Here is a 55,316-nt window from a genome sequence, read left to right on the forward strand (position 1 = left end):
AGCCGCGGCCGACTTCATGAAGCAGTACGAGTCGGTTTTCACGGAGGAGTTCGGCGCGGAGGGCGAACGAGCCCGTTGAACGTGAAGATCGACCTTTCCTGGCTGCTGATGGTCGCCGAACACAAAACGCCCGGTGATCCGCAGGTCGTCGACTGGGGCGCACTCGTCGCCGCGGTGAGCCGTCATGAGGCGGAGATCTTCGGCAGTCCCGTCTACAGCGACCCGCATTCCCGGGCCGCAGCCCTTCTCCAGCTTCTGCTCCATGTGCCCGCGCTCGAACACTCCAACGCGATGTTCGCCTCTGCAGTCGCCTACGGCTATCTCGTCGCTTCGGGGCTGAAGGTCATCACCTCGCCCGAGCAGGTGCGTGACCTGGCCAGGCTGGTCAAGGAGGGAAAGGCGGACGTCCGGTCCATCGCCGACGAGCTGCGCCAGTGGAGCGTGTGACTCCGCAGGGCCTGTCCGCGCGGGCCCGGCTGCGGAGGATGTGGCGTCATGTGCACAAGATCGCCGGAACGCCCCCTTCCGCACCCGCCCGAGGCTAATGTCCCGAGCATGACACGCATAGCGCGCCTGAGAAGCATCGGACGAACCAGACGGATGACGGTCACCCTCGTCGGCACGGCAGCCGCGGTGATCCTCGGGGTGAGCGGGGCCATTGCCGTCGGCGCCCCGGACGACGGAGGCACGGACACCTCGGGCGGTACGACGGTGGGTGTGACGAGCGGTTCGGACGGCGAGCCGACCCCCGTGCCCACCGAGACGCCGGTACCCAGCCCCGGCGGAACGGACGGCGGCGGGACCGTCGGCGGTTCGGGCAGTACCGGTGGCGGGGAACCGACCGAATACCCGGACCCGTCGGACTATCCCAGCCCGAGCGGCTCCGGCGCCCCCTCCCCGGCACCCCCGGCCGATCTCGCCGAACTGACCGAGCGCATCGGCGAACTCGAGGCGAAGGTCGACCAGTTGCCGACCAAGCAGGAACTGGCCGACGCGCTGCGAGCCTTCGCCGACCAGCTGGACAACGGCGGGCAGGGCGAGGGCTGACGCGTCAGTCGTCCGAGAACGGACGGCGTGCCACACCCAGGACGCAGGGGGAGGAGGGGAGTTGTATCCCCTTCTCCGGAATCCTGAGCCTGCGGTACGTCCCCAGCTCGAAGCCGGCCGCCTCGACAGCGGCAAGCGTGTCCCGTGCGGTGTGACATCCGCCGAAGAGCAGCGGCCAGACCGTACGGTCCACCATGCGCTGCGTCGTCGCCAGGCCGCGGCCCGGGGCCAGCCCGTGCTCGAAGAAGCGCAGCTCGCCACTGGGCCGAAGGACCCGCCTGATCTCGGCCAGCGCACGCGGCAGATTCCGTACGGTGCACAGGACGAGGGAGGCCACCGCCGCGTCGAAGGCCTCGCTCTTCACCGGCAGTGCCTCGGCCGTGCCGGGCACCACGTCCACCGGGACCTCCGCCCGCAGCGCTGCGCCGACCGCCAGTTGCCGCAGGCTCCGTTCCGGCTCGATCGCCACCACCTCGGACACGGCCGCCGGGTAGTGCGCGAAGTTCAGACCGTTGCCCGCGCCGATCTCGATCACCCGGCCCGACAGGCCCGTCAGGAGCTCCGCGCGATAGGCGGCGATACCGCCCCGATTGTCGGCGGCGACGCTCATCCGGGCGTAGAACCGGGCGAAGACGGGGTGGTGCACCGCGTCCCGCGGGATCTTCGTGCTGCGCAGCTGCATGACGGCCTCCTCGAGGAACACGTACGGCTCCTTCGATTCTCCCCCGTACCCGCCCGCTTCTCCCCCGTACGCGCCCGCTCAGCCGGGCATCACGGCACCCTGTGCCCGCCGAGCTCCGCCGTCAGCCAACTCGCAGCGCGCGCACGGAAGTCCCGTGGCGCCAGCGACCCCGCACCGGCAGGTACCGAGCCCAGCAGCGGTGCGGCCGCAGCGACGGGAAGGTCGTCGATATTGCACCGGGCGGCCAGATCCGGCTCGGCCGGCATGCTGCCCACCACCACACCCAGGCACTCGAGGCCCCGGGTCCGCAGTGCTTCCGAGGTCAGCGCGGTGGCATTGAGCGTTCCGAGCCCGGCGGGCGCCACCACCAGAACGGGCGCGCCCAGCAGCCGTGCCGCGTCCGCGAGCGTGGAGCCCTCGTCGTCGAACCGTACGAGCAGTCCGCCCGCCCCCTCGATCAGTACCAGATCGTGGTCGGCCGCCAGCTTCTCGGCCGCCTCGGCCACCTCGTACGGACGTACCGGTGCGAGACCGGCCCGGCGCGCGGCCGTCGCCGGGGCCAACGGGTCGGGGAAACGGGCCAGTTCGACAGGAGTGACATGACCGCCCGCAAGCCGCACCACCTCGGCCGCGTCCCCGGGCTCGCCCGGGCCGAGACCGGTCTGGGCGGGCTTGAGCACGGCGACCCTGCGGCCCTGCGCCGCCGCGGCTACGGCCGCGGTCACCACGGTCTTGCCGATCTCGGTGCCCGTACCCGTCACCACCAGAATCGTCATCTCAGCCCTCCCGCGCCGCCGCGCACACGGCGCGGCAGATCCGCGCCACATCGTCATCACCGGTCACATAGGGCGGCATGGTGTAGACGAGGTCGCGGAACGGCCGCAGCCAGACCCCTTCCCGTATCGCCGCCCGGGTCGCGGCCTCCATGTCCACCTCGTGATCCAGCTGTACGACGCCGATGGCACCCAGCACCCGGACGTCCCGGACCCCGGGCAGCCCGGCCGCCTCGGCGAGACCGGCCCGCAGCCCGGTGCCGATCCGCTTGACCTCCTGCTCCCAGTCCTGGCCCAGCAGCAGATCGATCGAGGCACAGGCCACCGCCGCGGCGAGCGGATTCCCCATGAACGTCGGCCCGTGCGCGAGGACCGGCACCTCGCCGCTGGAGATGCCATCGGCGATCCGGGAGGTGCACAGCGTCGCCGCCATCGTCAGATAGCCGCCGGTCAGAGCCTTGCCGACACACATGACGTCCGGCGAGACACCGGCATGCCCGGCTGCGAACAGCGTGCCCGTACGCCCGAAACCCGTGGCGATCTCGTCGAACACCAGCAGCACGTCATGCTCGTCGCACGCCTCGCGGAGTACCCGCAGATACGCCGGCGAGTGGAACCGCATGCCCCCCGCGCCTTGCACCACCGGCTCCACGATCACGGCGGCCAGCTCATGGGCGTGGTCCGCGATCAGCCCTCGCAGATGCGTGACGTAGGCGTCGTCCGGCTCCGAGTCGAAGCCGTCCGGCGGAGCGTCCGCGAAGACCTGCCGCGGCAGCGCGCCCGACCACAGCTCATGCATCCCGCCCTCGGGATCGCACACCGACATCGGCTGCCAGGTGTCCCCGTGGTAGCCGCCGCGCCAGGTCAGCAGCCGCTGTTTGGCCGGTTGTCCGGCCGAGCGCCAGAACTGCAGGCACATCTTCACTGCCACCTCGACCGACACCGAACCGGAGTCGGCGAGGAAAACATGCTGCAACGGCTCCGGGGTGATCTCCACCAGCCGGGTCGCCAGCCGCACGGCGGGCTCATGGGTGAGCCCGCCGAACATCACATGGCTCATCCGGTCCAGCTGGCCGCGCGCCGCCTCGTTGAGGACCGGGTGGTTGTACCCGTGCACAGCGGACCACCAGGACGACATGCCGTCCACCAACTCGCGCTGCCCGTACGCTTCTTCGGCGAGCCGGAGCCGTACCCCGGACGCGGACTCCACGACCAGCGGTTCCTGGCGGCCCGGCATCGGGCCGTAGGGGTGCCAGACATGGGCCCGGTCCAGGGCGCGCAATGCGGCGGGGGAGAGCGGCTCAGGCATTGGGCGCGAGGTCCGTACCGGCGCCGCGACGGCGGACCGCCACGAGGTCCGTGCGTGCGGTCGGCACCTCGGGGACATCCGCGGCCGGCACTTCGGAGGCATCCGCGACAGGCGCGTCTTCCGGCTTGTCGGCCGTGTCGCCGCAGGGCGCGCAGCCCCCTTCGTGCGAGCCGCAGCCACCGCCGGCCTGCGTACGGTGCTGGGGCAGCGTCGTCGTGCCCGCACCCTCCACCTCGAAACCGGCGTCCGCGATCATGTCCAGGTCGGTCTGGCCGGCCTGCCCCTCACTGGTGAGGTAGTCACCCAGGAAGATCGAGTTGACCAGGTTCAGGGCGAGGGGCTGCATCGACCGCAGATGGACCTCGCGCCCGCCCGCGAGCCGCACCTCGACATCAGGGCAGACGAACCGGACCATCGCGAGAATGCGCAGGCAGCGCTGCGGGGTGAGGTTCCACTCCTTCGCGAGCGGGGTGCCCTCGAACGGGATGAGGAAGTTCACCGGTACCGAGTCCGGGTCCAGCTCGCGCAGCGAGAAGACGACGTCGACCAGGTCCGCGTCGCTCTCACCCATGCCGGCGATCAGCCCGGAGCAGGCGGACAGCCCGGCGGCCTGCGCCTGCTGCACGGTCTCCACCCGGTCCGCGTAGGTGTGCGTGGTGGTGATCTCGCCGTACGTCCCCTCGGACGTATTGAGATTGTGGTTGTACGCGTCGGCGCCGGCCGAGCGCAGCCGCTCGGCCTGTCCGTCGGAGAGCAGACCGAGACAGGCGCACACCTCGACGCCCTCGTTCTGGTCCTTGATCGCCTCGATGGTCTGCGACACCCGGTCGACATCGCGGTCCGTCGGACCGCGGCCGCTCGCCACCAGGCAGACACGCTTCGCGCCGCCCGCCACCCCGGCGGCCGCCGCCTTGGACGCCTCGTCCGGCTTCAGCCACGTGTACTTGAGGATCTCCGCCTTCGACCCGAGCCGCTGCGAGCAGTACGAGCAGTCCTCGGGGCAGAGCCCGGACTTGAGGTTGACCAGATAGTTCAGTTTCACGCGCCGCCCGAACCACTGGCGGCGCACCCGGCCCGCGGCGGCCACCACGTCGAGCAGTTCGTCGTCGGAGGTCGCCAGCACGGCGAGCGCTTCTTCACGGGTCGGCAGTTCGCGCCGCAGCCCCTTGTCCACCAGCGTGTTCAGCAGGTCCATGGCGATGATCCTGACGTACGGCACGGCCATCGGCCAAGGAGGAACCAGACAGAAGAGGCGGCGAAGGGTGTGGGTATTGCCACACCCTGACCTGCTGCGCCCCCGGCTAGGGTCTGTGAGCTGCCTACAAAAGGGACCACCACATGTCCTTCGCCCCGTTCGACTGGATCGACGACGAGGCCCGCCGCCGTGCCGCTGCCGGACTCGTCCGCACCCTGCGGCCGCGCCCCGCCGAAACGGAACTGCTGGACCTCGCGAGCAACGACTATCTGGGTCTCACCCGGCACCCCGAGGTCACCGCGGCGGCCGCCGAGGCGGCACATCGATGGGGCGCGGGTGCCACCGGATCGCGACTCGTCACCGGTACCACCGCCCTGCACGCCGCACTCGAAACCGAACTGGCCGCGTTCTGTGGCTTCGAAGCGGCCCTGGTGTTCTCCTCCGGATACGCGGCCAACCTCGCCGCCCTCACCGCACTTTCCGGCCACGGCTCCCTGATCGTCTCCGACGCCGGCAACCACGCCTCGATCGTCGACGGATGCCGGCTCTCCCGGGCCGCGACGGCCGTGGTGCCGCACGCGGAGCCCGACGCCGTACGCAAGGCCCTGCACGCGCACGACGGACGGGCCCTGGCGGTGACCGACTCGGTCTTCTCGGTGGACGGCGACGCCGCTCCGCTGACGGAACTCGCCGACGCGTGCCGGGCCGAGGGCGCCGCACTGCTGGTCGACGACGCGCATGGGCTGGGCGTCCTCGGGGAAGGCGGGCGCGGCGCGCTCGCCGCCGTCGGGCTCGCGGGCGGCGAGGGGATCGTCGCCACGCTCACCCTGTCCAAGTCGCTGGGCAGCCAGGGCGGTGCGGTCCTCGGACCGGCCCGGGTCATCGACCACCTGGTCAACACGGCCCGCACATTCATCTTCGACACCGGACTCGCCCCGGCGGCGGCCGGCGGGGCCCTGGGCGCACTGGACCTGCTGAGGCGCGAACCGGAGAGGGCGGACCGCGCCCGTGCGGTGGCCACGGCCCTGTACGAACGGCTGACCGCGGCCGGGCTCACGGCAGCCCGCCCCGACGCCGCGGTGGTCGCCGTCCGGGCGCCGTCCGCGGACTCGGCGGTGCGCTGGGCGGCCGACTGCCGCGCGGCTGGAATCGCGGTGGGCTGCTTCCGGCCGCCGTCGGTACCGGACGGGATCTCGCGGCTGCGGCTGACCGCGCGGGCCGATCTGACGCCGGAGCAGGTCTCGGCCGCGGTGGACACGATCGTACGGACCGCTCCCGAAGGGGCGTCGGCCCAGGTCGGCTGAGGGGTCGATCGCCGTCCTCCGGTACGGGTTCCGGGGCGTCGCCCCCATGCAGTCTTCCGTGGCAGAGTTCACCGCTTTGGGCGACAGGTATATGCATATCTTGGTGCATCGTCGTTACAGAGGGCAGCATCAGTGTCAATCTGGCGCGAAGCACAACCCCGGCCGATCTCGATCGGCCGGGCCGGGAAGGGACGGCGCCGCATGGCAGACCAGCAAGAAGCATCCGTCACTCTGCCGAGCGATCCGGTCTCGGTGTCCTCGGCGCGCAGATATGTGGCCCGGGTCCTCACCGAGTGGGGCCTCCCGGACGACGCCGAGATCGCCGACAGCATCCGTCTGATCGTTTCCGAACTGGCCACCAACGCCGTCCAGCACACCCTCGGCCAGTCGCCCACCTTCACCGTGGACCTCCGGCTGGACCGGGACGAGGAGCTGTACGTCGGGGTGACGGACAGTCACCCCCGCTGGCCCCGGCGGCTGCCCGCGGCCGTCCAGCAGGACAACGGGCGCGGCATGGTCATCATCCGCTGTCTGGCCAAGGAGTGCGGCGGGCGGCTCACCGTCAGCCCCACGGCCGACGGGGGCAAGACCGTCTCGATCGCGTTGCCGTGGACCGTCCCTGTCCAGAGCTGACCCCGCCGAAACGGTCCATCACTGCCCAGCGGCCGCGCGGCCGAAGCCGCTGCGCAACAGCGCCGTCAGGGTCGCTGCCGCCGCGGTCGCCCGGTCACCGCGGTGCACCACCGAAATGGTCCGCCGGAAGGCGGCGGGGTCGAGCCGCCGCACCGCCAGCGGCGTCGGTGACATCGCGGCGACCATCTCCGGCACCACGGCCGCCCCGAGCCCCGCACTGACCAGTGCGCACACCAGCGCGTAGCCGGGGGACTCGCAGACCACGGCCGGCGTCGCCCCCGCCTCGGCCAGGGCCCTCTCCACACCGCGCCGGGGCGGATGCGTCGGCGCACTGCTGATCAGGGGACGGCCGGCGAGCTCCGTGACCGGCAGCCGCCCCGTGCCCTCCGAGAGGACCTGCCCGACGGCGGTGATCAGGACCAGCTCCTCGACCAGCAGCGGCTCGACGGTGACCCCCGCAGGCGGCGGATCGGCGACAGCCGGCTCATACGCGTGCGTCAGCGCGAGATCCACCTCGCCCGAGGCCACGGCGGCGACCCCGCCTGGCGGCTCCAGATCCGTGACGGTCAGCTCGACGTCCGGATGGGCCCGCCGGAACGCGCTCAGGACCGGAGGCAGCAGATGAATGCCGGCCGTGGTGAAGGTGGCGACCCTCAGCCGCCCGCCCGACAGCCCGGCAAGCCGCGCCAGCTCGTGGCGGGCCTGGTTCATCTCGTCCAGCACCCTCCGAGCCCGTCCGGCCAGCAGCTCACCCGCCGCCGTGAGCCGTGCGCCGCGGTGGTGGCGTACCAACAGCTCCGCACCGGCCTCCCGCTCCAGTTTGGCCAGCTGCTGGGAGAGTGCGGGGGCCGTGTAGCCCAGACGGGCTGCGGCACGCGTGATCGAACCCGCCTCGGCGACCGCCACCAGCGCCGCCAGGCGCGTCGGGTCGTACATTAAGCATTCCTTTTGGCAGACCCAGAAGATTGCAAGTACACGCTAAGGGCTCGGTGCGTCCATGGTGTACCCATGGACGCACAACTGCTGGCCTTCACCGGAGTCGCCGCGGGAATGGTGGCGCTGCCGGGCGCCGACTTCACCGTGGTCGTACGCAATGCCCTGGCCTCGCGCAGGGCCGGGGTGGCCACCGCGCTGGGAGTCGCCGGGGGTCTGCTGGTGCACACCGCGCTCGCCGTGGCGGGCCTCGCCGCGGTGCTGGTGACGATGCCCGTGCTCTTCCGCACCGTCCAGCTGCTCGGCGGCGCGTACGTGCTCTACCTAGGACTCAGCGCGCTGTACGCGATACGGCGGCGCCCGGCGACGGCCGGAGCGGATCAGGACACGGCACCGCGGGAGACACCCGAAGCGCTCGGGCGCTCGCTGCGTCAGGGGTTCCTCACCAATGCCCTGAACCCCAAGGCGCCCGTCCTCTTCCTCAGCCTGCTGCCCCAGTTCGTTCCGGACGGCCGGCCGCCCTTGCCGAGGACACTGCTTCTCGCCGCGGTCGTCGTGCTGCTGGCGCTCATCTGGTTCCCGGCCGTGGCCCTGCTCGTGGACCGGCTCGGCCGGTGGCTGCGTCGGCCGCGTACCGCCAGGGCGATCGAGGGCGGCAGTGGCGCGGCGCTCACCGCGCTCGGGCTCGTGCTGGTGGGCGGGCCCCTGCTGCACTGAGACAGCAGGGGCGCCGGTCAGCGCACCCGCCCGTACCAGACGCTCTTGGACCAGATTCGCTCCAGGCGCACGACGGAGCCGGACTTCGGGGAGTGCCAGATCCGGCCGCGGCCGGCGTAAATGCCCACGTGGTAGACGCTGCGGCCGTAGTGGAAGAAGACCAGATCGCCGCGTTTACGCTGCGACGAGGAGATGTGGCGGGTCTTGTTGTACTGCTGCTGGGCCGTGCGGGGAAGTTTCTTGCCCACCCTCTTGAACGAGTACAGCGTCAGCCCCGAACAGTCGAACCGGCGGGGGCCTGCGGCACCGTATTGGTAGGGCGAACCCTTCTTCGAGGCGGCGATGCTGAGCGCCTTCGTCGAATGGGTGGCGGCCTCGGCATCGTTCACGATGCCCGGGGCCAGCATGGTGGTGCCGATGGCGAGAGTGAGTGCCGAGGCCGTACCGGCTCGGGCGAGAAGTGACGGGACACGAACCTGCGCAGACATGCGCAACCCTTCGTCAGCCGCCTGTGAAGGATGACCTGTCGGGTTCGGGCTGGCGAAGTTGCCCGGCCGCACATGGCGGCTTCACCCCGAGGGACGGCCGGTCACCCGGTCGACCCGTTGTGCTCGGGTCCTCCACTCCTGCCGATCCACTCCTGTCGACCAGTCATCCGGACAGCGGCAGGACTCGGCGTCCGCCCGGACCGCCCCGCCGCGGTGGCGGGGGCTTGTCGTCCCAGGGATCTTGACTCACTCGGTGTCTGTTTTCTGAGTTGAATCGGTGTTATGTGAGGCTCGTCACGAATGATCCATTTGGGTGGACAGGGTGGATTTGAGTCGGGAGGCGAGCTTCCCGACCGGCCTCGTACCAGCGGCGGAGCGCTGAATTCCGCTCACGGCCCGCACGCATTGCACAAGTTGAGCTGTCCCTCGAAAGGGGAACGGTCTACGCCGAACGAGCGAGGGAATTCGCTCCGAGTGCCGGGCGTGTCGGGAGAGTGTGCGCGAAGAGCCGGTCGGGAAGGGGAGTCGGGGAAGCAGTTGATCAACTCGTGCCGACGGGCGGTACGGTGACCCGCTCCGCGCGCCGCTCCCCGTCGAGCACCCGCAACGCCCGCGCCAGGGTGCCCGCATGGATCTGCGTTTCGCCCCGCTCGTGCATGGAGACGAGGGCGTCACGCAGCGCTCCCGCCCGGGAGGCCAGCGCCTGCGCAGCCCGGAGCGCGCTGTAGGTGTCGCTGCCGCGGGCCGGGTTGATCCGGCCCACTTGGTCGAGCACTTCCAGGTAGCAGTCGATGAACTCCCCCTCGGCACGGGTCAGTGCGGGGAGCGGCGGGAACTCCGGTGGCAGCATCGGCGGTTCACCTCGCGGGGTGCGGCGGCTGGGACGGACTGCGCTTCTCCATGACGTGGTCCACCATCCCGTACGCCTTGGCGGCCGTGGCGTCGAGGATGGTGTCCCGGTCGAGGTCGGCGGTGACTTGCTCCGCGGACCGGCCGGTGTGCCGGACCAGCATTCCCGTGAGCATCTCGCGCACGCGCATCAACTCCCGTGCCTCGATCTCCAGATCGGAGGGCTGGCCCCGCACGGCCTCGGGCAGGGAGGGCTGCTGAATGACTACCCGGGCGCCGGGCAGGGCATGTCGCCGGCCCGGCGCGCCGGCCGCGAGCAGGACGGCCGCGGAGGAGCCGGCCTGGCCGAGGCAGAAGGTCTCCACCTCGCAGGTGAGGAACTGCATCGTGTCGTAGATCGCGGCCATGGCGGTGAACGAGCCGCCGGGGGAGTTGATGTACAGCGAGATCGGCCGGTCGGGCTCCGCGTGCTCCAGGTACATGAACTGAGCGATGAGGTCGGTCGTCGCGGTGTCGTCCACGGGCGTGCCCAGGAAGACGATCCGCTCGGACAGCAGCTTCGAGTACGGGTCGAGGGTCCGGGTTCCGGTCGCGGTGCGCTCGGTGAACTCCGGCAGTACGTAACGGGCGGCGGGGCGGATCATGGCTCGGTCCTCCTTGTAAAAAATGTACAGGACGTACACAAGGTTATGATGGGGACTATGGCCTACGAGATTCCGGTGACGCAAGCCCGGGCGGAGCTCGCCGAACTGATCAACCGCGTCGTCTACGGCGGCGAGCGCGTGGTCGTGACGCGGCACGGCAAGCCGCTCATCGCGCTCGTTTCTGCCGCTGACCTGCGGCGACTTGAGGACGAGGAAGCCGCGGCGGAGGAGCAGGTGATCCGCTCGGTGTCCTCGATCCGCTCCGTGACGTCCGCTCCGGGCGAACGGCGCAGCTTCGGTATCGCCGCCGAGCACCGCGGTCACGACAACCGGGACGACTGACACCCTTCACGTACGCCCGAAACAGTCGTACACGCGAAAAAACCGTGCACCCCGTCCGCTACGGTCGGGGTGCATGGCGGCTCGACGCATGGGCCGGAGCGTCAGGGCGTCAGCGCGTCGGTCCGGGCGCGGGTGTGCCGGCCGCCGGGGCGGCCTCCTCCTCGCTGCGGCGCCGTCCGCCCAGGGTCACGACGGCCAGGCCGGCCGCCGCCCACAGTGCGAGGGTCAGTGCCGGGACGCCGGCCGCGCTGCCGTCGAAGAAGGCGACCGACCGCAGCAGCGATCCGCCCGCGCCCGGCGGCAGCCACTGGCCGATCATGCCGACGGGTTCGGGAAGCATCTCGGGTGCGCTGGTGACGCCGGAGAACGAATTGCCGAGCAGCACCATGAGGAGTGCGCCGAGCCCGATGCCCTTCGGCCCCAGGAGGGCGGCGAGCCCGGCCACGACCGCGCCGATGGCCAGCACGGTCAGCGCGAGCGCACCGGCCTCGGTCCACCAGTCACCGGCCAGTACGCCGAGCCAGCTGTGCGCCAGGGCCGCGGCGGTGATGCCGACCAGCGCCGATGCGCCGGTCAGGGTGAGCGCGGCCCGGGCACCCCGCAGCCCCAGGACGGTCACGACGGCTCCGGCCGCGACCCCGGCGAGGGCCAGGGGCAGGGTGCTCGCACCGAGAGCGCTGCCGCGCGGATCGCTTGCCGGAGCCTTCACCACATCGGTGACCTGGAGTTCCGTGCCGGGCGGCGACGACGCGGCGACGGCCTCGCGCAGCAACTGGGCCACCACGGGCCCGGCCGCGCTGGCGGTGAGCAGCTGAGGGCCGGTGGGCGTGGCGACGACGGCGCCGTATACGACCCGGTCCTCGATGGCGGCGCGGGCGTCGGCCTCGTCCTCGTAACGGTGGATCTCGAAGGCGCCTGCGCGCTGTTCCATCCGCTCCTGGAGCTGGTCGGCGGCGGGGGCGGCTCCGGCGATCCCGACGGGGAGATCGCGCGGGGCGATCCGGGCAGCCGGCCAGGCGAAGGCCCACAGGGCCAGGGCCACCACCATCGGGACGAGAAGGATCACCGCCACGGTGCGGCGGTTGCGCTCGGTGGAGGTGAGGTTGGCGGTGAGAGCGGAGGTGGGAGTGGAGGTGTGAGGTGTGTGGGACATTGGGGCCTCCGTTCGGAAATTTAAGAGAAGGATCGTTCGTTTTAAGTAGGGCTCCACTGTCACGCCGGGAATCCCGGCTTGTCAAGAAGGAACGTTCGTTTTAGGTTGAGGTCATGGCTCGCGTATCCCAGGAACACCTAGACGCCCGGCGTCGCCAGATCCTCCAAGGCGCAGCCCGCTGCTTCGCTCGCGACGGCTTCCACGGCACCTCGATGCAGGACGTGCTGAAGGAGGTCGGGCTCTCGGCCGGTGCCGTCTACCGCTACTTCACCGGCAAGGACGACCTGATCGCGGCCATCGCCGGGGAGGCGATCGGTGGTGTACGCCACGCCTTCGGAGAAGCCGCCCGCACCACCCCGCCGCCCACGCCCGACGTGCTCATCGGCCGGGTCACCCGCGCCCTTTTCACGGGCGGGCCGTTCGGCCTCGACCCGCAGGCGTTCGCGGGTCTGATCGTCCAGGTCTGGTCGGAGGCGCTGCGCAGCGAACGGCTCAGCCACACGATCGGCGAAGCGTACGGCGGCCTCCGGGCGGCCTGGGGCGAGCTGGTGGAGGCGTACCGCGCCAACGGCATGCTCGCCGCGGAGCTTCCCGCCGACCCCCTCGCCCGCACGCTCATCGCGACGGCCCAGGGCTTCATCGTCCAGTTGGCGCTGTTCGGGGACATGGCGCCGGGGGTCCTGGAGGACGGTCTGCGGGGCCTGATGTCCATGGATGTGCAAAGGGCCAGTTAACGCGCCGGAAAAACTTCCGCCCTAACGTGCAATACCTCGCCGCGGGACCCCGATTCAAGATCAACAAACCGTTGAAGGCGGATAGGGTCCGGCTGCGTCCAGGGCAGGTACTGGGCGGAAGACGAAGAGGTGGAAGCGTGCAACTCACCCCGCACGAGCAGGAGCGTCTGCTCATCCATGTGGCGGCCGATGTGGCGGAGAAGCGCCGGGCGCGCGGGCTGCGGCTCAATCACCCGGAGGCCGTCGCCCTGATCACCGCACATCTGATGGAGGGCGCGCGCGACGGCCGCACGGTCTCCGAACTGATGGCGTCCGGGCGCACGTTGCTCACCCGTGAGGACGTCATGGAGGGTATCCCCGAGATGATTCACGACGTCCAGGTCGAGGCCACCTTCCCCGACGGCACCAAGCTCGTCACCGTCCACGACCCGATCGTCTGACGGGGGAGCGCCGCGATGATTCCCGGAGAGATCCTGTACGCGGACGGCCCCGTGCCGCTCAACGAGGGCCGTGCCGTCACCCGCGTCACCGTCCTCAACGCCGCCGACCGGCCCGTCCAGGTCGGCTCGCACTACCACTTCGCCGAGGCCAACCCGGGCCTGGACTTCGACCGCGCCGCCGCCCGGGGGCAGCGGCTCAACATCGCCGCCGGAACCGCCGTCCGCTTCGAGCCCGGCATTCCCGTCGACGTCGAACTCGTCCCGCTCGCAGGTCTGCGCATCGTCCACGGCCTGCGCGGCGAAACCGGAGGTGCCCTCGATGCCTGAGCTCGACCGCGCGGTCTACGCCGACCTGTTCGGCCCCACCACCGGCGACCGCATCCGGCTCGCCGACACCGATCTGTTCGCGGAGATCGAGGAGGACCGCTCCGGCGGCCCCGGACTCGCCGGTGACGAAGCGGTGTTCGGCGGCGGCAAGGTGATCCGCGAGTCGATGGGGCAGGCGCGCACCAGCCGCGCCGAAGGCGCTCCCGACACCGTGATCACCGGCGCCGTCGTCATCGACCACTGGGGCATAGTCAAGGCGGACATCGGCATACGGGACGGCCGGATCACCGGGATCGGCAAGGCCGGCAACCCCGACACCATGGACGGGGTGCACCCCGATCTGGTCATCGGCCCCGAGACCGAGATCATCGCCGGCAACGGCAAGGTACTGACCGCGGGCGCCGTCGACGCGCATGTCCACTTCATCTCGCCGACCATCGTCGACCAGGCACTGTCCGCCGGGGTCACCACGCTCGTGGGCGGCGGCACCGGACCGGCCGAGGGCACCAAGGCCACCACCGTCACCCCCGGAGCCTGGCACCTTGCCCGGATGTTCGAGGCGCTGGAGGCCTACCCGGTCAACATCGGGCTGCTCGGCAAGGGCAACACGATGTCCGGCGACGCGATGCGCGCCCAACTCCGCGGCGGAGCACTCGGGTTCAAGATCCATGAGGACTGGGGGGCCACGCCCGCTGTCATCGACGCCTGTCTGAAGGTGTGCGAGGAGAGCGGCGCCCAGCTCGCCATCCACACGGACACCCTCAACGAGGCCGGCTTCGTCGGTGACACCCTCGCCGCCATCGCGGGGCGCTCGATCCACGCGTACCACACCGAAGGCGCCGGCGGAGGGCACGCTCCCGACATCATCACCGTGGTCTCGGAGCCGTACATCCTGCCGAGCTCCACCAACCCGACCCGGCCGCACACCGTCAACACCATCGAGGAACACCTCGACATGCTGATGGTCTGTCACCACCTCAACCCTGCGGTGCCGGAGGATCTGGCCTTCGCCGAGTCACGGATCAGGCCCTCGACCATCGCGGCCGAGGACATCCTCCACGACCTCGGCGCGATCTCGATCATCTCCTCCGACGCCCAGGCGATGGGCCGCGTCGGTGAAGTGATCATGCGTACCTGGCAGACCGCACACGTGATGAAGAAGCGGCGAGGTGCCCTGCCGGGCGACGGACGGGCCGACAACCGCCGCATCCGTCGCTATGTCGCCAAATACACCATCAACCCCGCGGTGGCCCAGGGTCTGGACCGGGAGATCGGCTCCGTCGAGACCGGCAAGCTCGCCGACCTCGTCCTCTGGGACCCGGCGTTCTTCGGCGTCAAGCCGCAGACGGTCATCAAGGGCGGCCAGATCGCCTACGCGCAGATGGGCGACGCCAACGCCTCCATCCCCACCCCGCAGCCGGTCATGCCCAGGCCGATGTTCGGCGCACTCGGCCGGGCCCCGGCCGCCAACTCGTTCAACTTCGTGGCGGGCGCCGCCATCGAGGACGGACTCCCGGAACGCCTCGGCCTCGGTAAACGGTTCGTGCCGATCACCAGCACCCGGGGAGTCACCAAGGCGGACATGCGCGAGAACGACGCGCTGCCCCGGGTCCAGGTCGACCCGGACAGCTTCGCCGTCACCATCGACGGTGAGCCGGTCGTCCCCGCCCCGGCCGCCGAACTCCCCATGGCCCAGCGCTACTTCCTCTTCTGACGGCCCCGGCTGTTGTGATCGAAAGTCATCCATGACGCGCGCAGCGCTGCTCGTCCTCGCCGACGGCCGGTTCCCCGCCGGTGGCCACGCCCACTCCGGTGGCGCCGAACCGGCCGTCAAGGCAGGACGCATCCGTAACGCCGACGACCTCGCCGACTTCTGCCGGGGCCGGCTCCACACCACCGGACTCACCTCGGCCGCACTCGCCGCGGCGGCCGCCCACGGCCTCGACCCGCTCGCGCTCGACGAGGCCGCCGACGCCCGTACGCCCTCACCCGCCCTGCGGGCCGTCGCGCGCAAGCTCGGCCGTCAGCTGATGCGGGCCGCACGGGCCACCTGGCCCAGCGCCGAACTGGCCGCACTCGCCGCCGCCCGGCCGCGCGGCGCCCACCAGCCGATCGTCCTCGGCCTCACCGCGCGGGCCGCGGGACTCGGACCCGAGGACGCCGCGCACTGCGTCGCGTACGAGACGGTCAGCGGACCCGCCACCGCGGTCGTCCGGCTGCTCTCCCTCGACCCCTTCGAGGCCACCGCCGTCCTCGCCCGCCTCGCCCCCGAGCTCGACCGGGTCGCCGAACACGCCGCCACCGCCGCACGCCAGGGCCTCGACGCGCTGCCCGCCGCATCGGCGCCCCTGCTCGACATCGCCGCCGAAGCGCACGCCGCCTGGCCGGTCCGCCTCTTCGCCTCGTAACCGCACCATCAGGAGCCGCCCCATGCACCTCGACCACACCCACGACGGCCCGGCCGCTGTCAGCGCCGACGCCGCACGGCCCGACGGCACCCGGCGTGCCCTGCGCATCGGACTCGGCGGTCCGGTCGGCTCGGGCAAGACCGCGACCGTCGCCGCCCTCTGCCGCACCCTGCGCGACCAGCTGTCCATCGCCGTCGTCACCAACGACATCTACACCCGCGAGGACGCCGCCTTCCTGCTGCGCAACGCCGTCCTGCCGCCCGAGCGCATCCAGGCCGTCGAGACCGGGGCCTGCCCGCACACCGCGATCCGCGACGACATCTCCGCCAACCTCGAAGCCGTCGAGGACCTGGAGGACGCGGTCGGTCCCCTCGACCTCATCCTGGTCGAGTCCGGCGGCGACAACCTCACCGCCACGTTCTCCAGAGGACTCGTCGACGCACAGGTCTTCGTCATCGATGTGGCGGGCGGCGACGACATCCCCCGCAAGGGCGGCCCCGGTGTCACCACCGCCGACCTCCTTGTCATCAACAAGACCGACCTCGCCCCGTACGTCGGCTCCGACCTCGGCCGGATGGCCCGCGACGCCGCCGAGCAGCGCGGCGAACTCCCCGTTGTCTTCACCTCCTTGACGTCCGGCGACGGCGTCCGCCCCGTCGCCGACTGGGTGCGCGCACAGCTCGCCGCCTGGACCGCATGAGCGTCCAGGCCACCGCCCGTATCACCGCGGTCCCCGACGGCAGGGGCGCCACCGCGCTGCCCGTACTTGAGAGCAGCGGACCGCTCGCCCTGCGCCGCACCCGGTCCGCCCTCGCCCCGTACGCCCGTGTCACCGTCGTCGGTGCCATGACCGCCCCGCTCGGCGGCGACCGGCTCGCCATCGAGGCGGACATCGGGGACGGCGCGCGACTGACCGTCGACTCCGCGGCCGCCACCGTCGCCCTGCCCGGAGCGGGGCCGGACGCCGGGCCCGCGACGTACGACATGCGGCTGGCCGTGGGGGAGGGGGCGGAGCTCCGCTGGCTCCCGGAGCAGCTCATCTCCGCGTACGGCAGCGAGCTGCGTATGACCACCCGGGTCGAACTCGCCGCCTCCGCACGCCTGGTGCTGCGCGAGGAACAGATCCTCGGCCGGCACGGCGAGACGACCGGCACCCTCACCACCCGGCTCACCGTGCGCCGGGCCGGCCGGCCGCTGCTGGACCAGCAGCTCGCCTACGGGCCGGGCGCGCCCGGCGGCTGGGACGGCGGGGCCGTGCTCGGCGGACACCGGGCTGTCGGGCAACTCCTCGTCGTGGACCCGGGCTACGAGGACACATGCCCGGAATCCCGGCTCCTGTCCCCGACCGCCGTCCTCACCCGCCTCGCCGGACCCGCCGTGCTGGTGACCGCCGTCGCGGCCGACGCACGGCTGCTCCGCGGAGTGCTGGACGAGGTCCTGCACGAGCTGAGAGGCAGCGGCTGAGGGGGAGTTCGCTGAGCGGGACCGGGGTCACCGGTTATTGGTTCGGTAAAGAAACACCCGTACGCCCTGTTGTCAGGAACCCCACAGACGAAAGGATCTGCCGGAAGTCCCGATGAACGCGCCGCCACCCCGCGGCGCATCGGATATGGGGGAGGTTCCACTTGAGACGCACAGCAGTGCTCGGTTCGGCCGGCACTCTGATCGCGGGCACGCTCATAGCGGGCGCGATAGCCGCACCGGCGGCCAGCGCCGACGGGCGCCACCACAGCGGCTCCGAGGCTTACGGCGTCAAGATCGCCGCCGCACGGGCCGCGCAGGCGGGTATCGACTGGCAGGACTGCCCCGCGGACTGGGCACTCTCCAAGCCCATCCAGTGCGGCTGGGTGACCGTCCCGCTCGACTACGCCAAGCCCAACGGCAAGAAGATCAAGCTGGCCGTGGACCGGGCCGTCAGCACGGGTACCGCGGCGGAGCGCCAGGGCGCCCTCGTCTACAACCCGGGCGGCCCCGGCGGTTCGGGGCTCCGGTTCCCGAACAGGGTTGTCACGAAGAACCCGCTCTGGGTGAAGACCTCGAAGGCGTACGACTTCGTCGGCTTCGACCCGCGCGGTGTCGGCCACTCGGCGCCGATCTCCTGCATCGACCCGCAGGAGTTCGTCAAGGCCCCGAAGGCGGACCCGGTCCCGGACAACGAGGCCGACAAGCTTGCCCAGCGCAAGCTGGCCGCCGAGTACGCGGACGGCTGCGCCGAGCGCAGCGGCGACATGCTGGACCACATGACCACGCCCAACACCGCACGCGACCTGGACGTCATTCGCGCCGCGCTCGGTGAGAAGAAGCTCAACTTCCTGGGCGTCTCCTACGGCACGTACCTGGGTGCGGTCTACGGCACGCTCTTCCCGACCCATGTGCGCCGCATGGTCGTCGACAGTGTGGTCAACCCGGCGAAGGACAACATCTGGTACGAGGCCAACCTCAACCAGGACATCGCCTTCCAGACCCGCTGGAACGACTGGAAGGCGTGGGTCGCCAAGAACGACGCCGTCTACCACATCGGCGACACGCCTGAGAAGGTCGAGCAGGCGTGGCTGGAGCTGCGCGCGGCCGCCAAGAAGGACCCGATCGCCGGGGTCGTCGGCCCCGCCGAGCTCATCGGCTTCTTCCAGGGCGCGCCGTACTACGACTCCGCCTGGGCGCCCACTGCCCAGACCTGGAGCGACTACCGGGGTGGCGACACCCAGGCACTGGTCGACGCCGCGGGCCCCGACATGTCGGACCTCGCGGGCAACGCGTCCTCGGAGAACGGCAACGCCGTGTACACGGCCGTCGAGTGCGCGGACGCCAAGTGGCCCACCAGCTGGCAGCGGTGGAACCGCGACAACACCCGGCTGCACAAGGACTACCCGTTCATGACCTGGGCCAACGCCTGGATGAACCTGCCCTGTGCGACCTGGTCGGGCAAGCAGCAGACTCCGCTCGAGGTCAAGACCGGCAAGGGTCTGCCGACCGTGCTGATCGTGCAGTCCACGCGTGACGCCGCCACTCCGTACGAGGGCGCCGTCGAGCTGCACAAGCGCTTCAAGGGCTCGCGTCTCATCACCGAGAAGGACGCCGGTTCGCATGGGGTCACGGGCGCGCTCAACCCCTGCATCAACGAGCGGGTGGACACCTACCTGCTCACCGGGGAGACCGACCGCCACGACGTGACGTGCGCCCCGCACGCCACACCGAAGCCGTAAGAGGTCCGCACCTCGTTACGGGGCAGGGGGCGGCCGGATGCGTATCCGGCCGCCCCTTCGCCCTGTCCCGGTGCCTCACACGCCGCGGTCGTACGCCTCCAGCCAGGCGTCCTCCGCCGCGTAGTCGAAGATGTCGCCGTAGTTCCGCGCCATCTTCGGGAACGCGTCCGTCCAGTCCTGGCCGTCGAGCTGCTCGGTAAGCCAGGCCACGGTCTCCGGCAGGGACTCCACATATCCGGTCACCGGCCGGTAGCCGAGCTCCCGCTCCGCCGCCGCCATGTCGTACACGATGTCGTGCGCCGCGCTCCACGGGGTCTCCCCGACCCGGCCCGGGGCAGGCGCGCCCGCCAGCAGCACGGTCTCCGTCTTCCTGCCGAGCACCTCGTCGACGGCCTCACCGATCTCGGCGACCGTCGGAGCCTCGGGGTCCGCCGCGTTCAGCACGCGGCTGCCGGGCCGCAGCGCGGCCAGCCGGATCAGCTCCGCCACATTGGACACATGGACGGGGTGGAAGCGGCTGGCGCCCCCGTAGGCCAGCACGCGGCGCGCCCGGCCGTCCACGGCGCGCTTGACGAAGTACAGCTCGCGCGGGGTGCGGCAGTACGGCCCGTGAACGGCCCCCGCCCGCAGCAGCGTCACCGGGAGAGAATCCGCGGCGGCCAGCAGATCATGCTCCAGGCGGATCTTGCGCGTCGCGTACGTCCCGTCGCCCGGTGCCACGGTGGCGAGGGACTCCGGGATCGGCAACGGGTAGTGCGGGCCCCCGTCGGGGCGGTCCTGGGTGTCGAAACTGCGGCCCTGCTCGTCCTCGTACACCGCGCCGCTGGAGATGACCACCGCAGAACCGATCCGGTCCGCGAGACCGGTCAGCTGCCGGGCGTGCGCCCCGTCGAACGCCACCATGTCGACCAGGACGTCGCAGCCCTCGCCCAGTGCCGCCGCGAGTGCCCCGTCCTCGTCCCGGTCGAGGCGGACGCTGCGCACCTCGTCGGGCCAGGTGCCGTCCCGGCCGCCGCCGTGCGAGGCCGCGGTCACCTCCCAACCGTCCTCGACGAGCGCCGTGACGGTCACCCGCCCGATCTGGCCCGTCGCTCCGAGCACGTATGCGTGTCCTCTGCTCATGAAGGGAGACGCTAGGGGGCGGGCCGCCAACGGGCCAGGAACCTTCGCTGAGCGCAGATTCGCGGTCAGCGTCGCAGCCGGGGGAACTTCTTCGGCTGGTCCGCCTGCGCGGCCTTCACCTTGGCCGCGTACTCGTCGACGTACTCCTGGCCGGACAGGCCGAGGATCGCGTACATGATCTCGTCCGTGACGGCCCGGATCGCCGCCTTCCGGTCCTCCAGGCCGGCGTACCTGGAGAACTCGAGCGGCTCACCGAAACGGATCGTGACCTGCTTGATCCGCGGGACGACCTTTCCGGGCGGCTGGATCTCGAAGGTGCCGACCATCGCGCAGGGGACCACCGGCACCCCCGCCTTGATCGCCATCACCGCGACCCCGACCTTGCCCTTGTACAGCCGCCCGTCGTGCGACCGGGTGCCTTCCGGGTAGATCCCCAGCAGCTCGCCCTTGGCCAGTACGCCGAGCCCCTCGCGGATCGCGGCCTGACCGGCGTCTTTGCCGGAACGGTCCACCGGAATCTGCCCCGCGCTGTGGAAGAAGGCGGCGGTCAGCCGGCCCTTGAGACCTGGGCCTGTGAAGTACTCCGCCTTCGCCAGAAAGGTGATGCGCCGCTTGATGATCGCGGGCATCAGGAAGTGGTCGGAGAACGACAGATGATTGCCGGCGACGATGGCCGCCCCGTCGGCGGGAATGTGTTCCAGCCCCTCGATCCGCGGCCGGAACAACAAGCGCAACACGGGCCCCAGCACAACGTATTTCAGGACGTAATAGAACACAGAGGGTGCACCTCGCTCTGCCGGTCGGCTCAGGGCTGTGTCGTGCCAGGTCATCGTGGTGCGGGGAGACCGTCAGTCTAGGACGCCCGTCGCAGACGCGGGGCCGTACTGACCGGTCACCACGCCGGTGCCCGGCTCCGACCGGTGGTGCGCCGCTCCGTCGGAGCGGATCAGCCGTCCTGCGTGGCCGCCATTCCCAGTGTTGCCAGACCCAGTACCACCCAGCCGAACCAGAGCCAGCCGTTGCTCCCCAGCGCCACCGTGTATCCCGTCACGGCAACCAGCGCCCCGAGGGTGAGCACTCCCATGGTTTTCACGGAACCGGACATGCGCGCACGCTCCTCACCGGCCGCGTGGCCGTTGAGCCCATGGTCGCCCCGTGGGGGCGCTCCGCGCTACTGTCCGCGCGCCTGCAAAGAGGCGAGATACGCGTTGTAGGCCGCCAGCTCCTTGTCGCCGTCCCGGTCGGCCGCCCGGTCCGAGCGCTTCGCGGTCCGCTGCTCGGAGCGGTACCACTGGAATACCAGCGCGATCAGCACCAGCACCGAGGGGATCTCGCTGAACGCCCAGGCGATACCGCCCGCCCAGTTCTGATCACTGAGTGCGTCGACGCCGAGCGAGGCCGGCGGATTCTTGTACGTCTCCACCATCGGCTGGCTCGCCATCATCAGCGCGATCCCGAAGAACGCGTGGAACGGCATGCCCGCGAAGAGCTCCAGCATCCGCATCACATAGCCCGGCCGGTGCGGGCCCGGGTCGATCCCCATGATCGGCCAGAAGAACACCAGGCCGACGGCGAGGAAGTGCAGCATCATCGCGAGATGGCCGGGCTTCGATCCCATCAGGAAGTCGAAGAGCGGGGTGAAGTAGAGCGCGTACAGACTGGCGATGAAGAGCGGGATCGTGAACACCGGATGCGTGATGATCTTCATGTACCGGCTGTGCAGCAGCATGAGGAGCACCTCGCGCGGCCCTGTCCGGTCCCGCCCGGCGACCGGCAGTGCCCGCAGCGTCAGTGTCACCGGCGCGCCGAGCAGCAGCAGGATCGGCGACAGCATGCTGATCACCATGTGCTGCACCATGTGCACGCTGAACATGACCATGCCGTAGTCGTTGAGCTTGGTGCACATCACCAGGGCGATGGACAGCACACCGAAGACGAAGAAGACGATCCGGTTGACCGGCCAGCCGTCCCCGCGCCTGCGCAGCCGCAGCACGGCGTACCCGTACAGCGCGAGCGCCAGGATGCAGCCGACCAGGAAGAACGGGTCCGCGGAGAATTCCAGCCCACGTCCCAGCGTGAACGGCGGCAGATCCATGTTCATGCCGTGCCCGCTGTGGTCCATCTGTTCACTCCCGCTGGGGACATCCCCGATTCGTGCCGCTTGTCCGGGTCCAGAGTAGAACTGCCCCCGGCCGCAGCTGCGGCCGGGGGCAGTCCGTGACTACGAGCGGGTCAGAGCACGCACTCGGCCTCGGCGTAACGCTCCGCCGGAACCGTCTTCAGGGTCTCCACGGCCGCCGCCAGCGGCACCATCGTGATGTCCGTGCCGCGCAGCGCCGTCATCATGCCGAACTCGCCGCGGTGCGCCGCCTCCACCGCGTGCCAGCCGAAGCGGGTGGCGAGGACCCGGTCGTACGCCGTCGGGGTACCGCCGCGCTGCACATGGCCGAGGATCACCGGGCGGGCCTCCTTGCCGAGCCTGTGCTCCAGCTCGATGGAGAGCTGCGTCGCCACTCCGGCGAACCGCTCGTGCCCGTAGATGTCCTTGGTGCCCTGGGCGAACTCCATGGAGCCCTCCCGCGGCTTCGCGCCCTCGGCGACGACGACGATCGCGAACTTCTTGCCGGCCGAGAAGCGCCGCCCGACGAGTGTGGTCAGCTCGTCGATGTCGAAGGGGCGCTCCGGGACGACGATGGCGTGCGCACCGGCCGCCATGCCCGAGTGCAGGGCGATCCAGCCGGTGTGCCGTCCCATGACCTCGACGATCAGCACTCGCTGGTGCGACTCGGCCGTGGTCTTGAGCCGGTCCAGGGCGTCGGTCGCGACACCGACGGCGGTGTCGAAACCGAAGGTCACGTCGGTGGAGGCGATGTCGTTGTCGATCGTCTTCGGCACCCCGACGATCGGCAGACCCGCCTCGGAGAGCAGATTGGCCGCCTTGAGCGTGCCCTCGCCGCCGATGGGGATGATGGCGTCCAGGCCGAGATCGGAGACATGGCCCCTGGCCCGCTCCACACCGTCACGCAGATGGGCGGGCTGGACGCGGGAGGAGCCGAGGATGGTGCCGCCACGGGCGAGGATGCCGCTGACCGCGTCGAGGTCGAGCTTGCGGTAGTCGCACTCGAGGAGGCCCCTCCAGCCGTCGTGGAAGCCGATGACCTCGTCGCCGTGGTCCACCACCGCGCGGTGCACGACGGAACGGATGACGGCATTGAGGCCGGGGCAGTCGCCGCCGGAGGTGAGTACACCAATTCGCATTGCCCGGGAAACCTTTGCAACGTGGGGCCGACGACCGGACCACGTCGTCCGGTTTGATCCCCGCCACCCTACCGGCGCAGGGTGGCGGGACCGAACCGGGCGTCCGCCTGCTGGACGCTGCTCAGTTGAGCCGAAACGGCCTCAGGCGGGCTGCGCCGCCGCGGCGATGCGCTCGGAGCGCAGCGCCTCGTACCAGCGGTCGTCGGTCGGCGGCAGCGCGTTCACGTCGAGAGCCAGTTTCAGCAGCAGATCCGCGATCAGCGGATTGCGTGCCATCACGGGGCCGTGCATGTACGTACCGAACACCGTGTCGTTGTACGCGCCTTCGGTGCCGTCCCCGGTGCCGTTGCCCCGGCCGAACTGCACCCGGGCGAACGGCCGTGCCGTCGGGCCGAGATGGGTGACGCCCTGGTGGTTCTCGAAACCGGTCAGGGGCGGCAGACCCAGGTTCGGGTCGATGTCCGCGAGTACGTCGCCTACGCACCGGGCGCCCTCGCCACGCGTGGAGACCACATCGAGCAGACCGAGACCCGGCTCGCGCTCACCGAGGTCGTTGATGAACTCGTGGCCGAGGATCTGGTAGCCCGCGCACACCGAGAAGATGATCGCGCCGTTGGACGCGGCCCGGCTCAGGCCGCCGTCGCGGCGCAGCCGCTCGGCGGCGAGCCGCTGCGGCCGGTCCTCACCGCCACCGATCAGATAGATGTCGCCGGAGGTGGGAATGGGCTGGTCGCTGCGGACGTCGACGCGCTGCACGTCGAGACCGCGCTGCCGGGCCCGGCGCTCCACCACGAGGGCGTTGCCCTGGTCGCCGTAGGTGCTGAGGAGGTCGGGGTAGACCCACACCAGCCGCAGGCTGTTGTTGCTCATGCTTCGTCCTCTCCGGAGGGGGCCGGGGCCGGGGTCAGTTGCCGACACGACGGCGCAGATCCTGGAAGGCGGTGTAGTTGGCGATGACCTCGATACGGCCGGGCGGCGCCAGCTGGACGGCCTCGTCCAGCGTCTCGCAGACCCGGAAGTCGAGACCGGCCACCTCGAGGCGGACCGCGAGGTCCAGCTTGCGGTCACCGAGCACGAAGATCGGGTGGCCGTACAGCTGGGTGTAGTCGACGTCCCAGAGCCAGGAGGTGTCCGTGCCGTCCGCGCCACGGGCATTGACGGAGAGGATCACCGGCGTGGGCGGCGGATCGATCAGGGAAAACGTTTCGAGCCAGCCCGCCGGGTTCTTCGCCAGCAGGAGCCGCAGCTCACGGCCGAGGAAGGTGACGACGTCGTAGCGGCCCGCCACGGCCTGCACCTGGTACATGCGCTCCAGGGCGACCTGCGGCGGCACACCGAAGACGGCGGCGACCGCGGCCGAACTGGTGGCGTTCGCCTTGTTCGCGCGTCCGGGCAGCTGGAGGTGGATCGGCCAGGCCGAACCGTGCGGGTCGAGTACGTAGTCGCCGTTCAGCGCCCAGCTCGGGGCGGGGCGGCGGAAACCGCACTCGCCGCAGAACCAGTCGTCGCCGGGGCGCTGCATCACGCCACCGCACGAGGGGCAGGACCAGGCGTCGTCCTTCCACGCCTGACCGGCCGCGACCCAGACCACATTGGGGGAGGAGGACGCCGCCCAGACGATCAGCGGGTCGTCGGCGTTGGCGACGATCACGGCCTTCGAGCCGGACAGGCCCTCACGCCACTTCTCGGCCAGCATCCGGGTCTCCGCGGCGCGGTCCAGCTGGTCGCGCGAGAGGTTGAGCAGCGCGATCACCTTGGGCGTCGTGTCGCGGGCGACCCCGGCGAGGTACTTCTCGTCGACCTCGATCACGCCGTACTTGGCGTCCGAGCCGCCGGCCAGCGCGGAGGTGATCCCCGCCGGCATGTTGGCGCCGAGCGCGTTCGACACGACGGGCCCAGCGGCCCCCAGTGCCTCGGCGATCAGCCTCGTGGTGGTCGTCTTGCCGTTCGTCGCCGACACGAGGATCACGTCCAGGTGCTGCGCCAGCCGCCCCAGCAGGTCGGGGTCGAGCTTGAGCGCCACCCGGCCGCCGATCACCGATCCGCTGCCGCGCCCCGCAGCGCGCGACACCGCCGCCGCGGCCTTGCCCGCCGTCACGGCGAGCTTGGCCCGCGGCGACAACGGCTCCGTGTTGCCTGCCATCGTCCTAGATCCTCCTTGCATCGGTCCGCGCCCAGCCTATCGATGTCCGGTGCCACGACCGCACCGCGGCACCACGGGAAGGTGCGGACCGCGGCGGAACGTACGCTTGCCGCCATGCGAAACCGCCCGATCCCCGGCAGTTCCGGACTCATTCGTGCCATGAGTCTCTTCGGCGACCCTGTCCTCCACAGCCCCTGCGAGGACGTCACCGACTTCGGGCCGGCCCTCGCCCGACTGGTCGAGGACATGTTCGCCACGATGTACGCGGCGCAGGGTGTCGGGCTCGCCGCCAATCAGATCGGCGTCCCGCTGAAGGTGTTCGTGTACGACTGTCCGGATGACGATGATCTTCGTCACCTGGGCCATGTCGTGAACCCGAAACTGATCGAGGTGGACGGCATTACCGTACGCGGACCGGAAGGGTGTCTTTCACTTCCGGGCCTGGAGGCCGGCACCGAGCGCTTCGACCACGCCGTCGTCGACGGGGTGGACGTCGACGGAAATCCGGTGCGGATCACCGGCACCGGCTGGTTCGCCCGGTGCCTCCAGCACGAGTGCGATCACCTCGAAGGCAGCGTCTACACGGACCGGCTCACCGGACTGCGCCGCGCCAGGGCGCTGCGCGCGGTCCGGCGGGCGCCGTGGGGGCCGACCGGCTGAGCGCGGCTCAGAAGCCGGAACCGCCGGGCCGGTCGCCCGCCTCGGCGAGCCTGCCCCAGAGCAGATCGGCGAGGCTGCGCACCAGCTGGGCGCGTGAGCAAGGGCGGTCGCCCAGCCACCAGTCGCCCGCCGCGTGCATCATGCCGACGATTCCGTGGCCCCAGATGCGGGCCATCTGCTCGTTGTCCGGACCGAGGTCCACGCGTTCGGCGATCACCTTGCCCAGCTCCTCGCCGAGACGGCGCAGCAGCGGGGCCGAGTGCCGGCCGACGTCGAAGCCCTGCTCGGGCGAGGGGGCCGCGTCGTCGGAGGGGTGCATCAGGAAGCGGTAGACCTGGGGGCGGGCCTCGATCGCCGCGAGGTAGGTGTCGAGCGTCGCCTCGACCCGCTCCCGGCGCTCGGCGGGCGCGTCGAGCGCCGCGCGGAGGGCGCTGAGCAGGGCGTCGGTGTGGCGTTTGGCGAGTGCGCGGTAGAGCCCGCCCTTGTCGCCGAAGTGGCGATAGAGGATGGGTTTGGTGATCCCGGCCTCTGCGGCGATCGCGTTCATCGACGCCTTGGGCCCGTCTCTGAGCACCACCCGGTCCGCAGCCTCGAGCAGCTCGCGGCGGCGGCGCTCGGCCGCGCTCCGCTGACGCTCGGCCTGTCGTGTGGTCTCCATGCCGTGTCTCCCCACCCCTGGCCATGCCTTTTCTTCACGCCTGGGCAACGTAACACCCTGCTCTGCGATGACGCGGATCGGAGTCCGGGTGGTTGACAGTGCCTACTTGCCGGTAACAGACTGTAGTTACCGCAAGTAACGTACGTTTATCACGGCAGTGCATGGAGGGGAACATGGCCGAGTTCACGCTCGATCTCAACGACGACCAGAAGCAGGTCCGGGACTGGCTCCACGGTTTCGCGGCGGATGTCATCCGGCCGGCCGCTTCGGAGTGGGACGAGCGTGAGGAGACGCCCTGGCCCGTTATCCAGGAGGCCGCCAAGGTAGGCATCTACTCCCTCGACTTCTACGCGCAGCAGTTCTTCGACCCCACGGGCCTCGGCATCCCGATGGCCATGGAGGAGCTCTTCTGGGGCGACGCGGGCATCGCCCTCTCCATTGTCGGTACGGGCCTGGCGGCCGTGGGCGTCCTTGCCAACGGCACCGAGGAGCAGATCGGCACCTGGATTCCGCAGATGTACGGCGACGCGAACGATGTGAAGGTCGCCGCCTTCTGCTCGTCCGAGCCGGACGCGGGCTCCGACGTGGGCGCGATGCGCACCCGCGCGGTCTACGACGAGGCCAAGGACGAGTGGGTCCTCAACGGTACGAAGACCTGGGCGACCAATGGCGGAATCGCCAATGTCCACGTCGTTGTCGCGGTTGTCGACGCGGAGCTCGGCTCCAAGGGGCACGCCTCCTTCATCGTCCCGCCGGACACCGCGGGGCTCTCCCAGGGCCAGAAGTTCAAGAAGCACGGCATCCGTGCCTCGCACACCGCCGAGGTCGTCCTGGAGGACGTGCGGGTGCCGGGCAGCTGCCTGCTGGGCGGCAAGGAGAAGCTCGACGAGCGCATGGCCCGGGCTCGTGAGCGGGCCAGGTCCGGTGGCGGCGAGCGAAGCGAGAAGGGGGTCCCCCCGGCCGGAGGCTGGGGGCGTGACAAGAACGCCGCGATGGCCACCTTCGAGGCCTCCCGGCCGGCCGTCGGCGCGATGGCCGTCGGTACGGCCCGCGCCGCGTACGAGGTCGCGCTCGACTACGCCAGGACGCGGACGCAGTTCGGCCGGCCGATCATCGACAACCAGGGCATCGCCTTCCAGCTCGCCGACATGCGTACGCAGATCGACGCGGCCCGGCTGCTGGTCTGGCGCGCCTCCTGGATGGCGACCACGGGCAAGCCGTTCACCTCGGCGGAGGGCTCCATGTCGAAGCTCTACGCGAGCGAGACGGCCAAGAAGGTCACCGCCCAGGCCATCCAGATTCTCGGCGGCAACGGCTTCACCCGTGAGTACCCGGTGGAGCGGATGCACCGGGACGCCGCGATCTACACGATCTTCGAGGGCACCAGCGAGATCCAGCGCCTCGTGATCGCCCGCACGCTGTCGGGCATGCCGATCCGCTAGCTCGGTGACCGGAAAGGTCCACCGGGTCGTCCGCTCACCGCTTCGTCTCCCCCATTACCTAAAGGGCAATGGGGGACCCCCTCGACGGGCTTGATTTTCAACCCCGTCCGGCGCTTGAGCCCCGTGTGTCAGGCCGGCAGCTGGGCCTCGATGGCGGCGATGACCTCGGAGTCCTCCGGCTCGGTGCGGGGGCGGATACGGGCGACCGGCTCGCCCGCCGGGGAGATCAGGAACTTCTCGAAGTTCCACTGGACGTCACCGGCGGAGCCGTCGGCGTCCGCGAGCTTCGTCAGCTCCGTGTACAGCGGGTGGCGGCCGTCACCGTTGACGTCGAGCTTCTCCAGGAGCGGGAAGCTGACGCCGTACGTGGCCGAGCAGAAGTTCTGGATCTCCTCGGCGCTGCCCGGCTCCTGGCCCGCGAACTGGTTGCAGGGAACGCCGAGGACGGTGAAGCCGCGGTCGCCGTACTGCTTCTGGAGCCGCTCCAGACCTTCGTACTGCGGGGTGAGCCCGCACTTCGAGGCCACGTTCACCAGCAGGAGCACCTGGCCCCGGTAGGCGCCGAGCGTGGTCGGCTCGCCGGTGAGCGTGTGGAGCGGGATGTCGTACAGCGTCATGGAGCTACTCCTCGGTTCGCGTGGTGTCGCTCTTCATTGTGCCGCCCCGGGCGCGCCGGGGCGGCACAGTGTCTTGTAGTAGAAGGTGGTCGGCTTGAGTACACCGGCCGGGTCGCCCGCGTAATCCGGAATGGACCCGCACTCCGTCCAGCCCGCCGCGCGGTAGAGGTGTTCGGCGGGGCTGCCCGACTCGGTGTCCAGGATCAGCAGCGTCACACCGGACCCGGCCGCCGTCTCCTCGGCGGCCGTGAGCAGACGGCGGCCGAGTCCCTGTCCCCGGGCCGAGGGCCGGACCATCAGCTTCGCCACTTCGGCGCGGTGGCGGGCGTTGGGGAGAGTCGGCCGGATCAGGCCGATGGTGCCGGCCACCCTTTCCCCGTCGCGGGCGAGCCACACCAGGTGATGGCCCGCGTCGACGGACGCGGCCCGCTCCCGCCACCAGGCGGCGGCCTCGCCGCGATCGAGCGGAGCGAGGAAGCCCACCGAGGACCCGCCGTCGACGGTCTCCACCAGGAGGGCCGCCAACTCGTCGGCGTACGTGACCAGTTCGGGGCCGGTGACGGGGGCGATCTCGGTCATGTCGCAGGTGCCTTTCTCGGCGCGGGGTGGGGGCATGGTCAGGGGAGGACGATCAGAAGGGCGTAACGGACCGGGGCCGGCCCCGGGCAGTGGAAGCGGGAGGGGCCGTGCAGCCGGAAGCGCAGACAGTCACCGGTGCGCACCGTGTGGACGCTCCCGTGGACCGTGATCTCCAATGCGCCCTCCAGGACCCAGAGATGCTGTTCGAGGCCGGGTACGGGCGGGTCCTCGTACGAGACGGTGGCGCCCGCTTCGAGCCTGCCCTCGATCACCTCGCCGCGCAGTCCGGCGTGCGGCGGCGAGACCGAACGGCGGACGAATCCGGACGCCTCGTCCCGCCAGACGGGCTGCCGCCCGGCGGGCACCAGCAGCGGGGGCTCCGTCTCCACCTCCATCAGCAGGCGCGACATGGTCCGCCCGTACACCGTGCACAGCCGCCCCAGCAGCGCGGCGGTCGGACTCATCTCGCCGCGCTCCAGCCGCGACAGCGTCGAGCGGCTCACTCCGCTCCGACGGGACAACTCGTCGAGCGACCACCCGTGCCCGGTGCGCAGCTCGCCCAGCCGGGCAGCCAGCCGGGCGTCGACGGAGCCGGGCTCCAGTCCCTCTGCCTCTCTCATATCAGAGAGGATATCCCGGATGGGGGATACGGCTTGATCCCGGGCACTGCTCGGTGCGGCCGGGACGGGGCGGCTCCTGACAAGATCGGTGCGTGCCGTCCCCCGAACCAGAGCCTCTTCCCGGTGCCTTTCCCGCCCTGCCCGCCGGGCCAGGGGCCGAACCGCTGCCCGAGACCGACGCGGCCACCGGCCGTCGTCTGGTGCGCTGCCGGATGTGCGGACGCCCTCTCACCGGCACGGCGTCACGCCGTACCGGCCTGGGCCCCGCCTGCGACGCCAAACTGCACCCCGCCGCCCCGGACATCCGCACCCGCCGCCACGAGGTCGACCAGGACAGGCTGCCGGGCATCTGAGCCGTACGGGACTCGTATCGGTCCACCCGGAGCTCGCTACGCCGGGTTGGCAGTCCACGGCCAGGCGGCATGGCGGCCGGCCTCGATGAGGCCGACCATCCGGAACGCGGCGTCCGTGAGGCCGCCGAAGGTGTGCCGGTGGGGGCCCGTTGGGCCGTGGGCGGGCTGGTACCCCGCCAGGTTCCAGGTGTAGACCGGGATCCCGGCCGGAACAGGTTCGGCCGGCCCGCCGGGGTCGTGGTGCGCGGCCTGCTCGTCGGTGACGATCAGGACGCGATCGTGCTCCCGGTAACAGGCGCGCACCGCCCTCGTGGTGTGGGTGCCCCCGAGGCTGTGGAACCGTTTCAGCACGTCGAGCACCGGTTCCCCCGCCGCGAACGGCACCGCCGCGCTGGACCAGCCGAACTCCACCAGATCCGCCTGCTGGGCGCGCATCGCCAACGCGGCACCGAACACCGCCGCCGCGTCCGCCCGGGTCAGCTTGGACCGCTCGGAGACGGTGTCCCGGAACATGGAGTCGGATCGGTCCACCAGGATCGGCGTGCGGTCGGGCAGGGCCGGTACGTTGGCAAGAGAGTGGCTCAGTGCCCGTTCCAGCGGGGCTGCCCAGCGCTGCGACGGCGTATGTCGGTGTGCGGCCAGATAGCGGAAGGGGAACTGCCGGGACCGGGCGACCTCGCCGGCGTCCGAGACCTGTGCGGCGACCCGGGCCGCCACCTCGTCCGAGGCCCCCGCCTCGTCGAAGGACGGGGCTCAGGGCTCAAGCCGCCGGAACAGTCCCTCCTGCACCACCGATACCAGCAACTGCCCTTCGCGGTCGTAGATACGGCCGCGGGCCAGCCCCCGCCCGCCCGTCGCGATCGGCGACTCCTGGTCGTACAGGAACCACTCGTCCGCCCGGAACGGCCGGTGGAACCACATCGCGTGGTCCAGTGACGCCATGTCGAAACCGCGCGGCCCCCACAGAGGTTCCACCGGAATCCGGACCGCGTCGAGCAGCGTCATGTCACTCGCGTACGTCAGCGCGCAGGTGTGGACGAGCGGGTCGTCGCCCAGCGGGCCGACTGCGCGCATCCACACGGCGCTGCGCGGATCGGCGTCCTTGATCTCCTCGTGCGTCCAGCGCAGCCGGTCCACGTAACGGATGTCGAAGGGCTGGCGCCTGGCCATCCGCTCCAGTGCCTCCGGCAGGGCGCCCAGGTGCTCGCGTACCTCGTCGGCGACGGTCGGCAGCTCGTCGGGGTCGGGGACCTCGCGGGCGGGCGGCAGCTGGTGCTCGAAGCCGCCCTCCTCCGGGCGGTGGAACGAGGCCGTCAGATTGAAGATCGTCCGGCCCTCCTGCACGGCCGTGACCCGGCGGGTGGTGAACGACCGGCCGTCCCGTACCCGCTCGACCTCGTAGACGATCGGCACCCCGGGGCGCCCCGGGCGCAGGAAGTAGGCGTGCAGTGAGTGGACCGGGCGGTCGCCGTCGGTGGTGCGGCCCGCCGCCACCAGCGCCTGCCCGGCGACCTGGCCGCCGAAGACCCGCTGGAGGGACTCCTGCGGGCTGCGGCCACGGAAGATGTTGACCTCGATCCGCTCCAGGTCGAGAAGATCGACCAGGCGCTCGGCGGGGTTCGTCATACGGTTCTTCTCCACTCTCGAAGCCGGTTCGTCGTTACAGCTGCCCCACGGAGGTGACCCGGACGACCGCCCGGCCCTCCTCGTCGGAAGCGGCCAGATCGACCTCGGCACTGATGCCCCAGTCATGGTCCCCGGCCGGGTCGGCGAAAGCCTGCCAGACCCGCCACAGGCCGTGCTCCCGGTCCTCGTCGATCTTCAGCAGCTTCGGCCCGCGGGCGTCGGGGCCGGTTCCCAGGTCCTCGTGCGCGTCCCAGTACCCGTCCATCGCCTCGCCCCAGGCGTCCTCGTCCCAGCCCGACTCGGCGTCCATCTCGCCGAGTTCGCGGACCCGGTCCAGGGCGGCCAGCTCCACCCGGCGGAACATCGCGTTGCGGACCAGGACCCGGAAGGCGCGCGCGTTCGACGTGACCGGCTTGACCTCGTCCGCGCGCTCCTGCGCCTGCTCGGCGGTCTCCACCTCCGGATTGGCGAGCTGCTCCCACTCGTCCAGCAGACTGGAGTCCACCTGACGGACCATCTCGCCGAGCCAGGCGATCAGATCCTCCAGGTCCTCCGACTTGAGGTCGTCCGGGATCGTGTGCTCAAGAGCCTTGTACGCGCCCGCCAGATAGCGCAGGACGATGCCCTCTGTACGCGCCAGCTCGTAGTGCGAGGTGAACTCCGCGAACGTCATGGCCCGTTCGTACATGTCCCGAATCACCGACTTCGGCGACACCGGGTGGTCACCGACCCACGGATGGCTCGTGCGGTAGACGTCGTACGCGTGCCACAGCAGCTCGCTCAGCGGCTTCGGGTAAGTGACGTCCTGGAGCAGCTCCATGCGCTCCTCGTACTCGATCCCGTCCGCCTTCATCTGGCCGACCGCCTCGCCCCGCGCCTTGTTCTGCTGGGCGGCGAGGATCTGCCGGGGGTCGTCCAGGGTGGACTCGACGACGGAGACCATGTCCAGGGCGTACGAGGGGGATTCGACGTCCAGCAGATCGAACGAGGCCAGCGCGAAGGTGGACAGCGGCTGGTTGAGCGCGAAGTCCTGCTGGAGATCGACGGTCAGCCGTACGATCCGGCCCTCGGCATCCGGCTTGTCCAGCTGCTCCACCACACCGCCGTCGAGCAGCGAACGGTAGATGGCGATGGCCCGCCTGATGTGACGCAGCTGCGCCTTGCGCGGCTCGTGGTTGTCCTCCAGCATTTGCCGCATCGCATCGAAGGCATTGCCGGGGCGCGCGATCACGGAAAGCAGCATCGTGTGCGTGACCCGGAAGCGGGAGGTCAGCGGCTCGGGGTCGGACTGGATCAGCTTGTCGAAGGTGGTCTCCGACCAGGCGACGAAGCCCTCGGGGGCCTTCTTACGGACCACCTTGCGCTTCTTCTTCACGTCGTCGCCCGCCTTCTTGACGGCCTTCTCGTTCTCGATGACGTGCTCGGGGGCCTGGGCGACGACGAAGCCCGCCGTGTCGAACCCGGCCCGCCCGGCACGGCCGGCGATCTGGTGGAACTCCCGGGCGCGCAGCGTACGGACCCGGGTGCCGTCGTACTTGGTGAGCGCGGTGAACAGCACCGTGCGGATGGGTACGTTGACGCCGACGCCGAGGGTGTCCGTACCGCAGATCACCTTCAGCAGACCCGCCTGGGCGAGCTTCTCCACCAGGCGCCGGTACTTGGGCAGCATCCCGGCGTGGTGCACGCCGATGCCGTGGCGCACATAGCGCGAGAGGTTCTGGCCGAACTTGGTGGTGAAGCGGAAGTTGCCGATCAGGTCGGCGATCTTCTCCTTCTCCTCCTTCGTGCACATGTTGATGCTCATGAGCGACTGCGCCCGCTCGACGGCCGCGGCCTGGGTGAAGTGCACGATGTAGACGGGGGACTGCCGGGTGTCCAGCAGCTCGGTGAGCGTCTCGGTGATCGGCGTCAGCCGGTACTCGTAACTGAGCGGGACCGGCCGGCTCGCCGAGCGCACCACCGAGGTGGGACGGCCGGTGCGGCGCGTGAGGTCCTTCTCGAACATCGCGACATCGCCGAGTGTCGCCGACATCAGGACGAACTGGGCCTGCGGCAGTTCCAGGATCGGGATCTGCCAGGCCCAGCCGCGGTCCTGCTCCGCGTAGAAGTGGAACTCGTCCATCACGACCTGGCCGACATCGGCGTACTTGCCGTCGCGCAGCGCGATCGAGGCCAGCACCTCGGCGGTGCAGCAGATGACCGGGGCGTCGGCGTTGACCGAGGCGTCGCCGGTCAGCATGCCGACGTTCTCCGTGCCGAAGAGCTTGCACAGATCGAAGAACTTCTCCGAGACCAGCGCCTTGATCGGCGCGGTGTAGAAGGTGACCTTGTCCTGGGCCAGCGCCGTGAAGTGCGCACCGGCGGCGACCAGACTCTTTCCGGAGCCCGTGGGCGTGGAAAGGATCACGTTCGCCCCGGAAACCACCTCGATCAGCGCCTCTTCCTGAGCGGGATAGAGGGTGATGCCCTGGGTCTCGGTCCATGACGAGAAGGCCTCGAAGAGGGCGTCCGGGTCGGCGGTCGGGGGCAGCTGATCGATAAGGGTCACACCCCCATCTTGCCTGTCTTCCGCCCGGATGAGGGAACCGGCGGATCAGCCGAAGATCACGGACGATACGCTGCCCACTCAACTCGGCCGCGCCGCACGGGCCATGGCCACGCAAGATCTACGGGGGCGGGAACGACCATGATGGGACCGGCGCACTCTCTGTCAGGGGCAGCGGCCTGGCTGGGGGTGGGCGCGGCGGCGGCCGCCGCCGGCCATCCGATGCCCTGGCCCGTCCTGGTCGTGGGCGGTCTGATCTGCGCGGGTGCCGCGCTCGCCCCCGACCTCGACCACAAGTCGGCGACCATCTCGCGGGCCTTCGGGCCGGTCTCCAAGGGCCTCTGCGAGATCGTCGACAAGCTCTCGTACGCCGTCTACAAGTCGACCAGGGGACCCGGTGACCCGCGCAGGAGCGGCGGCCACCGGACCCTGACCCACACCTGGCTGTGGGCCGTGCTGATCGGTGCGGGCGCCTCCGTCGCGGCGGTCACCGGCGGCCGGTGGGCGGTCCTGGCGATCCTCTTCATCCATCTGGTGCTCGCCGTCGAAGGACTGCTGTGGCGAGCCGCCCGGATGTCCAGCGACGTCCTGGTCTGGCTCCTGGGGGCGACCAGCGCCTGGATTCTGGCGGGTGTCCTGGACAAGGCGGGCAACGGCTCCGACTGGCTGTTCACCGCACCCGGCCAGGAGTACCTGTGGCTCGGGCTGCCCATCGTGCTGGGGGCGCTCGTCCATGACATCGGCGATGCGCTGACCGTCTCCGGCTGCCCGATCCTGTGGCCGATCCCGCTGGGGCGCAGGCGCTGGTACCCGATCGGACCGCCGAAGGCGATGCGCTTCCGGGCCGGCAGCTGGGTGGAGCTGAAGGTGCTGATGCCCGTCTTCATGGTGCTCGGGGGAGTGGGCGGCGCCGCCGCCCTCAACGTCATCTGACGCTTCCTCCCGCGTGCGCGGGCGGTGGGCGGCGAGCCGTAGCACCATGACTGCATGCTGCTTGCCCGGCTCGCCCGTGTGTCCCTGGATGTCGCCGCGACGTCGGCACGGTCCCGGAAGGTCGCCCTGCTGGCCGACCTGTTCCGGGACACCGCACCGGACGACGTCCCGATCGTCATCCCGTATCTCTCCGGCCGCCTTCCGCAGGGGCGGCTCGGCATCGGCTGGAGCACACTGGGCGACCCGGTGCCGCCCGCCGCCGACCCCGCCCTCACCGTGGCGGAGGTGGACGCCGAGCTGACGGCCATCGGTGCTCTGTCGGGCGCCGGTTCCCAGACCGGCCGCCGCGCACGCCTCCAACGGCTCCTCGGCGGTGCCACCGCCGACGAGCAGCGCTTCCTGCGCGCCCTGCTCACCGGTGAGGTGCGCCAGGGCGCCCTGGACGCCGTCGCCGCCGACGCGCTCGCCCGGGCCGCCGGGGCGCCGCCCGAGGACGTACGGCGGGCCGTGATGCTCGCCGGGTCGCTGCAAGCGGTCGCCCGTGAACTGCTGGCGCGGGGGCCGGAGGCGCTCGGCGCGTTCCGGCTGACCGTGGGCCGCCCCGTCCTGCCGATGCTCGCGCACACCGCCCGCTCGGTCACCGAAGCGATCGACAAGCTCGACTCCTGCGTCGTCGAGGAGAAGCTGGACGGCATCCGCGTCCAGGTACACAGGGACGGTGACGAGGTCCGCCTCTATACCCGGACGCTCGACGACATCACCGAGCGCCTGCCGGAAATCGCCGCGGCTGTACGCGACTTCCCCGGTGAGCGGTTCATTCTCGACGGCGAGGTGATCGCGCTCGGCGCCGACGGCCGCCCCCGCCCGTTCCAGGAGACCGCCGCCCGGGTGGGCTCCCGGCGCGATGTGGCCGGTGCGGCGGCCACCGTCCCCGTCGTGCCCGTCTTCTTCGACGCGCTGTCGGTCGACGGCCGGGATCTCCTCGACCTGCCTTTCACCGAACGGCACACGGCGCTGGCCGGACTGGTTCCGGAGCGGATGCGCGTCCGCCGCGTCCTCGTCGCGGAGCCTGCCGAAGCGGGTCCGCGCGAGGCCGCCGTCGCGTTCCTGGCCACCACGCTGGCGCGGGGGCACGAGGGAGTGGTGATCAAAAGCCTCGACGCGCCCTACAGCGCCGGCCGGCGCGGTGCCTCCTGGCTGAAGGTGAAGCCGGTGCACACCCTGGACCTCGTGGTGCTCGCGGCGGAATGGGGGCATGGGCGGCGGACGGGGAAGCTCTCCAACCTGCATCTCGGGGCGCGGGGGGCCGACGGCTCGTACGTCATGCTCGGCAAGACCTTCAAAGGGCTCACCGACACCATCCTCACCTGGCAGACCGAACGGCTGGGCGAGCTGTCCACCGGCGACGACGGCCACGTGGTGACCGTGCGCCCCGAACTCGTCGTCGAGATCGCCTACGACGGCCTCCAGCGCTCCACCCGCTACCCGGCCGGGGTCACTCTGCGGTTCGCCCGGGTGCTGCGCTACCGCGAGGACAAGCGGCCGGAGGAGGCGGACACCGTCGAGACGGTCCTCTCCCGGCAGACCTGAACCGGCCGGGTCCACCCGGACCCGGTCAGTGGCGGATCACTGTCGCGGCGGTGTGCGCGCGGACCTGCTCCGGGGTGAGATAGGCGTCGGTGTGCTCGAAGTCCTTCAGCGTCGCCGGGCTGCGGAGCTGGAAACCGGTCCGTACGAAGTCGTCACCGGCGATCGCGTTCAGCATCCAGTTCGTCAGGACCCGGGTCTTGGCGACGTTCGTCCGCAGCGCCGACCAGTGATAGCCGCGGGCCACCGCCTGGGCGGGGAGGCCCTTCAGCTCGATGCCGAGCGGTTTGGAGACGGCGTCCCGGCCGCCGAGGTCGACGACCAGACCGAGGTCCTTGTGCTCGTACGGCATCATCGGCATGCCGCGCAACGTCGCGATGAGGTTGTCGGCCAGGGTGCGGCCCTGACGCATGGCGTGCTGGGCGGTGGGCGGGCAGACGGCCCCGTCGCCCTTCGCCAGGTCGGGCACCGCTGCGGCGTCACCGAGTGCAAAGACGCCGTCCGAGCCGCGCAGGGAGAGTTCGGGCGTCACCGCGAGGCGTCCGCGTACCGTCTCCGCACCCAGGGTGGCGATCAGCGGGCTGGCGGCGACGCCCGCCGTCCAGATCAGCGTGCGGCATGGCAGGACCCGGCCATCGGTGAACGTCACCCGTTCCGCGGTCGTCTCGGCGATTGACACACCGAGCGAGACCTCGATGCCGCGCCTGCGCAGGATCTCCATGGCGTCCAGGCCGAGCTTGTCCCCGAGTTCGGGCATGAGCTTGGGGGCGATGTCGATCAGATGCCACTTGATGAGCTTCGGGTCGAGCCTCGGGTATTGCCTGAGGGCGTTGCTGGTGAGCCGTTGCAGACAGGCCGCGGTCTCCGTGCCCGCGTACCCGCCGCCGACCACGACGAACTGGAGCCGGGAGGCCCGTTCCTCCTCGTCCTGGCTGGCGTCGGCCAGATCGAGCTGGGCGATCACGTGGTCGCGGAGGTAGGCGGCCTCGGCGAGGGTCTTCATCCCCCGGGCGTGGTCGACGAGTCCGGGGATGTCGAAGGTCCGGGTGACGCTGCCTGCGGCGAGCACGATGTAGTCGTACGGTTCGTTCACGATCTCGTCAGTGATCTTGCGGACGACGCAGACCTTCGCGTCGGTGTCCACTCCAATGGCCCCGCCCGGCACGATCCGGGTGCGGTGGCGCCGGCTGCGGCGCAGTGAGACGGCGACCGACTGGGGAGTCAGTACGCCGGCGGCGACCTGCGGCAGGAGCGGCAGATACAGCTGGTACGAGTACGGGGTGACGAGCGTGATCTCGGCTTCGCCGGGAACGAGCCTGCGTTCCAGCCGGCGTACGCACTCGACCCCGGCAAAGCCGGCGCCGACAACGAGAATCCTGGGTCGTGCCACGGTGTGCGTCCCTTCTCGGGCTTACGCGGTCCTGTCCTCGCCTGCCCCTGATTCCTGGTGGGTCACTCCTCATCCTTACCGGCCGCATCCGAGTCCGCCTCCTGACGGCACCCCGGCGCGACGCGGCTCAGGAGGAGGGACGCCCCTCGCCGTGCCCCTAGCCGTGCCCCTCGCCGTGCCACGAGTGCCAGAGTGCCGCGTAGGCGCCGTCGGCCGCGACGAGATCGTCGTGGGTGCCGAGTTCGGTCAGGCGGCCGTCTTCCATCACGGCCACCCGGTCGGCGTCGTGGGCCGTCTGCAACCGGTGGGCGATGGCGACGACGGTCCGGCCTTCGAGGACAGCGGCCAGTGCGCGCTCCGTGTGCCGGGCGGTGCTCGGGTCCAGGAGTGCGGTGGCCTCGTCGAGTATCAGCGTGTGCGGGTCGGCCAGCACCACGCGCGCCAGGGCGAGCTGCTGTGCCTGGGCCCCGTCCGGCCGATGCCCCCCGTGCCCCAGATCCGTGTCCAGGCCGTCCGGGAGTTCGTCGGCCCACTCGGCGCCGACAGCGAGGAGCGCCGCGCGCAGCTCGGCGTCGGTGGCGCGAGCGGAGGCGATCTGCAGGTTGTCCCGGACCGTGCCGAGGAACACGTGGTGTTCCTGGGTGACGAGGACGACGTGCCGGCGCAGTTGGCCGGGGTCCAGGCCGGCGACCGGGACCTGTCCCACCGTCACCGAGCCGGTGTGCGGTGTGTCCATGCCGGCCAGCAGTCTGCCCAGGGTGGTCTTGCCCGCGCCGGAGGGACCGACGATCACCAGGCGCTCGCCGGGCCGGACCGTCAGGTCGACACCGTGCAGGACGTCGCCCCCGTCGTCGTAGGCGTAACGGACACCGGCCACTTCGATCCGGTCGTCGGCCGGTGCGAGGGATGCGGCCGGCGGTGCTTGCGTGGCCAGGCCGAGGCCCTCGACCCTGGCGAAGGAGGCGCTGCTGCTCTGCACCTGCTCGAGCTGCTGAAGGATGGTGTCCAGGGGCTGGGAGAGCTGCCGCAGATACAGGGCCGAGGCGACCACCGCGCCGAGGCTCATCGCGCCGTGGTCGTGCAGCACGCCGCCGATCAGCAGGACACCGGTCACGGGAATGACGTACGAGATATCCACGGCCGGGAAGAGCACGCTGCGGAGGAACAGTGTGCGGGTCCGGGTGGTGCGGCACCTTTCGATGTCCTCCTGGCATGCCGCGATGCGGCGTTGTTGCAGGCCGAGGGCTTCGATGGTGCGGGCGCCGGCAGCGGTGGCCGCGAGCTGCTCCGCGAGAGCGGAGTTGGCGGCCCCCTCGGCAAGGTATGCGGTGAGTGCCCGGCGCAGATACCAGCGGGCGGCGAACCAGATGCCGAGCAGTCCCAGCACCCCGCACGCACCGAGCAGTGGGTCGAGCACGAAGACCGCGCCGAGGATGAACAGCGCCTGGACTCCGGCGATGAGGACCTCGGGTCCGGCATCGCGGAGAGTGGCGCCGACCGCGGCGACATCGGTGGTGCCGCGGGTCATCAGGTCGCCGGTCCCGGCCCGCTCGGCCACCGCGGCGGGCAGCGCGAGCGCCCGGTCGGCGAACTGCTCGCGGATACGCGCCAGGGCCCGCTCGCCGAAGCGGTGTCCGACGTAGCCGGCGTAACGGGCCAGGAGGAGCTGGGCCAGCGCGAAGACGAGCATGGTGAGAGCGAGACGGTCCACCGAGGCCACTGTGCCTCCGGACCCGACCTCGTCGATGATGCGGCCGAGCAGCCACGGGCCGGCGAGTCCGGCACAGGCGGCCAGCGCGTTGAGGCCGATCATGGCGGCGAAAGGGCGACCGTCCAGCCGGATCAGCCGGAGCGCCGCACGGCGTACCTCGGACGGTCCGGCTATGGGCAAGGAGCGGGCCGTCGGCCGGGAACGGTCAGTCATCGCACGGCCTCCCGGAGCGGCGGGACGGTACCTTCGTCCGCTCGGTCGTCGTCCTCGTCGTCCACGCCGCGTGACACCAGGAGCCGGTAGCCGGGCTGCCGGTCCAGGAGTTCGCGATGGCTGCCGGTGTCCGCGACGGAGCCGTCGACCAGGTAGTGCACGGTGTCCGCCTGATCCAGGAGGAGCGGTGACGTGCTGGTGACGACCGTGGTGCGGCCGGTCCGTGCGGCGCGCAGCCGGGTCGCGACGGCCGCCTCGGTGTGTGCGTCGACCGCCGAGGTGGGCTCGACCGCCAGGAGTACCTCGGGATCGGCCAGCAGGGCCCGGACCAGGCGGATGCGCTGGCGCTGACCTCCGGAGAGGTTGCGGCCCTGCGCGTCGATGCGCGAGTCGAGTCCGTCGGGCAGGCCGCGGACGATGTCCTGCGCCATGCCCGCGTGGACACCGCGGGCGACGGTGTCCGAATCCCGGTCCCGCGTGCCGCAGATCACCTCGCGCAGCGGGCCGGCGAACAGATCGGCCTCGTTGTCCGCGACGAGGATCCGCCGGCGAACCTGCGTCAGGTCGATCTCGTCCAGGCGTATCGCGCCCCAGGTCGCGGCCGACCCGGCGAAACGGCCGAGGCGGTCGACCACCGCCGCAGAATCGGACGGCCGGGCGCTGACCAACGCGGTCAGCCCTCCGGGCGCCACCTCGACGCCGGATGCCGGGTCACGAAGCGTGGACGGGGACTCCGGCCCGTCCGAAACCGCTTCCGTGCCGGCGGAATCGGGCTCCAGGGCAAGGAAACGTACAACCCTGCGGGCTGCGACGAGTCCGCGGCTGAGGCCGTAGCCGCCCTCGATGAAGAACGCGACCGGCACCACAAGCACCGCGGCGTACCCGTAGACCGCGACCAACTCGCCGACGGTGATCTCCCCTTGAGCGGCCATCCGGGCCGCCAGCCAGGTCACCGTCCCGAGGAACAGGGTGGGAAGCCCGACGCCAAGAGCCTGGATCCAGCTGGTCACCGTTCCGACGCGGTACCCCTCCGCCTGTACGGTCCGCGAGCCGCGCCGGTAGCGCTCGGCGTACACCTCCTTGCCGCCGATGCCATTGAGGACGCGCAGTCCCCCGACGATGTCCTCGAACCGGGCGGCGAGCTCGCCCTGATACTCCCGGTACGTCGTCTCGACGCCCTGAAGCCGCCCCAGTAACGGGCCGACCAGCACCGCGAGCAGTGGCACACCGAGCAGCACCACCGCGGCGAGCAGGGGCGAAACGGTCAGCAGCAGCACGGCGACGACGACATAGGCGAGGACCGCGCCGACACCGGGACCGGTGATGGTCAGCGTGCCGGCGATCACGCCGACGTCACCGAACCCGATCGTGACGACTTCCCCGGCCGTCGCCCGGCGCGGCAGCGCCCCGCCCAGCCTGGTCGCCTGCCTGACCACCACCTGCACCGAACGGAAGGCGGCATCCATCCGCACCCTGGTCATCGTGCGGTGCCGCATGATGCCCAGCCACGCGTTCAGCACGCCCACACCGAACAACGCCGCGACCCAGCCGGCCAGCGCGGGCCACTGCCCCGGTTCCAGTCCGTCGTCGATGGCGCGTGACAGCAGGTACGGCGGCAGCGTCAGACAGACCATCCAGGCGCTGCCGAGCAGCGCACCGGCGGCGACCCGGCGGCGTTGACTGGTGACCAGCCACCACAGATACCGCGCGGCGCTGCGACAGTCCGGAGTTCCCGAAGTCACGTTCGAATCTTTCACCTGTCAGACATTAGTGATCGCTCGATACGTTCACTTCGCCCGGGAGGCCGGCGGCCTCGATCAGCCGTGCCAGGACCGCCACAGCGCAGCGTACGCACCGTCCGCGGCCACCAGCTCGTCGTGGCTGCCCAGTTCGCTGATGCGGCCGCTCTCCACGACAGCGATCACATCCGCGTCGTGCGCGGTGTGCAGCCGGTGTGCGATGGCCACCACCGTACGGCCGTCCAGCACCCTGGCCAGCGAGCGCTCCAGATGCCTGGCCGCCCGCGGGTCCAGCAGCGACGTCGCCTCGTCCAGCACCAGCGTGTGCGGATCGGCGAGCACCAGCCGGGCCAGCGCGATCTGCTGCGCCTGCGCCGGAGTGAGTGCCAGCCCGCCCGAACCGACCTCGGTGTCCAGCCCCTTGTCCAGGGCCTTCGCCCAGCCGTCCGCGTCGACCGCGGCGAGCGACGCCCACAGCTCGGCGTCATCGGCGCCCGTGCGGGCCAGCAGCAGGTTGTCACGCAGTGAACCCACGAAGACGTGGTGTTCCTGGTTGACCAGCGCGACGTGCCGGCGTACCCGCTCCGCCGTCATGTGCGACAACTCCGCACCGCCCAGCGTCACTTCGCCCGTGCGCGGTGCGTAGATCCCGGCCAGCAGCCGGCCCAGCGTGGACTTGCCCGCCCCCGACGGGCCGACCAGCGCCAGCCGTGTCCCTGGAGCCACGTCCAGGGTCACCTTGTGCAGGACGTCGACCCCGGCCCGGTAGCCGAAGTGCACGTCGTCCGCCCGGACCGCGCGGCCGTCCGGGCCGACCTTGTCGTCGCCCGCGTCCGGCTCGATGTCGCGTACGCCGACCAGCCGGGCCAGCGAGACCTGGGCGACCTGCAACTCGTCGTACCACCGCAGGATCAGACCGATCGGGTCGACCATCATCTGCGCCAGCAGCGCACCCGTCGTCAGCTGACCGACGGTGAGCCAGCCCTCCAGTACGAACCAGCCACCGAGCATCAGCACCGCGCCGAGGATCGTCACATACGTGGCGTTGATGACGGGGAAGAGCACCGAGCGCAGGAACAGTGTGTACCGCTCCCAGGCGGTCCACTCCTTGATCCGCCGGTCCGACAGCGCGACCCGGCGGGCCCCCAGACGGTGCGCCTCCACGGTCCGGCCCGCGTCGACGGTCTCGGCGAGCATCGCCGCGACGGACGCGTACCCGGCGGCCTCCGAGCGGTACGCCGAAGGCGCCCGCTTGAAGTACCAGCGGCAGCCGACGATCAGGACCGGCAGGGCGATCAGTACGGCCAGTGCCAGCGGCGGGGCCGTCACCGTGAGCGCGCCGAGCAGCAGACCCGCCCACACCACACCGATCGCCAGCTGCGGCACGGCCTCACGCATCGCGTTCGCCAGCCGGTCGATGTCCGTGGTGATCCTTGACAGCAGATCGCCCGTCCCGGCCCGCTCCAGGACACCCGGAGGCAGCCCGACCGACCGTACGAGGAAGTCCTCGCGCAGATCGGCGAGCATCTCCTCGCCGAGCATCGCCCCACGCAGCCGCATGGTCCGCGTGAACACGGTCTGCACGACGAGCGCGAGGGCGAACACCGCGGCGGTGCGCTCCAGATGGAGGTCCGTGACCCCGTTCGACAGGTCCTCGACCAGTCCGCCCAGCAGATACGGCCCGGTGATCGAGGCGATCACCGCGACCGCGTTCACCGCGATGAGCACGGCGAACGGCTTGCGGTGACGCCGCAGCAGGTCGCGCACATAACCGCGCACGGTCGTCGGTGTGCCGACCGGCAGGGTCGTCGCCGACTCCGGGGCGGCCGGGTCGTACGTCGGTGGTGCGACGCCGATCATGCCCTCTCCTCGATTTCCTCGATCGCTTCGATCGCGTCGGCCTGTTCGGTCTCCGTGATCTCGTCCTGTACGGCCAGGGCCGCGATTTCGTCCTCGGTCTCGCGTGTGACGACCGCCCGGTACCGGGGCTCACCGCGCAGCAGCTCGCGGTGCGAGCCGACGGCCACGACGGAGCCTTCATGGACCAGGACCACCCGGTCGGCGAGGTCGAGCAGCAGCGGCGACGAGGCGAACGCCACGGTCGTACGGCCCTGGCGCAGCCGCTTGATACCGGCGGCCACCCGGGCCTCCGTGTGCGAGTCGACGGCGGACGTCGGCTCGTCGAGCACCAGCGCCTCCGGGTCCGTGACCAGGGAGCGGGCCAGGGCGAGCCGCTGCCGCTGGCCACCGGAGAGCGAACGGCCGCGCTCCGTGATCCGGGTCCCCATCGGATCGCCTTCCGTGTCGGGCGAAGCCTGCGCCAGTGCGTCCAGCACATCACCGCACTGGGCCGCCGACAGGGCGTCCTCGGCGGTCACGAGACCGGAGGACGGCACATCGAGCAGTTCACGCAGCGTGCCCGAGAGAAGCACCGGGTCCTTGTCCTGCACCAGCACCGCCGCCCGTGCGAAGTCGAGCGGCAGTTCGTCCAGCGCCACGCCGCCGAGCAGCACGGACGGCGCTGTCGGCTTCGGCGCTGTGTCGTCGTGGCCGTCCGCGTCGTCCTCGGCCTGGACGTGCCCGCCGAGCCGGTCGGCCAGCCGCCCCGCCTCGTCCGGATCGCCGCAGACCACGGCGGTGAACAGCCCCTCGGGAGCCATCAGGCCGGTGGCCGGGTCGTACAGGTCGCCGACCGGAGCCATGCCCTCGATCGTCGACGGCTGCGCGCTGCGGTGCAGGGACAGCACCCGGACCGCGCGCTTCGCGGACGGCCGGGAGAAGGAGTACGCCATGGCGATCTCCTCGACGTGCCGCAGGGGGAACAGCATCAGCGTCGCCGCGCTGTACACGGTGACCAGCTGGCCCACATCGATGCGGCCGTCCCGGGCCAGCGTGGCCCCGTACACGACCAGGGAGATCAGCAGAACGCCCGGCAGCAGCACCTGGATCGCCGAGATCAGCGCCCACATCCGCGCGCTGCGGACGGCGGCCTTGCGTACCTCCTGGGAGGCGCGCCGGTAGCGGCCGAGGAAGAGCTCCTCGCCGCCGATGCCGCGCAGCACCCGCAGACCGGCGACCGTGTCGGAGGCCAGCTCCGTCGCCTTGCCCGCCTTCTCACGCTGGATGTCGGCGCGCCGGGTGGCCCGGGGGAGCAGGGGCAGGACGGCCAGCGCCAGGACCGGCATCGCGATCGCCACCAGCACACCCAGCGTGGGGAGATAGAGGACGAGGCCGATACAGATCAGTACGAGCGCGGTGGCGGCGGCGGCGAAGCGGGAGAGCGCTTCGACGAACCAGCCGATCTTCTCGACGTCGCCGGTGGAGACGGCGACGACTTCACCGGCGGCGACCCGCCGGGTGAGCGCGGAGCCGAGCTCGGCGGTCTTGCGGGCCAGCAGCTGCTGTACGCGTGCCGCGGCGGTGATCCAGTTGGTGACGGCGGTCCGGTGGAGCATCGTGTCGCCCACCGCGATGAGGACCCCCAGGGCCACGATCAGTCCGCCGGCCAGGACGAGGCCGCGGCCCGAACGGTCGATGACGGCCTGGACGGCGAGACCGACGGTGAGCGGGAGCCCCGCGATGGCGCACTGGTGAAGCAGGCCCCAGGAAAGGGACTTGAGCTGTCCTGCGAGCTGACTGCGCCCGAGCCAGAACAGGAACCGTGGACCTGACCGGACATCCGGATCGCCAGGATCTGAATACGGAAGATCGCGAATCTGCATGACGTCCCAGGGCTCGGAAGGGCGGAGGTCCGTGGACCTCGAGGAATCATTGGACGGGTGGGGGGACCAAACCGTGCAAGGTTCGCGTCCTGCCCCGGTCCGAGGCAAACGGTTTTCCGCGTCCGGCCGCTCGGGGGCACATATTCGGCCGCCGCTCCGGCGGCGTTCCGTTCCTACGGGCGGGTGGCCCGCTCCAGCTCCATCAGCACCGACTGATACCGGTGGCCGGTCGCCCGGTCCATGCCGATCTCGCACATCCGGTTCGCCGACAGATAGACGTCGTACGCACGGGTGTTGACCTCCGCCGCCTCCTTTGCGGTGGCCGACGCGGTCAGTTCCTTGTGCAGCATGCCGCGGTCGCCTGCGAAGGCGCAGCACCCGGCGTCGTCGGGCACGACCACCTCGTCGGCGCACGCCTCGGCGACCCTGCGCAGATGCCCCACATCGCCCAGGTGCTCCATCGAGCAGGTCGGGTGCAGGACCGCCGAACCGGTCCTGCGGAGCACGGTCAGCTCCGGCAGCAGCTCGTCCGCCGCCCACACGAGCGAGTCGACGACGGTCAGCTCGCGGTGCAGGTCGCGGTTGTCCTCGGTGAGGTACGGCACCACCTCATGAGCGATGCCCAGCGTGCACGACGAGGCATCGACGATCAGGGGAAGCCTGCCGCCCGCGGTCCAGCCCCAGGCGGCCTCCACCATCCGGTTGGCCATCACCTTGTTGCCCTCGTCGTAGCCCTTGGAGTGCCAGATCGTCGCGCAGCAGGTGCCCGCGACATCGTCCGGAACCCACACCGGCTTTCCGGCGCGGGCGGAGACGGCGACGACGGCCTCGGGCAGGGACGGTCCCCGCCGCGGATCGGGACCGGCGAAGATGCGGTTCACACATGCCGGGTAGTAGACGGCGTGGGCGCCGACCCTGGAGGTGCGCGGCAGCTTCCTGGCGGCCGCGCCGGGAATCTCCGGCAGCCACTCGGGCACCAGATCGGGGCGTACGGCCCTGCGGACCAGCCCGGTGACGGACTCCAGCAGCCGGTCGCCCGCCCGGTCCCTGATCCTGTCGGCGGCGGCCACCGCCAGCCGGGCCGCGGCCTCCACCGCCTTGAAGTTCTTCGCGGTCAGCGCCGCGATCCGCTCCTCGCGCGGTGAGTGCCGCCGACGGCGGAAGCTCTTCATCATCGCCCCCGTGTCGATGCCGACCGGGCAGGCCAGCTTGCAGGTGGAGTCGCCCGCGCAGGTGTCCACCGCGTCGTACCCGTACGAATCGAGCAGACCGGCCTCCACCGGGGAGCCGTCGCTCTGCCGCATCATCTCCCGCCGCAGCACGATCCGTTGGCGGGGTGTGGTGGTCAAGTCCTCGCTGGGGCAGGTCGGTTCGCAGAAACCGCACTCGATGCACGGGTCGGCGACGGCTTCCACCTTCGGAATCGTCTTCAGCCCGCGCAGATGGGCCTTCGGGTCGCGGTCGAGGACGATGCGCGGCGCCAGTACCCCGTCGGGATCGATGACCTGCTTCGTACGCCACATCAGCTCCGTCGCCTTCGGTCCCCACTCCAGCTCCAGGAACGGCGCGATATTCCGGCCTGTGGCGTGCTCGGCCTTGAGCGAGCCGTCGAACCGGCCGACGACGAGCCGGCAGAAGTCGTCCATGAAGGCGGCGTACCGGTCGACGTCGGAGGGTCTCGCGGCGTCGAACGCGAGCAGAAAGTGCAGATTGCCGTGGGCCGCATGGCCTGCGACAGCCGCGTCGAAGCCGTGCTCTGCCTGAAGCTCCAGCAACGCCCGGCAGGCTTCGGCGAGGCGTGCGGGCGGTACGGCGAAGTCCTCCGTGATGAGTGTCGTACCGGCCGGGCGGGAACCGCCGACGGCGGTGACGAACGCCTTGCGCGCCTTCCAGTAGCCGGAGACGGTCGCGGCGTCCCGGGTGAACGCATTGGTGACCGACAGGGCCGGCGCGACCAGGTCAAGACCGGCGACGACCTCGTCCGCCGCCCTCTCGTAGGCCTCCAGTCCGGCCTCGTCGGGTGCGCGGAACTCCACCAGCAGCGCCGCCGTCTCCTTGGGCAGCGTCGCCCAGTCCGCCGGGACACCCTGGACACTGACCGAGGCGCGCAGGGTGTTGCCGTCCATGAGCTCCACCGCGATCGCCCCCGCCTCGTTGAAGCGGGGCACGGCCGCGGCGGCGGCCGACAGCGAGGGAAAGAACAGCAGCGCCGACGAGATCCTCCGGTCCAGCGGCAGGGTGTCGAAGACGACCTCGGAGATGAATCCGAAGGTGCCCTCGGAGCCGACCATCAGCCCGCGCATGATCTCCACGGGCGTCGAACCGTCGAGGAACGCGTCGAGGCGGTATCCGTTGGTGTTCTTGATCTCGTACTTGGCGCGGACCCTGGCGGTGAGCTCGGCGTCCGCCTCGAGCTCCGCCTTGAGCGCGAGCAGCCCTTCGCACAGGCGCGGTTCGGCATGGGCCAGCAGCTCGTCCGCCGCCGGGTCCGCCGTATCGACGACGGTGCCGCCGGGCAGGACGAAGGTGAGCGAGGCCAGGGTGCGGTACGAATTGCGGGTCGTCCCCGCCGTCATCCCGGACGCGTTGTTGGCGACGACACCGCCGACCGTGCAGGCGATGGCGCTGGCCGGGTCGGGACCGAGCAGCCGGCCGTGCCTGGCGAGGGTGGCGTTGGCCCGCATGACGGTGGTCCCGGGCCCGATCCGGGCCCGCGCCCCGTCGTCCAGGACCTCGATCCCCGTCCAGTGGCGGCGTACGTCGACGAGGATGTCCTCGCCCTGGGCCTGGCCGTTGAGACTGGTGCCCGCCGCCCGGAAGACCACCTCGCGGCCCTTGCCGTGGGCGTACGACAGGATGGCGGACACGTCGTCGATGTCCTCCGGGACGACCACCACTTCGGGGAGAAAGCGGTAGGGGCTGGCGTCGGAGGCGTACCGCACGAGGTCGGAGATCTTCCACAGCACCTTGTCGGCCCCGAGCAGGGCAACCAGCTCGGAGCGCAGCGGCTGCGGGGTGCCCTGTGCCATACGGTCGGGGACACGGTCGTGGGCCGGCATGCGCGCCGTACCAGGACGGAGGGCTTCCGGCTTCGGCTCCAGCAGCGGCATGGCAGGTCCCCTCGGAGGTGCGGCGCTCCGCGCCGTGTCAGCAGCGGCGCTCCGGCATACCGTCGACCAGAGCGGACAGCAGGCCGCCGAGCACCTCGCGCTGATCGGCGGTCAATGGAGCAAGGATCTCCTCTGCGGCGGCCCGGCGCGCGCTGCGCAGGGACCGGAGAGTGGCGAGGCCCTCGTCGGTGATCTCGACGCGCACCACCCGGCGGCTGGCCGGGTCGGGTGCGCGGCGCACCCGGCCGCTCGCCTCCAGGCCGTCGACCAGACTGGTCACGGCGCGCGGGACGACGTCCAGGCGCTGTGCCAGATCGGCCATCCGGGGCGGGCCGTCGTACTGGGCGACGGTGCGCAGCAGCCGGAACTGGGCGGGTGTGATGCCGATCGGCTCCAGCTGGCGGCTCTGGATGCGGTGGAGCCTGCGGGTGAGCCGCAGCAGTTGCTCGGCCAGCAGGCCGTCGGAATCGGGGGAGTCCATGAGGGAACAATATCAGGACTCCGTTCATTGTGAGTATAGGTAACAATGAGCTATGCTCTCCAAAGTTGCATTCCCACACACCTGCCGAGGGAGCCCGTGAAACCCGACGAACCCGCGTGGACGCCCCCGCCCAGGGACGACGGACAGCCGCCCGCCGAGCTGCGCCGCATCTTCCGTCTCTTCCGCCCCTATCGCGGCCGCCTCGCACTGGTCGGCCTGCTGGTCGGCGCCTCGTCCCTGGTGTCGGTGGCCTCACCGTTCCTGCTGCGCGAGATCCTGGACACCGCCATCCCTCAGGGCCGCACCGGCCTGCTCTCGCTCCTCGCCCTCGGCATGATCCTCACTGCCGTGATGACCAGCCTCTTCGGTGTGGTGCAGACCCTGATCTCCACAACCGTCGGCCAGCGCGTCATGCACGATCTGCGTACCGCCGTCTACAGCCAGCTCCAGCGGATGCCGCTGGCCTTCTTCACCAAGACCCGCACGGGTGAGGTGCAGTCCCGCATCGCCAGCGACATCGGCGGCATGCAGGCGACAGTCACCTCGACCGCGACCTCGCTGGTCTCCAACCTCACCGCGGTCATCGCCACGGTCGTCGCCATGCTCGCGCTCGACTGGCGGCTCACCGTCGTCTCCCTGCTCCTGCTGCCGGTCTTCGTATGGATCAGCCGTCGAGTGGGCCGGGAGCGCAAGAGGATCACGACGCAGCGCCAGAAGCAGATGGCGGCCATGGCTGCCACGGTCACCGAGTCCCTCTCGGTCAGCGGCATCCTGCTCGGCCGCACCATGGGCCGCTCGGATTCGCTCACCAAGGGCTTCGCCGAGGAGTCCGAGCGCCTCGTCGACCTCGAAGTGCGCTCCAGCATGGCCGGACGGTGGCGGATGTCGACGATCGGCATCGTCATGGCCGCCATGCCTGCCGTCATCTACTGGGCGGCCGGTATGACGCTCCAGTCGGGTGCCACCGCCGTGTCCCTCGGCACCCTCGTCGCGTTCGTCTCGCTCCAGCAGGGCCTGTTCCGGCCCGCCGTGAGCCTGCTCTCCACCGGAGTGCAGATGCAGACGTCCCTCGCCCTCTTCCAGCGGATCTTCGAGTATCTCGACCTGAAGGTGGACATCACCGAGCCCGAGAAGCCGGTGCGGCTGGAGAAGATCCGCGGCGAGGTCGCCTTCGAGGACGTCGACTTCAGTTACGACGAGAGGAGCGGCCCCACGCTCAGCGGCATCGACGTCACTGTGCCCGCCGGTGGCAGTCTGGCCGTCGTCGGACCCACCGGTTCCGGCAAGTCGACCCTCAGCTACCTCGTGCCCAGGCTGTACGACGTCACCGGCGGCCGGGTCACGATCGACGGCGTCGATGTGCGGGACCTGGACTTCGACACCCTGGCCAGGGCCGTCGGCGTGGTCTCCCAGGAGACCTATCTCTTTCACGCCTCCGTCGCCGACAACCTCCGCTTCGCCAAGCCGGAGGCCACCGACGAGGAGATCGAGGCCGCGGCCCGCGCCGCGCAGATCCACGACCACATCGCCTCACTGCCCGATGGATACGACACTCTGGTCGGCGAACGGGGCTACCGCTTCTCCGGCGGCGAGAAGCAGCGGCTGGCGATCGCCCGCACGATTCTGCGCGACCCTCCCGTGCTGATCCTCGACGAGGCGACGAGCGCTCTCGATACGCGTACGGAACACGCCGTGCAGTCGGCGATCGACTCGCTCTCCGCAGGGCGCACCACGCTCACGATCGCCCACCGACTCTCCACGGTCCGTGGCGCGGACCAGATCATCGTCCTGGACGGCGGCCGTACGGCGGAGCGCGGCACCCATGAGGAACTGCTCGGCCGGGACGGCCGGTACGCGGCCCTGATCCGCCGCGACACCCAACTGGCACCAGTTGCCCCCTGAGGCACCTGAGACAGGGCCCGGGGCCGGAGTGCGGCGCCGGTTCTCCGTACGGCGTGATCGCCGCCCATGAGATCTCTGCACGGGGTCGAACTCCCCGGATTCCGGCCCGTGGACAACGACGCATGGATGAACGACGACGGCGATGTCCTGTCGCTGCACTTCTTCGGACTGCCGCCGGATCTGGCGGCCGGCCTGGACGACGGCCCGACCCTGCGCAGCACCCTCACGCACTACACCGCTCAGGCGGGTGGCGGGCTGATCGAGGCAGCGGTGAAGAAGCTGGGTGACCTCCCCGCCCTGCGGCAGATACTCAAACTGCCGCTGCCCGGAGCGCCCAGCGGCCAGGTGTTCATCGGTAGCTTCACGGTGCCGCGCGCGACCTGCAGCACCGTCGTGAAGATCCAGGCACCCGAACGTGGCATGACAGGGATGCGGGAAGCCGTGGTACTCGCCAAGGTGGGACCCGATCGGTACTTTCGGCCGCACCCGTACGCCCCCGACGTCCAGGGCGGGCTTCCCTTCCACGCGGGCGACCACGCCCAGTGGGACGCGGAGTTCCCGGACCACCCGCTCAGCCGCGTGCGCAGAACACTCGACGCACTCGCCGAAGTAGTCACCGCAGACCCCGGATTCGCCGCCCTGCCTCCCTTTACGGGGCCGGGGACCCAGCCGGCCCAGGACTGAAGGGGCCGCACACGGCAGCGCCGCCGCTCCCGTGGGACGGGGAGCGGCGGCGCCGGTGGAGTAATGGTCAGACGAGCCAACCCACGAAGTGGAAGACGCCGGCGAGCAGGTTGGTGAGGAAGTTCATCTGGTGTTCCTCCTTGTGCGTGGTGCATCTGTGGGACTGCGCAGTCGCGGTCTGTAGCCCGTCGCTTGCGCCCTGTAATCATCAGGTTCCGCAGCGGAGTTGAGCGACGAAAGCCGATACGACCACGCGTTCGAGGGAACATCCGATTCCTTGTTCGTGGGTTCTGGTGACGCGCGTGCGGCTCGTGTCGTCTGCGGCGAGGTACCGGATCGGTGCATATGTCCGGGTTATCGTGCCCGCATGGTGAACGAGTCCCCGGACGCCCCACCCCGCCCCAGACTCCGTCCGACCCGGCGCGGTCGGCTGGTGCTGCTCATCGGCGCCGTCCTTGTCGTGGCGGCAGCCGTGCTGGTGCCGCTGCTGCTCCTCGGGTCGGAGGAGAAGCGGGAACAGCCCCGCTTCGTGGTGATCCCCGAGGGGTGGCGGGCCTCCCAGGTGTACGCGGCGGCCGACAAGGCACTCGGTCTGGCACCGGGCAGCACCGAGAAGGCCGTGCCCACGGCCGAACTTCCCCTCCCGGCCGCAGCCGACGGCAACCCGGAGGGCTACCTCTTCCCCGCGACGTATCCCGTCGACGACGAAACGACCCCTGAGAGCCTGCTCCGCTACATGGTGAAGACGGCGGCCAAGCGGTTCGGCGCGGACCCAATCACCGCCGGGGCACAACGCAACAGCGTCTCCGTCTACCAGACGGTGTCGATCGCGGCGATCGTGCAGGCTGAGGCCGACACCGTCTCCGACATGGGCAAGGTGGCCAGGGTCATCTTCAACCGGCTGGCCCAGGACATGGCGTTGCAGATGGACTCGACGCTCAATTACGCCCTGAAGCGGTCCACTCTGGACACCACCTCGGGCGACACGGAGATCGACAGCCCGTACAACAGCTACGAACGCAAGGGGCTGCCGCCGACCCCCATCGGCAATCCGGGGGAGCAGGCCATGCAGGCCGCCATCAGCCCGCCGCCGGGTCCGTGGCTGTACTTCGTCACGGTCGGGCCGGGGGACACCCGCTTCACCGACAGCTACGACGAACAGCTCACGAACGTCGAGGAATTCAACCGCAACCGCCGCACCGTCACGACGGACTGAGGCCGGCCGCCACCCGTCAGACCGGAACCGTCAGACCGGAACCGGAACCGCAACCGGAGCGGGGCCGGGGCGACCGGCCCGGTCCAGCAGCCGCTTGACCGAACGGACCGCGGCCCGCCCCGCGCGGTTTGCGCCGATCGTGCTGGCCGACGGCCCGTACCCGACGAGATGGATACGTTCGTCCCGTACGACCTGGGTGCCGTCGAGCTTGATGCCGCCGCCGGGCTCGCGGAGCTTCAGGGGCGTCAAATGGTCGACGGCCGCCCGGAAACCGGTTGCCCAGAGGATCACGTCGGCCTCGACGGTCCGGCCGTCGTCCCAGGCCACCCCACTCGGAGTGATCCGGTCGAACATCTCGACCCGGTCGAGGACTCCCCGCTCGCGGGCGTCCCGGACAGCCTCGGTGAGCGGCAGCCCGGTCACGCTCACCACGCTCCGGGGCGGCAGCCCCTGACGTACGCGGTCCTCCACCAGGGCCACGGCGGCGCGCCCCTCGTCCTCGCCGAACGGCCCTTCCCGGAACACCGGCGGCCGGCGCGTCACCCAGAACGTCTCGGCCGCCACGTCCGCGATCTCCATCAGATGCTGGGTGCCGGAGGCGCCACCCCCGACGACGATCACCCGTTGCCCGGCGAACTCGCCGGGTCCCGGGTAGTCGGCCGTGTGCAGCTGACGCCCGCGGAAGGTCTCCTGGCCCGGGTAGCGCGGCCAGAAGGGCCGGTCCCAGGTGCCCGTGGCGCTGATCAGGGTGCGCGTGGCGTACGTACCCTCGGAGGTCTCCACGAGCAGCAGCCCGCCGTCCCCCTCGCGGACGGCGCTCACCGCCACGGGCCGGTGCACCCGCAGGTCGAAGCGCTGTTCGTACGCGTCGAAGTACGCGCCGATCACCTCGGACGAGGGCCGGCCGGGATCGGCGCCGGTCAGTTCCATGCCGGGCAGGGCGTGCATGCCGTGGACCTTCCCGTATGTCAGCGAGGGCCAGCGGTACTGCCAGGCGCCGCCCGCACGGGGAGCGTGATCGAGGACGACGAAGTCGCGGTCGGGCTCCAGCCCGGCCCGCCGCAGGTGATAGGCGCTGGACAGGCCGGCCTGCCCGGCGCCCACCACGACGACATCCAGCTCACGCGTCCCGAAGTTGTTCACGCTTCTACCAACCGCGCGCCGGTCCTGGATCTTCCCGCGCGCGGGAAGATCCAGGACCCGCCGGAAGAGGTGTCCGCTCAGCGGCCCCCGCCGAGCAGCAGCGGGGCGCCGCCCGGGGCAGATGCCGGGCGCCCGTTGGCCGCGGGCACCGAGAGCAGCGGCGAAGCCGGGACGGTCGACAGCAGCCCGCGCGCCGCGAGCTCCGGTGTGACGCCCTCGCCGAACCAGTACGCCTCCTCCAGATGCGGATATCCGGAGAGCACGAAGTGCTCCACACCCAGCGCGTGGTACTCCTCGATCCGGTCGGCCACCTCCGCATGGCTGCCCACCAGAGCCGTTCCCGCGCCGCCCCGCACCAGTCCGACGCCCGCCCAGAGATTCGGCGAGATCTCCAGCTTGTCGCGGGAGCCGCCGTGCAGCGCCAGCATCCGCTGCTGGCCCACCGACTCGCTCCGCCCCAGCGCCTGCTGTGCGGCGGCGATCGTCTCGGGGTCGAGATCGCCGAGCAGCCGGTCGGCCGTCGCCCACGCCTCGCGCGAGGAGTCGCGCGAGATGGTGTGGAGCCGTATCCCGAAGCGAACGGTGCGGCCCTGCTCCTGGGCCAGCCGCCTGATCCAGTCGATCTTCTCCTTGACCGCGGCCGGAGGCTCGCCCCAGGTCAGATAGACATCGGCATGCGCG

Annotated in this window: 54 protein-coding genes, 1 pseudogene and 1 riboswitch (2 of these 56 cut by a window edge); of the genes and pseudogenes, 23 read left to right on the forward strand and 32 right to left on the reverse strand. The window is 70.8% G+C overall.

The annotated features are described in order from the left end of the window. The 3 genes from ACFT7S_RS11640 to ACFT7S_RS11650 form a co-directional block, all read left to right on the forward strand. Positions 1–79: the final stretch of an antitoxin gene (locus ACFT7S_RS11640; protein ID WP_382729928.1), read on the forward strand. 149 nt of this gene lie to the left of the window's left edge; the window shows 79 of its 228 coding nt (coding positions 150–228); the start codon falls outside the window, past its left edge; its stop codon occupies positions 77–79. After that, a complete protein-coding gene (locus ACFT7S_RS11645) occupies positions 76–447 on the forward strand; it encodes a fic family toxin-antitoxin system, toxin component (RefSeq protein ID WP_382729930.1) in 372 nt (123 codons plus the stop codon). Before ACFT7S_RS11640 ends, ACFT7S_RS11645 begins: the two co-directional genes overlap by 4 nt. Positions 448–600: 153 nt before the next feature. Then, positions 601–1,047 carry a hypothetical protein gene (locus ACFT7S_RS11650; protein ID WP_382729932.1) on the forward strand — a complete coding sequence of 149 codons (447 nt, stop codon included), beginning with the start codon at positions 601–603 and terminating at the stop codon, positions 1,045–1,047. Positions 1,048–1,051: 4 nt separating this feature from the next. Here the strand turns inward: ACFT7S_RS11650 and ACFT7S_RS11655 are convergent, their stop codons facing one another. The 4 genes from ACFT7S_RS11655 to bioB all read right to left on the reverse strand — a co-directional run bounded on the left by ACFT7S_RS11655 (position 1,052) and on the right by bioB (position 5,006). Beyond that, positions 1,052–1,729, reverse strand: coding sequence for a class I SAM-dependent methyltransferase (locus ACFT7S_RS11655; RefSeq protein WP_382730256.1), 678 nt, complete (start codon positions 1,727–1,729; stop codon positions 1,052–1,054). Positions 1,730–1,818: 89 nt separating this feature from the next. Further along, positions 1,819–2,505 carry a dethiobiotin synthase gene (gene bioD / locus ACFT7S_RS11660; RefSeq protein ID WP_382729933.1) on the reverse strand — a complete coding sequence of 229 codons (687 nt, stop codon included), beginning with the start codon at positions 2,503–2,505 and terminating at the stop codon, positions 1,819–1,821. A 1-nt stretch (position 2,506) separates the two neighbouring features. After that, positions 2,507–3,811 carry an adenosylmethionine--8-amino-7-oxononanoate transaminase gene (locus tag ACFT7S_RS11665; RefSeq protein ID WP_382729935.1) on the reverse strand — a complete coding sequence of 435 codons (1,305 nt, stop codon included), beginning with the start codon at positions 3,809–3,811 and terminating at the stop codon, positions 2,507–2,509. Beyond that, a complete protein-coding gene (gene bioB, locus ACFT7S_RS11670; protein ID WP_382730258.1) occupies positions 3,804–5,006 on the reverse strand; it encodes a biotin synthase BioB in 1,203 nt (400 codons plus the stop codon). The genes ACFT7S_RS11665 and bioB overlap by 8 nt, the downstream gene beginning before the upstream one ends. 143 nt (positions 5,007–5,149) lie before the next feature. Here bioB and ACFT7S_RS11675 point away from each other — a divergent pair, with 143 nt between their 5' ends. Continuing rightward, on the forward strand, positions 5,150–6,310 hold the full coding sequence (locus ACFT7S_RS11675) for an 8-amino-7-oxononanoate synthase (RefSeq protein ID WP_382729937.1): 1,161 nt from the start codon (positions 5,150–5,152) through the stop codon (positions 6,308–6,310). Between the two features lie 201 nt (positions 6,311–6,511). Next, positions 6,512–6,943 carry an ATP-binding protein gene (locus tag ACFT7S_RS11680; RefSeq protein WP_382729939.1) on the forward strand — a complete coding sequence of 144 codons (432 nt, stop codon included), beginning with the start codon at positions 6,512–6,514 and terminating at the stop codon, positions 6,941–6,943. Positions 6,944–6,961: 18 nt separating this feature from the next. Here the strand turns inward: ACFT7S_RS11680 and ACFT7S_RS11685 are convergent, their stop codons facing one another. Continuing rightward, on the reverse strand, positions 6,962–7,879 hold the full coding sequence (locus ACFT7S_RS11685) for a LysR family transcriptional regulator (RefSeq protein WP_382729941.1): 918 nt from the start codon (positions 7,877–7,879) through the stop codon (positions 6,962–6,964). A gap of 72 nt (positions 7,880–7,951) precedes the next feature. Between ACFT7S_RS11685 and ACFT7S_RS11690 the strand changes: the two genes are divergently transcribed. After that, entirely contained in the window at positions 7,952–8,593 is a 642-nt protein-coding gene (locus ACFT7S_RS11690) for a LysE family translocator (protein WP_382729943.1), read from the forward strand. A 17-nt stretch (positions 8,594–8,610) separates the two neighbouring features. Here the strand turns inward: ACFT7S_RS11690 and ACFT7S_RS11695 are convergent, their stop codons facing one another. The 3 genes from ACFT7S_RS11695 to ACFT7S_RS11705 all read right to left on the reverse strand — a co-directional run bounded on the left by ACFT7S_RS11695 (position 8,611) and on the right by ACFT7S_RS11705 (position 10,574). Then, positions 8,611–9,081 carry a C40 family peptidase gene (locus ACFT7S_RS11695; protein WP_382729945.1) on the reverse strand — a complete coding sequence of 157 codons (471 nt, stop codon included), beginning with the start codon at positions 9,079–9,081 and terminating at the stop codon, positions 8,611–8,613. Positions 9,082–9,085: 4 nt separating this feature from the next. Then, positions 9,086–9,271, reverse strand: a riboswitch (cyclic di-AMP (ydaO/yuaA leader). A 351-nt stretch (positions 9,272–9,622) separates the two neighbouring features. Beyond that, complete coding sequence (locus ACFT7S_RS11700) at positions 9,623–9,931, reverse strand: hypothetical protein (protein ID WP_382729947.1); 309 nt, start codon at positions 9,929–9,931, stop codon at positions 9,623–9,625. Positions 9,932–9,938: 7 nt separating this feature from the next. Continuing rightward, complete coding sequence (locus ACFT7S_RS11705; protein ID WP_382729949.1) at positions 9,939–10,574, reverse strand: ATP-dependent Clp protease proteolytic subunit; 636 nt, start codon at positions 10,572–10,574, stop codon at positions 9,939–9,941. Positions 10,575–10,631: 57 nt separating this feature from the next. Here ACFT7S_RS11705 and ACFT7S_RS11710 point away from each other — a divergent pair, with 57 nt between their 5' ends. Continuing rightward, positions 10,632–10,916, forward strand: coding sequence for a type II toxin-antitoxin system Phd/YefM family antitoxin (locus ACFT7S_RS11710; RefSeq protein WP_382729951.1), 285 nt, complete (start codon positions 10,632–10,634; stop codon positions 10,914–10,916). A gap of 109 nt (positions 10,917–11,025) precedes the next feature. Here ACFT7S_RS11710 and ACFT7S_RS11715 read toward each other — a convergent pair whose 3' ends face one another. Further along, positions 11,026–12,069, reverse strand: a complete 1,044-nt coding sequence (locus ACFT7S_RS11715; RefSeq protein WP_382729953.1) for an ABC transporter permease — start codon at positions 12,067–12,069, stop codon at positions 11,026–11,028. 113 nt (positions 12,070–12,182) lie between these two features. Here ACFT7S_RS11715 and ACFT7S_RS11720 point away from each other — a divergent pair, with 113 nt between their 5' ends. From ACFT7S_RS11720 to ACFT7S_RS11755, 8 genes are all read left to right on the forward strand, one after another. Then, positions 12,183–12,803, forward strand: a complete 621-nt coding sequence (locus ACFT7S_RS11720; RefSeq protein ID WP_382729955.1) for a TetR/AcrR family transcriptional regulator — start codon at positions 12,183–12,185, stop codon at positions 12,801–12,803. Positions 12,804–12,940: 137 nt separating this feature from the next. Beyond that, positions 12,941–13,243 (forward strand): urease subunit gamma, encoded by a 303-nt coding sequence (locus tag ACFT7S_RS11725; protein WP_382729957.1) that lies wholly within the window; start codon positions 12,941–12,943, stop codon positions 13,241–13,243. 15 nt (positions 13,244–13,258) lie between these two features. Next, on the forward strand, positions 13,259–13,570 hold the full coding sequence (locus tag ACFT7S_RS11730) for an urease subunit beta (protein WP_382729965.1): 312 nt from the start codon (positions 13,259–13,261) through the stop codon (positions 13,568–13,570). Beyond that, on the forward strand, positions 13,563–15,284 hold the full coding sequence (locus ACFT7S_RS11735; protein WP_382729966.1) for an urease subunit alpha: 1,722 nt from the start codon (positions 13,563–13,565) through the stop codon (positions 15,282–15,284). Before ACFT7S_RS11730 ends, ACFT7S_RS11735 begins: the two co-directional genes overlap by 8 nt. Positions 15,285–15,315: 31 nt before the next feature. Continuing rightward, positions 15,316–15,978: an urease accessory protein UreF gene (locus ACFT7S_RS11740; RefSeq protein ID WP_382729967.1), complete on the forward strand. Its 663-nt coding sequence runs from the start codon at positions 15,316–15,318 to the stop codon at positions 15,976–15,978. Positions 15,979–16,000: 22 nt separating this feature from the next. Continuing rightward, positions 16,001–16,678, forward strand: coding sequence for an urease accessory protein UreG (gene ureG / locus ACFT7S_RS11745; protein WP_382729969.1), 678 nt, complete (start codon positions 16,001–16,003; stop codon positions 16,676–16,678). Next, on the forward strand, positions 16,675–17,442 hold the full coding sequence (locus ACFT7S_RS11750) for an urease accessory protein UreD (RefSeq protein ID WP_382729971.1): 768 nt from the start codon (positions 16,675–16,677) through the stop codon (positions 17,440–17,442). The genes ureG and ACFT7S_RS11750 overlap by 4 nt, the downstream gene beginning before the upstream one ends. 161 nt (positions 17,443–17,603) lie before the next feature. Further along, positions 17,604–19,181 (forward strand): alpha/beta hydrolase, encoded by a 1,578-nt coding sequence (locus tag ACFT7S_RS11755; RefSeq protein ID WP_382729973.1) that lies wholly within the window; start codon positions 17,604–17,606, stop codon positions 19,179–19,181. Positions 19,182–19,256: 75 nt separating this feature from the next. Here ACFT7S_RS11755 and ACFT7S_RS11760 read toward each other — a convergent pair whose 3' ends face one another. The 7 genes from ACFT7S_RS11760 to ACFT7S_RS11790 all read right to left on the reverse strand — a co-directional run bounded on the left by ACFT7S_RS11760 (position 19,257) and on the right by ACFT7S_RS11790 (position 25,704). Continuing rightward, entirely contained in the window at positions 19,257–20,303 is a 1,047-nt protein-coding gene (locus tag ACFT7S_RS11760; RefSeq protein WP_382729974.1) for an NAD-dependent epimerase/dehydratase family protein, read from the reverse strand. A 65-nt stretch (positions 20,304–20,368) separates the two neighbouring features. Then, positions 20,369–21,079: a lysophospholipid acyltransferase family protein gene (locus ACFT7S_RS11765; RefSeq protein ID WP_382729976.1), complete on the reverse strand. Its 711-nt coding sequence runs from the start codon at positions 21,077–21,079 to the stop codon at positions 20,369–20,371. A 170-nt stretch (positions 21,080–21,249) separates the two neighbouring features. Beyond that, the gene (locus tag ACFT7S_RS11770; RefSeq protein ID WP_382729978.1) at positions 21,250–21,408 is read right to left on the reverse strand and encodes a hypothetical protein; all 159 of its coding nucleotides are present in this window, start codon (positions 21,406–21,408) and stop codon (positions 21,250–21,252) included. 66 nt (positions 21,409–21,474) lie between these two features. Next, positions 21,475–22,425, reverse strand: a complete 951-nt coding sequence (locus ACFT7S_RS11775) for a cytochrome c oxidase assembly protein (protein WP_382729980.1) — start codon at positions 22,423–22,425, stop codon at positions 21,475–21,477. A gap of 110 nt (positions 22,426–22,535) precedes the next feature. Then, entirely contained in the window at positions 22,536–23,561 is a 1,026-nt protein-coding gene (locus ACFT7S_RS11780; protein WP_382729982.1) for a 6-phosphofructokinase, read from the reverse strand. A gap of 141 nt (positions 23,562–23,702) precedes the next feature. After that, entirely contained in the window at positions 23,703–24,431 is a 729-nt protein-coding gene (locus ACFT7S_RS11785) for a type 1 glutamine amidotransferase (RefSeq protein WP_382729984.1), read from the reverse strand. 34 nt (positions 24,432–24,465) lie between these two features. Further along, entirely contained in the window at positions 24,466–25,704 is a 1,239-nt protein-coding gene (locus ACFT7S_RS11790; RefSeq protein WP_382729986.1) for a MurT ligase domain-containing protein, read from the reverse strand. A gap of 114 nt (positions 25,705–25,818) precedes the next feature. Between ACFT7S_RS11790 and def the strand changes: the two genes are divergently transcribed. Then, positions 25,819–26,364, forward strand: a complete 546-nt coding sequence (gene def / locus ACFT7S_RS11795) for a peptide deformylase (RefSeq protein ID WP_382729988.1) — start codon at positions 25,819–25,821, stop codon at positions 26,362–26,364. A gap of 7 nt (positions 26,365–26,371) precedes the next feature. Here the strand turns inward: def and ACFT7S_RS11800 are convergent, their stop codons facing one another. Beyond that, positions 26,372–27,022, reverse strand: coding sequence for a TetR family transcriptional regulator (locus ACFT7S_RS11800; protein ID WP_382729990.1), 651 nt, complete (start codon positions 27,020–27,022; stop codon positions 26,372–26,374). 173 nt (positions 27,023–27,195) lie between these two features. Between ACFT7S_RS11800 and ACFT7S_RS11805 the strand changes: the two genes are divergently transcribed. Next, positions 27,196–28,464, forward strand: a complete 1,269-nt coding sequence (locus ACFT7S_RS11805) for an acyl-CoA dehydrogenase family protein (RefSeq protein ID WP_382729992.1) — start codon at positions 27,196–27,198, stop codon at positions 28,462–28,464. Between the two features lie 128 nt (positions 28,465–28,592). On the opposite strand, the gene ACFT7S_RS11810 is transcribed toward ACFT7S_RS11805, so the two are convergent. From ACFT7S_RS11810 to ACFT7S_RS11820, 3 genes are read right to left on the reverse strand one after another with little or no spacing between them, the layout of a single operon-like run. Then, on the reverse strand, positions 28,593–29,081 hold the full coding sequence (locus ACFT7S_RS11810) for a glutathione peroxidase (RefSeq protein WP_382729994.1): 489 nt from the start codon (positions 29,079–29,081) through the stop codon (positions 28,593–28,595). Between the two features lie 33 nt (positions 29,082–29,114). After that, positions 29,115–29,660 carry a GNAT family N-acetyltransferase gene (locus tag ACFT7S_RS11815; RefSeq protein ID WP_382729996.1) on the reverse strand — a complete coding sequence of 182 codons (546 nt, stop codon included), beginning with the start codon at positions 29,658–29,660 and terminating at the stop codon, positions 29,115–29,117. A 38-nt stretch (positions 29,661–29,698) separates the two neighbouring features. Next, positions 29,699–30,280 (reverse strand): helix-turn-helix domain-containing protein, encoded by a 582-nt coding sequence (locus tag ACFT7S_RS11820; RefSeq protein ID WP_382729998.1) that lies wholly within the window; start codon positions 30,278–30,280, stop codon positions 29,699–29,701. 92 nt (positions 30,281–30,372) lie between these two features. Here ACFT7S_RS11820 and ACFT7S_RS11825 point away from each other — a divergent pair, with 92 nt between their 5' ends. Continuing rightward, positions 30,373–30,633 (forward strand): DUF6011 domain-containing protein, encoded by a 261-nt coding sequence (locus tag ACFT7S_RS11825; protein ID WP_382730000.1) that lies wholly within the window; start codon positions 30,373–30,375, stop codon positions 30,631–30,633. A 36-nt stretch (positions 30,634–30,669) separates the two neighbouring features. On the opposite strand, the pseudogene ACFT7S_RS11830 reads toward ACFT7S_RS11825, so the two are convergent. The 3 genes and pseudogenes from ACFT7S_RS11830 to ACFT7S_RS11840 form a co-directional block, all read right to left on the reverse strand. After that, positions 30,670–31,380: pseudogene (locus tag ACFT7S_RS11830) on the reverse strand (TROVE domain-containing protein); the annotation flags it as partial. Positions 31,381–31,386: 6 nt separating this feature from the next. Next, on the reverse strand, positions 31,387–32,259 hold the full coding sequence (locus ACFT7S_RS11835; protein ID WP_382730002.1) for an acyl-CoA thioesterase: 873 nt from the start codon (positions 32,257–32,259) through the stop codon (positions 31,387–31,389). Positions 32,260–32,293: 34 nt separating this feature from the next. Beyond that, positions 32,294–34,807 carry a DEAD/DEAH box helicase gene (locus tag ACFT7S_RS11840; RefSeq protein WP_382730004.1) on the reverse strand — a complete coding sequence of 838 codons (2,514 nt, stop codon included), beginning with the start codon at positions 34,805–34,807 and terminating at the stop codon, positions 32,294–32,296. Positions 34,808–34,945: 138 nt separating this feature from the next. On the opposite strand from ACFT7S_RS11840, the gene ACFT7S_RS11845 reads away from it, so the two are divergent. Next, positions 34,946–35,737, forward strand: a complete 792-nt coding sequence (locus ACFT7S_RS11845; protein ID WP_382730005.1) for a metal-dependent hydrolase — start codon at positions 34,946–34,948, stop codon at positions 35,735–35,737. A gap of 54 nt (positions 35,738–35,791) precedes the next feature. Beyond that, a complete protein-coding gene (locus ACFT7S_RS11850) occupies positions 35,792–37,327 on the forward strand; it encodes an ATP-dependent DNA ligase (RefSeq protein WP_382730007.1) in 1,536 nt (511 codons plus the stop codon). 25 nt (positions 37,328–37,352) lie between these two features. On the opposite strand, the gene ACFT7S_RS11855 is transcribed toward ACFT7S_RS11850, so the two are convergent. The 7 genes from ACFT7S_RS11855 to ACFT7S_RS11885 form a co-directional block, all read right to left on the reverse strand. Beyond that, the gene (locus ACFT7S_RS11855; protein ID WP_382730009.1) at positions 37,353–38,714 is read right to left on the reverse strand and encodes an NAD(P)/FAD-dependent oxidoreductase; all 1,362 of its coding nucleotides are present in this window, start codon (positions 38,712–38,714) and stop codon (positions 37,353–37,355) included. Positions 38,715–38,871: 157 nt separating this feature from the next. Beyond that, a complete protein-coding gene (locus ACFT7S_RS11860; protein WP_382730010.1) occupies positions 38,872–40,638 on the reverse strand; it encodes an ABC transporter ATP-binding protein in 1,767 nt (588 codons plus the stop codon). Next, positions 40,635–42,395, reverse strand: coding sequence for an ABC transporter transmembrane domain-containing protein (locus ACFT7S_RS11865; RefSeq protein ID WP_382730012.1), 1,761 nt, complete (start codon positions 42,393–42,395; stop codon positions 40,635–40,637). The genes ACFT7S_RS11860 and ACFT7S_RS11865 overlap by 4 nt, the downstream gene beginning before the upstream one ends. Before the next feature lie 60 nt (positions 42,396–42,455). Continuing rightward, a complete protein-coding gene (locus ACFT7S_RS11870; protein ID WP_382730014.1) occupies positions 42,456–44,237 on the reverse strand; it encodes an ABC transporter ATP-binding protein in 1,782 nt (593 codons plus the stop codon). Beyond that, entirely contained in the window at positions 44,234–46,099 is a 1,866-nt protein-coding gene (locus ACFT7S_RS11875) for an ABC transporter transmembrane domain-containing protein (RefSeq protein ID WP_382730016.1), read from the reverse strand. The genes ACFT7S_RS11870 and ACFT7S_RS11875 overlap by 4 nt, the downstream gene beginning before the upstream one ends. Before the next feature lie 173 nt (positions 46,100–46,272). Continuing rightward, the gene (locus ACFT7S_RS11880; protein ID WP_382730018.1) at positions 46,273–49,209 is read right to left on the reverse strand and encodes an FAD-binding and (Fe-S)-binding domain-containing protein; all 2,937 of its coding nucleotides are present in this window, start codon (positions 49,207–49,209) and stop codon (positions 46,273–46,275) included. Between the two features lie 37 nt (positions 49,210–49,246). Beyond that, positions 49,247–49,690, reverse strand: a complete 444-nt coding sequence (locus tag ACFT7S_RS11885) for a MarR family winged helix-turn-helix transcriptional regulator (RefSeq protein ID WP_382730020.1) — start codon at positions 49,688–49,690, stop codon at positions 49,247–49,249. A gap of 45 nt (positions 49,691–49,735) precedes the next feature. Between ACFT7S_RS11885 and ACFT7S_RS11890 the strand changes: the two genes are divergently transcribed. The 3 genes from ACFT7S_RS11890 to mltG all read left to right on the forward strand — a co-directional run bounded on the left by ACFT7S_RS11890 (position 49,736) and on the right by mltG (position 53,492). Beyond that, positions 49,736–51,592 (forward strand): ABC transporter ATP-binding protein, encoded by a 1,857-nt coding sequence (locus ACFT7S_RS11890; protein WP_382730022.1) that lies wholly within the window; start codon positions 49,736–49,738, stop codon positions 51,590–51,592. Positions 51,593–51,658: 66 nt separating this feature from the next. Further along, positions 51,659–52,276 (forward strand): hypothetical protein, encoded by a 618-nt coding sequence (locus ACFT7S_RS11895; protein WP_382730024.1) that lies wholly within the window; start codon positions 51,659–51,661, stop codon positions 52,274–52,276. A gap of 367 nt (positions 52,277–52,643) precedes the next feature. Continuing rightward, positions 52,644–53,492 (forward strand): endolytic transglycosylase MltG, encoded by an 849-nt coding sequence (gene mltG / locus ACFT7S_RS11900; protein WP_382730026.1) that lies wholly within the window; start codon positions 52,644–52,646, stop codon positions 53,490–53,492. Between the two features lie 30 nt (positions 53,493–53,522). Here mltG and ACFT7S_RS11905 read toward each other — a convergent pair whose 3' ends face one another. Then, positions 53,523–54,635, reverse strand: a complete 1,113-nt coding sequence (locus tag ACFT7S_RS11905) for an NAD(P)-binding domain-containing protein (RefSeq protein ID WP_382730028.1) — start codon at positions 54,633–54,635, stop codon at positions 53,523–53,525. A gap of 77 nt (positions 54,636–54,712) precedes the next feature. Continuing rightward, on the reverse strand, positions 54,713–55,316 hold the final stretch of the coding sequence (locus ACFT7S_RS11910) for an LLM class flavin-dependent oxidoreductase (protein ID WP_382730030.1). The gene runs 605 nt beyond the window's last position; only the last 604 of its 1,209 coding nucleotides appear in the window; its start codon lies off the right edge, out of view; it ends in the stop codon at positions 54,713–54,715.

The sequence above is a fragment of the Streptomyces sp. NPDC057136 genome, from assembly GCF_042670885.1.
Taxonomy (GTDB): Bacteria; Actinomycetota; Actinomycetes; order Streptomycetales; family Streptomycetaceae; genus Streptomyces.

Excerpts from the sequence above, each read along its gene's own strand:
- ACFT7S_RS11650 (WP_382729932.1), top strand. The coding sequence starts at position 601 with ATGACGGTCACCCTCGTCGGCACGGCAGCCGCGGTGATCCTCGGGGTG.
- ACFT7S_RS11655 (WP_382730256.1), bottom strand. The coding sequence starts at position 1,729 with ATGCAGCTGCGCAGCACGAAGATCCCGCGGGACGCGGTGCACCACCCC.
- bioD (WP_382729933.1), bottom strand. The coding sequence starts at position 2,505 with ATGACGATTCTGGTGGTGACGGGTACGGGCACCGAGATCGGCAAGACC.
- ACFT7S_RS11665 (WP_382729935.1), bottom strand. The coding sequence starts at position 3,811 with ATGCCTGAGCCGCTCTCCCCCGCCGCATTGCGCGCCCTGGACCGGGCC.
- bioB (WP_382730258.1), bottom strand. The coding sequence starts at position 5,006 with ATGGACCTGCTGAACACGCTGGTGGACAAGGGGCTGCGGCGCGAACTG.
- ACFT7S_RS11675 (WP_382729937.1), top strand. The coding sequence starts at position 5,150 with ATGTCCTTCGCCCCGTTCGACTGGATCGACGACGAGGCCCGCCGCCGT.
- ACFT7S_RS11680 (WP_382729939.1), top strand. The coding sequence starts at position 6,512 with ATGGCAGACCAGCAAGAAGCATCCGTCACTCTGCCGAGCGATCCGGTC.
- ACFT7S_RS11685 (WP_382729941.1), bottom strand. The coding sequence starts at position 7,879 with ATGTACGACCCGACGCGCCTGGCGGCGCTGGTGGCGGTCGCCGAGGCG.
- ACFT7S_RS11690 (WP_382729943.1), top strand. The coding sequence starts at position 7,952 with ATGGACGCACAACTGCTGGCCTTCACCGGAGTCGCCGCGGGAATGGTG.
- ACFT7S_RS11695 (WP_382729945.1), bottom strand. The coding sequence starts at position 9,081 with ATGTCTGCGCAGGTTCGTGTCCCGTCACTTCTCGCCCGAGCCGGTACG.
- ACFT7S_RS11700 (WP_382729947.1), bottom strand. The coding sequence starts at position 9,931 with ATGCTGCCACCGGAGTTCCCGCCGCTCCCCGCACTGACCCGTGCCGAG.
- ACFT7S_RS11705 (WP_382729949.1), bottom strand. The coding sequence starts at position 10,574 with ATGATCCGCCCCGCCGCCCGTTACGTACTGCCGGAGTTCACCGAGCGC.
- ACFT7S_RS11710 (WP_382729951.1), top strand. The coding sequence starts at position 10,632 with ATGGCCTACGAGATTCCGGTGACGCAAGCCCGGGCGGAGCTCGCCGAA.
- ACFT7S_RS11715 (WP_382729953.1), bottom strand. The coding sequence starts at position 12,069 with ATGTCCCACACACCTCACACCTCCACTCCCACCTCCGCTCTCACCGCC.
- ACFT7S_RS11720 (WP_382729955.1), top strand. The coding sequence starts at position 12,183 with ATGGCTCGCGTATCCCAGGAACACCTAGACGCCCGGCGTCGCCAGATC.
- ACFT7S_RS11730 (WP_382729965.1), top strand. The coding sequence starts at position 13,259 with ATGATTCCCGGAGAGATCCTGTACGCGGACGGCCCCGTGCCGCTCAAC.
- ACFT7S_RS11735 (WP_382729966.1), top strand. The coding sequence starts at position 13,563 with ATGCCTGAGCTCGACCGCGCGGTCTACGCCGACCTGTTCGGCCCCACC.
- ACFT7S_RS11740 (WP_382729967.1), top strand. The coding sequence starts at position 15,316 with ATGACGCGCGCAGCGCTGCTCGTCCTCGCCGACGGCCGGTTCCCCGCC.
- ureG (WP_382729969.1), top strand. The coding sequence starts at position 16,001 with ATGCACCTCGACCACACCCACGACGGCCCGGCCGCTGTCAGCGCCGAC.
- ACFT7S_RS11750 (WP_382729971.1), top strand. The coding sequence starts at position 16,675 with ATGAGCGTCCAGGCCACCGCCCGTATCACCGCGGTCCCCGACGGCAGG.
- ACFT7S_RS11760 (WP_382729974.1), bottom strand. The coding sequence starts at position 20,303 with ATGAGCAGAGGACACGCATACGTGCTCGGAGCGACGGGCCAGATCGGG.
- ACFT7S_RS11770 (WP_382729978.1), bottom strand. The coding sequence starts at position 21,408 with ATGTCCGGTTCCGTGAAAACCATGGGAGTGCTCACCCTCGGGGCGCTG.
- ACFT7S_RS11775 (WP_382729980.1), bottom strand. The coding sequence starts at position 22,425 with ATGGACCACAGCGGGCACGGCATGAACATGGATCTGCCGCCGTTCACG.
- ACFT7S_RS11780 (WP_382729982.1), bottom strand. The coding sequence starts at position 23,561 with ATGCGAATTGGTGTACTCACCTCCGGCGGCGACTGCCCCGGCCTCAAT.
- ACFT7S_RS11785 (WP_382729984.1), bottom strand. The coding sequence starts at position 24,431 with ATGAGCAACAACAGCCTGCGGCTGGTGTGGGTCTACCCCGACCTCCTC.
- ACFT7S_RS11790 (WP_382729986.1), bottom strand. The coding sequence starts at position 25,704 with ATGGCAGGCAACACGGAGCCGTTGTCGCCGCGGGCCAAGCTCGCCGTG.
- def (WP_382729988.1), top strand. The coding sequence starts at position 25,819 with ATGCGAAACCGCCCGATCCCCGGCAGTTCCGGACTCATTCGTGCCATG.
- ACFT7S_RS11800 (WP_382729990.1), bottom strand. The coding sequence starts at position 27,022 with ATGGAGACCACACGACAGGCCGAGCGTCAGCGGAGCGCGGCCGAGCGC.
- ACFT7S_RS11805 (WP_382729992.1), top strand. The coding sequence starts at position 27,196 with ATGGCCGAGTTCACGCTCGATCTCAACGACGACCAGAAGCAGGTCCGG.
- ACFT7S_RS11810 (WP_382729994.1), bottom strand. The coding sequence starts at position 29,081 with ATGACGCTGTACGACATCCCGCTCCACACGCTCACCGGCGAGCCGACC.
- ACFT7S_RS11815 (WP_382729996.1), bottom strand. The coding sequence starts at position 29,660 with ATGACCGAGATCGCCCCCGTCACCGGCCCCGAACTGGTCACGTACGCC.
- ACFT7S_RS11820 (WP_382729998.1), bottom strand. The coding sequence starts at position 30,280 with ATGAGAGAGGCAGAGGGACTGGAGCCCGGCTCCGTCGACGCCCGGCTG.
- ACFT7S_RS11835 (WP_382730002.1), bottom strand. The coding sequence starts at position 32,259 with ATGACGAACCCCGCCGAGCGCCTGGTCGATCTTCTCGACCTGGAGCGG.
- ACFT7S_RS11845 (WP_382730005.1), top strand. The coding sequence starts at position 34,946 with ATGATGGGACCGGCGCACTCTCTGTCAGGGGCAGCGGCCTGGCTGGGG.
- ACFT7S_RS11850 (WP_382730007.1), top strand. The coding sequence starts at position 35,792 with ATGCTGCTTGCCCGGCTCGCCCGTGTGTCCCTGGATGTCGCCGCGACG.
- ACFT7S_RS11860 (WP_382730010.1), bottom strand. The coding sequence starts at position 40,638 with ATGACTGACCGTTCCCGGCCGACGGCCCGCTCCTTGCCCATAGCCGGA.
- ACFT7S_RS11870 (WP_382730014.1), bottom strand. The coding sequence starts at position 44,237 with ATGATCGGCGTCGCACCACCGACGTACGACCCGGCCGCCCCGGAGTCG.
- ACFT7S_RS11875 (WP_382730016.1), bottom strand. The coding sequence starts at position 46,099 with ATGCAGATTCGCGATCTTCCGTATTCAGATCCTGGCGATCCGGATGTC.
- ACFT7S_RS11880 (WP_382730018.1), bottom strand. The coding sequence starts at position 49,209 with ATGCCGCTGCTGGAGCCGAAGCCGGAAGCCCTCCGTCCTGGTACGGCG.
- ACFT7S_RS11885 (WP_382730020.1), bottom strand. The coding sequence starts at position 49,690 with ATGGACTCCCCCGATTCCGACGGCCTGCTGGCCGAGCAACTGCTGCGG.
- ACFT7S_RS11890 (WP_382730022.1), top strand. The coding sequence starts at position 49,736 with ATGAGCTATGCTCTCCAAAGTTGCATTCCCACACACCTGCCGAGGGAG.
- ACFT7S_RS11895 (WP_382730024.1), top strand. The coding sequence starts at position 51,659 with ATGAGATCTCTGCACGGGGTCGAACTCCCCGGATTCCGGCCCGTGGAC.
- mltG (WP_382730026.1), top strand. The coding sequence starts at position 52,644 with ATGGTGAACGAGTCCCCGGACGCCCCACCCCGCCCCAGACTCCGTCCG.